Raw genomic sequence first — 48,572 nt, forward strand, 5'->3', positions numbered from 1 at the left:
AGCACGAAGCTGAAAAATATCTTGAAGGAACGTTTAAAAGATGTTAATCGCACTTTCAAATTCGATAGCAAGCAAGATACGTTACGTGTGGAAAATGTGAAGACCGGGAAGGGGATCACCATTGAGTTGCCTCCTGTACTTGCTAACTATGAAAACGTACAGGAAAAAGCCATCGATGAAATTACCTATTATGTGGAAGAGGCCCTGAATGTAATGGGGGAAGATCACAGCATGGAAGGCAAGGAGAAATCCATTTTCCCAGTCATCCGCTCAACCTCCTTTCCTATGGAATCGGAAGACGGAAATCCATTTTTATTCGATGATCATACGGCTGAAACCCGGATTTTCTATGCCCTTGATTTAGGGAAGACCTACCGCCTTATAGATGAAAAGATGCTTCAACGGGAAAATTGGCAGGGTGACAGGATCCGTGAAATTGCCCTTTTCAATGCCCGTTCCCTCTCAACTGAAATGAAGTCGGATATCGTTGCAGGTAATGCATTTTATTTTTTGAACACGAATGACGGATATGATGCCAGCAGAATCCTAAATGAATCCTGGCTCCGGGAAATGAAGGATAAGGTCGAGGGAACCATGGCCGTGGCGATTCCGCATCAGGATGTCATCATCATTGCCGATGTGAAGAATGATACGGGTTATGATATTCTTGCGCAAATGGCCATGAGCTTCTTTGCCAGCGGTCATGTACCGATAACGGCTCTATCTTTCCTTTATGAAGAAAATGAGCTGGAGCCCATCTTCATTTTGGGTAAAAATAAAAAGCGTGAACTATAATATCTTGCAAAACATAAGGACCGTGTCAGCATGGAAAACTCCAGCTTGGCAGCGGTCCTGTTTTTTATGGAGAAGTATATACAAGTTTAATAGAGTTGAACTAAAAGAAAGTGAAGCATTTTCCAACAAGGACCCTGAACTGGCTTGTTTCGTGAAAAATAGCCCGGAAAGCATGAATGACAAAGATCTTAAGAAGGTTAGGAATTTCCGATTTTCTCAGGTTCAGAAGATTTTTCGTATTATGCAGAAAAGATTCCAGGCTGCTTCTTTTACATCGGCTGTAAACCGAAAGGGATGGAGAAGGCATAATTCAATTACCATCCTAAATTCGATATTGATGAAGATGCCCTTTGATCGCTTCCAAATTAGTGGCGCAGGTTGTAAGCAGCTTTTATGAATGGGAATAGTACCATTGGTCTTTTTTTGCAAAAAAACGTTGGAACCCACAAAACACCGTTCAGTATTAACGAACGGTGTTTTATAGGCTTCGGCAGTTTGGATGCCACCGGAGGTTCCATGAAGGATGATGCAATGATTTGACCAGTCTCCACCCGGTTTGCATGTAAACTTAATCTCATTGTAAAGGTGATTTAACAGCGGTGTTTTATTTTAATAGTAGACTAGAGGCTGAGGGTATTTCACAATGGATAGGTTTAAACTCATTCCACAAGGGGTTTAATAGGATAGGAGTTCTGCGGAATAGGTAGAGTTAGTAAAGAATTCGATAAAAAAGCAGATACAAATCCCAATTTAGCTTAAATTTTCTCGATATTTTAAAAATAACTGGTAGAATTAGTTACATAACTACAGATGTAGAAAGAGTGATACGTTTGAAATGGCTAAATAAGATGAAAAAATGGTTCCAAGCAGAGGAAATTATTGAAATCGAAGAAATTATTATAGATGAACCGCTTGATGAAGAGACATTAAGAAATATGGATTTTTCGAAGCTGCCGAAGTCAAAGAAAGAAGAAATAAAAGTTTACAATCAAACAGTGGAAAAAATGTCACAGACTCCAGATCCGGATACGAAAATCCTGTTTCAATATCCCAAAGGACAGTTCAAGTTTCCGCTCATTCCTGACCGGGAGCAGAAAAAAAGAAAGCCTAGGGAAAGAAACCGGGAAAATCACGAACAAGAGCAGGGGAATGTGACCAAAGAAACGAGAAGGCCTGTTAGGGATCCCGAAACAAAACGGAGAAGCTTAGATCGGGAGGAAAACTCGAAAATAGTCCCTTCAAATACTCCATTCCGCCCAACGGAAATCCCTTCACCCATTTATGGGTTCCGTCGTCCGGAAAAAAAGATAGTCCCTTCTGAAGGAATTGTCGAATATGAATTAGAAAGCAAATTGCCCGTCCTTAATAAAGAAAAACCCGATATTGAGATTCCAGGATCCATCCCTGAAACCCCTAAAGCCTTTGAGGAATTGACGATAAAACCATCTGTTCTTGTACAAGAGCAAGCGGAAAAAAAAAGGGAAGGGGCGGAGATACCCGCTTTCTTTCGTAAGAAGTCCATTGAGGCACGACCTGAAGAAGCGGTAAGTGAGCCTGTTATAGATGAGCATGCGGAAGAAAAAGAGTCTTATGAACAGGACCCAATTGATTTTGGACGCGAAGTCGCTGTATCCATCATGGACAAGCCGGCTGAAGCTATATCGGTCCCGGTACAATCGACTCAACCACCTGTAAGTCACGGGATCCATCCAGAAAGTGATCCATCAGAGGCAAAACCGGAAAAACAGCCTAATCGTCCGAAAAAACATATCCCATTTAATGTGATGATGCTTAAGCAAGACCGGGAAAAAAATGAGTTCATGAATAAAATGCTGCCGGAAAAAAAAAGCCCTAATGCCGAAAGGGTAATCGTTTCACCTGATAAGCGATCTCTGATCAATGCTGATGAAACGGAGGCAGGACAAGCGAAACCATCCTCCATTCCTGAACGGAAACCGGAGGATGGCAAAGTAATGTCGAAGGAGGAGACTCCGGTCATTCAAGAACCCTCAACCTTAGTGGATACTGAATATGGCAACGTAACGGTCGCAGTGCCTGACAAAACAGCTGAATCCAATATCGGTTCGACTCCTGTCTTTAAGCCTACATTTGAACAGGGACATCACATTTCTGAAAATGGGAATCAAGAAGCTGATAATACAGGGGCTTCAGCAGAAGGTTGGCAGAGCGATACCCCGGAAGTGTTTGGTTCCGTTGAAGCCGATGATAATCCATACTATGTGTTTCCGAATATCGAGTTGCTGACACCTCCCACTTATGCTGTGCATGATGATGAGTGGCTCGAAGAACAGACTTTATTACTTGATGAGACCTTGAAAAACTTCAATGTCCGTGCTAAGGTCGTCAATGTCACTCAAGGACCGGCAGTAACCCGATTCGAGGTGCATCCGGAACCCGGTGTGAAGGTGAATAAAGTGACGAACCTGATGGATGACATCAAATTAAGCCTTGCCGCTCAGGATATGCGGATGGAAGCGCCTATACCGGGTAAACATACAATTGGGATCGAGATTCCGAACAGGAAAAGCAAGCCGGTATTTTTGCGGGAGGTTTTGGAAAGTAATGAGTTTCAAGAGCATGAATCACCGCTTGCTGTGGCTTTGGGTCTAGATATATCCGGTCAGCCGATAATCACGGATTTGAGGAAGATGCCGCATGGATTGATAGCCGGGCAAACGGGATCGGGGAAAAGTGTCTGTATCAACACCATGCTGGTAAGCTTGCTGTATAAAGCGACGCCGCAGGAGTTGAAATTGCTGTTGATCGATCCCAAAATGGTCGAACTTGCCCCATATAATCGAATCCCGCATTTGGTCAGTCCAGTCATAACCGATGTAAAAGCGGCTACGGCCGCGCTTAAATGGGCGGTAGAGGAAATGGAACGGCGTTATGAATTGTTTGTACATGCCGGTGTACGTGATATCACCCGCTTTAATGACCAAGCGGAAAAAGCCGGTCAATTTTCAAGCAAGCTGCCTTATATCCTAGTGATCATCGATGAGCTTGCGGATCTAATGATGATGTCCCCGGCTGATGTAGAGGAAGCGATTTGCCGGATTGCTCAAAAGGCCCGGGCCTGTGGCATTCATTTGATTGTAGCCACTCAGAGACCGTCTGTCGATGTCATAACTGGATTGATCAAGGCAAATATCCCGACAAGGATCGCTTTTTCGGTTTCTTCACAAGTCGACTCCCGTACGATCATCGATAGCGGAGGTGCGGAAAAACTGTTGGGAAGAGGCGATATGTTATTTGCTGAAAACGGCTCTTCAAAAACGGTTCGCCTGCAAGGGACTTTTGTAAGTGATGAAGAAATCGATCAAGTTGTCAACCATGTCAAACTGGAGCAGCAGCCTAAATATCTGTTTGAACAGGAAGACTTGTTGAACAGGGCCCAGGTCACGGAAGAAGCGGATGAACTATTTTTCGAGGCATGTGAATTTGTCGTGAGCCAACAGGCTGCATCTGCATCGAGTGTCCAAAGGCGCTTCCGTGTCGGTTACAACCGTGCAGCGCGTTTAATAGAAATGATGGAGCAGCAAGGAGTCGTTTCTGAATCCAGGGGCTCAAGGCCCAGGGATGTTTTGATTACGGAAGAAGAACTGGAATTTTTACATGTTAATTAAGAGAACCTATTAAAAGGAAATTGTATATAATGTAAAAGGGTGAAAACCTTGTTATTATCACGTTAATTGAGGCAAAAGCCAATGATTTTATAAATTGGAACCTCCCTGACATGGATGAATGAATAAAAAAGTGATATAATAGTTTTTTGTTGATGAATGATTGAAAATATAAGCATGAAAAACTATGAAGAAATTGCGTTTCTAACAAGTCTCGTAATGAAAAAACAAATAAAAGATGACGTCATATACTGTCATACAGGTAGACGATTGGTGGAGGTTCGCTTTATGACTGCTTACCATTTTGTGGGAATTAAAGGGTCGGGTATGAGTGCTCTTGCACAAATACTGCATGATATGAATATTGAAGTGCAGGGTTCCGACTACGAAAAAGAATTTTTTACACAATTGGCATTAGAAAAAGCCGGGATTAAAATCCTTCCTTTTAACGAGGAAAATATTCAACCTGGAATGACCATCATTGCAGGAAATGCGTTTCCGGATAGTCATCCGGAAATCATGAAGGCAAAGGAACTTGGTTTGCCGATCATCCGTTATCACCGTTTCCTAGGTGATTTCATGAAAAACTTTATCAGCGTGGCGGTTACGGGAGCGCATGGTAAAACATCGACGACCGGCTTACTGGCCCATGTAATGGGCGGGCCTAAACCGACATCCTTTTTGATTGGGGATGGAACGGGTAAAGGAATCGTGAATTCTGATTACTTCGTATTCGAAGCATGTGAATATCGCCGTCATTTCCTTTCATATTATCCGGATTATGCAATCATGACGAATATCGATTTTGACCATCCTGATTATTACGCCAATGTCGAAGACGTGTTCGAGGCTTTCCAAACGATGGCCCTTCAAGTCAACAAAGGCATTTTTGCGTGCGGGGATGATGAGCATTTACCACATATTCAGGCTAAAGTACCAGTTATTTTTTACGGATTTGCAGAAGGAAATGATTTCCAAGCGAAAAATGTTTCCGTCACTCCGGATGGCACCACTTTTGATGTGCACGTAAGGAACAATTACTATGATACATTCACTATTCCTACCTTTGGAAAGCATAATGTGTTGAACGCACTTGGTGTCATTGCACTTTGTAAATATGAAAACTTGGATAAAGAAGCTGTGAAAGCCCAATTGCGGACTTTTGGCGGAGTTAAACGCAGGTTCTCCGAAAAGGAAATCGGAAGCCAGATCATCATTGATGATTATGCGCATCATCCGACTGAAATTTCGGCAACTGTTGACTCTGCTCGTCAAAAATATCCAGAGCGTGAGGTTGTTGCGGTATTCCAACCGCATACTTTCTCTAGAACGCAGGCATTCCTGGATGAATTTGCCGACAGTTTGAATTTGGCCGACAAAGTATACTTATGTGAAATTTTTGGATCTGCCCGTGAACATCAAGGGAAGTTGTCGATTGAGGACCTTCAAGATAAAATTCCAGGTGCCGAGCTGATAACGGAGAACACAACTGCAATATTGCAAAAGCATGAAAACAGTGTCGTGTTATTCATGGGTGCGGGGGACATTCAGAAGTTCCAAGCAGCCTACGAGCATTCACTGCAGGTAAAATAAAAAAACGACCGATCCGTTAGCACGGGTCGGTCGTTTTTTTATTGGGATTTTTGTTATTTTAAATTTTCTGGATTTAAATTTTCCAGTTCGGGTAAAACGAAGCGCCCGTCCTTACGTATCAAGACGTCATCAAAATGGATTTCCCCTCCGCCGTATTCTGGGCGTTGAATGTTGACTAGGTCCCAGTGAATGTCTGAATGGTTTCCGTTAAAGGCATCATCATAGCATTGTCCGGGAGTGAAATGAAAACTTCCATCAATTTTTTCATCAAAGAGGATATCTTGCATCGGGTGTAGAATATAAGGATTTACACCAATTGCAAATTCACCGACATATCGTGCGCCTTCATCAGTATCAAAAATTTTGTTGATGCGATCCGTATCATTCGCAGCCGCTTCAACGATTTTTCCATCCTTGAATGTTAACTTCACGTTTTCAAAAGTAAAGCCCTGATAAGGGGACGGAGTATTATACGAAATCACTCCATTGATGGAATCTTTAACAGGAGCCGTATATACTTCACCGTCAGGAATGTTCAGCTCACCTGCACATTTGATGGCTTTAATGTCTTTGATGGAGAAGGTTAGATCCGTTCCGGGCCCGGTTAAGCGGACCTTATCCGTTTTATCCATCAATTCGACAAGACTGTCCATTGCTACGCTCATTTTGCCATAGTCGAGGTTGCAGACTTCGAAATAAAAGTCTTCAAATGCTTCAGTGCTCATTTTGGCTAATTGGGCCATGGAATTTGTCGGGTAGCGAAGTACGACCCATTTTGTTTTTGGCACGCGGATATTTCTATGTACTTTACCGACTGTCTGTCCATGAATCGCCATCTTCTCTGGAGGGACATCGGATTGTTCATTGATATTATCCCCGGCACGAAGCCCGATATAGGCATCCATCTGGTTCATTACGTTTGCTTCAAACTCACCCATCATCTTGTACTGTTCTTCTTTGGCACCCATCAACAAGGCACGATCGACTTGGTGATCCTTTAAAAGGACGAATGGGTAACCACCAGCTGCATAGGCTTCATTCACAAGGGCGTTAACAAGTTCACGCTGCAATCCAAAGTTTTCGATCAAGATTCTTTCACCTTTTTGAAGCTTCACGGAATAATTGATTAAATTTTTAGCCAATGTTTCAATTCTGGGATCTTTCATAAAAATACCTCCATTGTTTAAATTCGACTTATCATTCTATCATACCCGATTTCCAGCCATAAGTGTCACCCGATGAATTTCATGGAGGAACTGGATGCAGACAACAATATTTCCAGATTAGGGTTTGATGGGGTATATTGAAAAAATAAATACGTTTATAATAATAGGGAAGGGGTAATTAATATCTAACAGCTACTAAATAAGTCGATTTTTCGGAGGTGTTCCAATGGAGATTATTTTATACGTAAGTGCTGCTGTTGCAGCGATAGCCTTTTTGGTCCTTGTTATTTTCCTGACAAAGGTACTGACATCGCTTCAAACAACCCTGGACAGTGTGGCCCGGACGCTGACAGGACTAGAGAGCCAAATGCAGGGCATAACGCTCGAAACTACCCAGTTATTACATAAAACGAATACGTTGGCTGAAGATTTGCAGCAAAAGTCAGAAAACCTGAACACGGTGGTGGATGCTGTGAAGGATGTAGGTACATCCATCTCAAGCTTTAATTCTTCCATCCAAAAGGTTTCCCATAAAGTGCAGGCTGAGATTGATAATAATCAAGAACGAATCTCACAGATTGTACAATGGAGTAATGTAGCTTTAGAGATTAGGGATAAATGGAAGACTAGAAGCAAACAGGCTGTCCCAACCCCAACTGAAAGTGCGGAATTAGAAAGGGAAGCACTGGAAACCGATAACCTGCCTAAAAAAAGGTTTTTACGTTCTAGATCATAAATCTAGTTATATAAAAAATGAACTGAAAATTGAAAGGGGAATGTATTATGACTCAAAAAGAATTTCAGACAAAGGACTATCAGAAATCATATGAGGACGAACGCGACTCGATCAATTCTAAGGACTTTATGATTGGCGCCTTGATCGGCGGGATGATCGGAGCGGCCACTGCTTTGTTCATGGCTCCCAAAACAGGCAAGGAACTAAGGAACGATTTCAATGAACAAGCTAAAAATATTTCAGAGAAAACGGAAAGATTAAGACAAACGGCGATGGAAAAAGGAACGGTTCTTGCTGATACTGCAAAAGAAAAAACAAGCTCCGTAACGGAAATCGTTTCAAATAAATCTTCAAATATCGTTAATAAAGTGAAAAGCCTAAAAACGGGAAAAGAAAACGGCGACTCTGCTGATGATACGACAAATTCGAGCAATAAGGATATAGATGTGACGGGAACTTCCGATTCTCCTATCGTATCTGTAGAAACGAATTTTGCTAACGGCAGCAACCCGGAAACTGATCCTGCCGACCCTACAAGCGGAAACAAGAATACGGCAAAATTAAAACTTGATGAAGCGAAAAAGGCATTTGATGAAACAGAGAATAAACTAACGAAATAAATTCTTGACCCTCCATTCTTTTAAAAGGGATGAAGTGACATAAAGTTACGTAGAATAAGGCGGTGAAGCGCTTCGATGGCTTCACCGCCTTTTTGATGGTAAAATTTATATGTACAAGGAAAGGAGATGCATTATGAAGATTACCAAAATTGAAACAGAAGAACAATTCAATCAGCTTTTAAAAGAGGATACTTTCCTACTTTTCAAGCATAGCGTAACATGCCCGGTCAGTGCGGAAGCATATGAACAATATGAAAAGTACATCTCAGAGAACGAACAACTTAAAACGGCCTATTTAGCCGTTCAGGAAGCTCGTCCACTATCCAATTATGTGGCAGAAACATTTGATATCAAACATCAATCACCTCAGGCCATCCTTTTTAAAAGTGGAAAACCGGCCTGGAATGAATCTCATTGGCGGATTACATATGATTCATTAAGCAAAGCCATTACAGAATGAATGGAAGGCCGGATCCCTTTGGTAAGGGGTCCGGCCTTTTATTATTCCATTGATTGGCGGGCCTAAGGATGTTAATCCTGGGGAAACCTTTTCTATGGAGGCCCTTCCGTAAAGACTCTTTAAATATTTCTCGGCTTCGGACAAGTGGCGGAAGATTTAAACTTTTCTATGTTCTTGTGAAAAATGATCAATTAAATGATAGCTTTCCTGTTCTATTTCCAATATAATTCCTACAACGGATCGTGTTTCAATATTCTGTGTAATTGTTTTTCTGGCATGAGCGGCACCAAGTTTTAAGTATTTATAACTTTAATGCTTAAAAGCGTTTAATTATTAAAGAAAAAGTTAGTGACATTTATGGACACTTCATTTATAATTGATTTAATCATACATGAAATATTCTAAAATTTTCATTGATAAAACAATCGGAGTGGATGTTCGAGGGTCCGGATGGGATTTTTTTAGTTTGAATCCGCTGAACCGATTTCTATTTTAAAAAACGAAGGGATGGATTTGTAATGAGCAACAAAGAGCTTGATGGACTTCGTAATCAACTGGATGATGTGAACCTTCAGTTATTACATCTTATTAATCAACGTGCTGAACTTGTACAGGAAATTGGTCGCGTTAAAGAAAAACAAGGTGTAAACCGTTACGATCCGGTCCGTGAAAGAACAATGCTGGATCTTATCGAAGCTAATCATCAAGGACCGCTTGATCTTGGTTCGATTAAACATATTTTCAAAGAAATCTTCAAATTGGGCTTGGAGCTTCAAAAAGACGATCAGAAGAAAACGCTTCTTGTATCTAGAAAACAAAAGGCTGAAGACACTATCATCGACATTAAGGGTGAATTGGTCGGTAATGGAATCCCGAGCTTCGTTTTCGGACCATGTGCCGTTGAATCTTATGAACAAACTGCTGCGGTGGCGGAAGTCATTAAAGCTAAAGGTTTGAAATTGATGCGCGGAGGTGCATTTAAGCCACGTACATCTCCATACGACTTCCAAGGACTTGGTTTGGAGGGCTTACAAATACTTAAACGTGTTGCTGACGAATACGGCTTGGCCGTCATCAGTGAAATCGTGAGCGCTAACGATATCGAAGCGGCGATCGATCATATTGATGTCATCCAAATCGGAGCACGCAACATGCAAAACTTCGACTTGCTAAAAGCGGCTGGTGCCGTAAATAAACCAGTTCTTTTAAAACGCGGACTGGCTGCAACGATTGAAGAGTTCATTCATGCAGCGGAATATATCATGTCGCAGGGCAATGGCAACATAATCCTTTGTGAACGCGGTATCCGTACTTACGAAAAAGCAACAAGAAACACACTTGATATCTCTGCCGTACCGATTTTAAAACAAGAAACCCATTTACCGGTCATGGTTGATGTGACGCATTCCACTGGACGTCGCGACCTCTTGCTTCCGACGGCTAAAGCGGCGCTTGCAATCGGTGCTGACGGTGTAATGGCAGAAGTGCATCCAGACCCATCTGTTGCTTTATCGGATTCTGCACAGCAAATGGACTTCAAACAATTTGATGAATTCTACGATGAAATTAAACGTTTGAATTGGGTAACTGTATAAGCTGGAAAGTCTTTAAAATATCTACTTACGGCCCTTACCTCCTTGGCAAGGGCTATTTTTAATGGTAAAATACTTGTTTTTGCAGAAAAAGCATCGAAATAGGCACTATTGGATTGCAGGAAAGATTCGACTATCGTATGATAAATAACATGAATGAGAACTGTTCGGAAGATTGAGTCATACATAAAGTGATATCTATGTGAATTTTATACTTGAAAAGGGTATTGAATCTTTGACTGAGAAGAGAGTAGGACTGCATTTTTTGTTAGGCAGATCGTTCCTAAAATAATCTTCCTTATAGAGGAAAACGCATAAAAGAATTTTTCCCGAAATAATTCGGGTCTTTTATGGGAAAAATGAAAGAAATGGAGGAATGGATGAATGAATAATATAACCATTTATGATGTGGCGCGTGAGGCGAATGTTTCCATGGCCACCGTTTCCCGTGTAGTAAACGGGAATCCGAATGTAAAACCTGCAACAAGGAAGAAAGTTTCGGATGTGATTGAGAAGTTAGGGTACCGTCCCAATGCAGTGGCAAGGGGTCTTGCCAGCAAGAAAACGACAACAGTCGGGGTCATAATTCCGGATATCTCGAGCATCTTTTTTGCCGAATTGGCACGAGGCATAGAAGATATAGCCACCATGTATAAATACAATATCATTCTAAGCAGTTCCGATGAGAATATAGATAAGGAATTCCATTTGTTGAATACGATGCTTGGAAAACAAGTGGATGGTATCGTATTCATGGGCGGTAACATTTCTGATGAGCATGTCAAAGAGTTTAAGAATTCACCCGTTCCAATCGTTCTGGCAGGTTCGGTGGATGAAAGCGGGCAAGTTCCATCGGTTAATATTGATTATGAGGCGGCGGCATTCGACGCAGTGACCTTCTTTGCTAAAAAAGGCCACAAGCATATCGCTTTTGTAAGCGGAAATCCTTCCGCGCTGATTGATGAAAAGAAATTGACTGGTTATAAACGAGGGTTGAAAGAAGCTGGGCTTACTTTCGATGAAAGCTATATTGTTGAAGGCGATTATACATATGATTCAGGAATCGAATCTTTTGAAAAGTCACTGGAAGCTGAAGAGAAACCGACGGCATTCATCGCCAGCGCTGATGAAATGGCGCTTGGAATTGTCCATGCGGCACAGGACAAAGGGTATAATGTACCGGAAGACTTTGAAGTGATCAGCTTCGACAACACGAGATTGACATTGATGGTGCGACCGCAAATCACGACGATCGTTCAACCTTTATATGATATTGGTGCCGTTGCGATGAGGCTTCTGACAAAGTTGATGAATAAAGAAGAAGTGGAGGAAGGTCATGAAAAAGTGATCTTGCCACATCGGATTGAAAATCGTCAATCAACGAAATAAGCTGGTTTGGAGAGTGTCCTGGGGGCACTCTCTTTTGTTTCTTAAAAAAAGGCTGTTTTCACATACTTTGTTGCTATTTACCAGGTAGTGAGTTGTGGTTGATTCCCCCTCCAGATGCTCGCTTTCCTTGGTGCGGGCGGTGAGCCTCCTCGGCGTAAACGCCTGTGGGGTCTCTCACCTGTCCCGCTGCTCCCGCAGGAGTCTCGCACTTCCGCTCCAATCAACCTTAAATAGTTCCGTTTTAAAAACAACAATCTTTACGAAAAGAGCCTAAAAAAAAGATCGTTTTTCAACGATCTTTTGGTTTACTGTTGTCCTTGCTTGCCGATGTTTGCTTGGAAGACCGAATGGGATATAGAACCTTTTCAAGTGTCAGGGCATTTTTCTCGGTAATTTCAGGCTTCCTCGGAATGGGTTCGTATATATCCTCCATATCATCCCATTCTTTCGGTAGCGAAACTGGGGACTCAGGCTGCCAGCAATCAAGCCATTCTTTTGATAAGGGACCTGATATATCATTATCCGTCATTTCAAGCCAGACCCTCGACCAAGCCCTCGGGACGACGCGCCATATATCATATCCTCCGCCCCCTACTGCAATCCACCGTCCTTCGCAATACTTATGAGCCATTTCGTGGGCTAACTTTGGTATTTCTCTATAAATCTTCATGGTGGCCGATAAATGGGTGAGCGGATCGTAATAATGGGAATCCGCTCCGTTTTGCGTTAAAATGACATCCGGTTTGAAAAATTCAATGACCTCTTTAAAGGAAACTGTATAGCATTCGAGCCAGGAGCCATCTTCCGTGAATGCATCAACCGGGATGTTGAATGAATAGCCGTATCCTGTTCCTTGACCCCGTTCGTTAATATTGCCTGTGCCGGGAAATAAGTAGCGTCCCGTTTCATGAATGGATAGGGTGCATACATCCGGATCATCATAAAATGACCATTGGACTCCGTCGCCATGATGTGCATCAGTATCGACATATAAGACACGTGCCCCATATTTTTTTTGCAGGTATTTAATCGCGACCGAACTATCGTTATAAATGCAGAAGCCCGAGGCTTTCCCTCGGAAACCGTGATGCAGGCCCCCTCCAAGATTAAGTGCATGCAGGGACTGACCGGTCATGACGGCATCAACCGCAGTTAATGTACCGCCTACAAGCAAGGCGCTTGCTTCATGCATCCTGGGGAAGATTGGGGTATCTTCTGTTCCAAGCCCGTAATTCATGGCCTTTTCGGGGGGGAGCTTACCCTGCCCTGCTAATCTGACAGCGTTTACATAATGCTGATCATGGATCAATTCCAATTCTTCATCTGTAGCCATTCTTGGCTTGATAATTTGATCATCACTGATGGCATGGTGTTTTTTTAACAAATCCAGCGTGAGTTTAAGCCGTTTTTGATTGAATGGATGTTCATCGTTGAATTTATAGGTAAGGAGTTCATCCGAATAGACAAAAAGGGATGTATCATTCATGGGAAATCCCCGGTAGACTAGGCCATAAAACGGTATAGCCTTCTTTCTTCAAATCCTCCACCACCATAAATGGATTCATCGTCTGCACTCGAATTACAAGAATCTTATAATCGGTCCCATCTTTTTCAGGATAAACAAGAGTGCTCAGGATATTGGAATTGCGCCTTTTGAAAATGCGGGCAATATCATGAAGGGTACCTGCCTTATCAGGGATTTTGATTTCGATTTGGGAACCGGGCTGGTTGACTCCGGTCAACTCAACGTATGAATGAAGCAAATCAGAACCGGTTATGATGCCTACTAACTTCCTTTCTTTTACGATTGGAAGGCAGCTGATATTGTTATCGCAAAAAACAGCCCCGATTTCTTCGACGAAATCTAGCGGGTGCCCTGTGATTATATCCGTTCTCATGATGGTTGATAATGCTTTTTGTAAATCATTTTCGTTTTCTGCGGTGCGGAATATAGAAGGGGCAGCATCCCGTATATCACGGTCGCTGACTAATCCGACAAGTTGAAAGCTGTCATCGACAATGGGTATATGGCGAATTCGTTTCTCCTTAATGATTAAGACAGCGCTATGGATTGTATCCGTTGGAGTGAGAGTGATAATATCCTCATTCATTATTTTTTCAACAATCATATTCCTTCCTCCTCTTATACGCCTCTTTAATACATGAACCGATTCATAAAACGCAATTGGTCGAATTTCTGGATGGATTCCGGCGGCACTCTTTTGCCAATGCGGGCCATCAGGCAGTTGGCCGGGTGGGAACTGATTTCAGGATCATCCGTTGCAAAGTAGACCAAGTCACCGGCACTCATCATTTTTTCCATGACCTTGCGATAGTCCCAAATATTCAGCCCTGTCCCTTTCAAGTCCCAATGCCAATAGTATTCAGTGGTGATGATGATGAAGTCTTCGACCGAATCGTCTTCCATGGAAAGGCTGATTAAGTTCTTCCCGACGGAGGCACCCCGGTATTTAGGGATGACCTCGATTGCACCAAGCTCTATCAGGTCCTCCATCTTGATTTCCGACCAGCGTTCCAAGGGATCGGGATATAAATAAGTTACATAACCAACGATGGTTTCCTTTTCACGGGCGATAAAGATCCTGCCTTCAGGCAAGTCAGCAATCTCTATTAAAGCTTTATGCTGCAAAGCAGGCGGGCGGAAGGCGACCAAGTCTTCGTGAAACTCATAAGCGGACATTTTTTCCCCGTTTAACGGCCCCTCGATGATGAGCGTCCCGCTTAATGTCTGCAGTTCCTTAGTATAAAAGGTCTTATTATATTCCATTCTTTCACCACCCTTGTAAAATAGTAATCTTATAACTCTCGCATTCAAGCATATGGAGCATTGCTTTTAAAACTGGCCGAATGGAAAGCTTACATAAATTATACATAAAAAAAGTGGCATAATGCAGAAAGTTCAAGGCTTATATGAATCTTTTGTTACAGTGCTTCCCATATATCCGCTATCGATATGAACTCATAATAACTATAAGTGATTTTCCCTAATATGGAAGAGTTGAATATTTTAAAAATTGAGATAATTGTGTTTTTGTACTATAATGAAAATATAGAGCCGAATAGAGGGGGAGTTTGCCATATGAATGTGAAAGCGTTGCCAGTAGTGGAAGGTAATTTTAATTTAAAGAATTACGATGAAAAATACAAGAAATTTGACTGGTCCGAGACGGAAAAGGAATTTTCCTGGTCTGAAACAGGTAAAGTGAATCTTGCATATGAAGCCATTGACCGCCATGTTGAAACATATAAAAAGAACAAAGTAGCCCTTTATTACAAAGACGATAAAAGAAATGAAAAGTATACTTTCAAGGAAATGAAAGATTATACGAACCAAGCGGCCAATGTGTTCAAGAACATTGCCAATGTGGAAAAAGGCGATCGCGTTTTCATCTTCATGCCACGCTCCCCGGAGCTTTATTTTGCATTGTTGGGTGCGATTAAAACGGGGGCGGTCGTAGGGCCGTTGTTCGAAGCCTTCATGGAAGGCGCGGTAAGGGATCGCCTTGAAGATAGTGAGGCAAGCGTGATAGTGACGACCCCTGAGCTTTTGCCGCGCGTCCCAGTAGATGAATTACCCCATTTAAAACATATTTTCCTAGTGGGGGAAAATATAAAAGAAGAAGGAAAGTATCATCACTTCAATAAAAAGTTAAAAGAAGCGGACAAAAAATTCGAAATCGAATGGGTAGATCGGAATGACGGCCTGATTCTTCACTATACCTCAGGTTCCACAGGGAAGCCAAAAGGGGTGCTTCACGTTCATAATGCGATGATCCAGCATTATCAAACGGCAAGGTGGGTCCTTGATTTGCAGGAAGAGGACGTGTATTGGTGCACAGCGGATCCTGGATGGGTGACAGGGACGTCTTACGGTATCTTTGGACCTTGGCTGACAGGAACCTCCAATGTCATTGTAGGTGGGCGATTCAAGCCTGAATCCTGGTATAAAACCTTGGAAGACTTTGGTGTCACGGTTTGGTATAGTGCTCCGACAGCCTTTAGGATGCTGATGGGTGCAGGTGATGAAATCGTTAAACGGTTCGATTTGGGTTCTCTCCGCCATGTTTTAAGTGTCGGCGAACCGTTGAATCCGGAAGTGGTGCGCTGGGGAATGAAGGTATTCAATCACCGTATCCATGATACATGGTGGATGACGGAGACCGGGGCTCAGGTCATATGCAATTATCCTTGCATGGAAATCAAACCGGGTTCGATGGGTAAACCGATTCCTGGTGTAAAAGCGGCAATAGTGGATGATCAAGGCATCGAGCTTCCACCGCACAGAATGGGGAACCTGGCCATCAAGAAAGGATGGCCTTCGATGATGAAGACTGTCTGGAATAATGAATCAAAATATGAATCTTACTTTATGCCAGGTGATTGGTATGTTTCCGGTGATTCCGCTTATATGGATGAAGATGGTTATTTCTGGTTCCAAGGCCGGGTTGATGATGTCATCATGACGGCAGGGGAAAGAGTCGGACCTTTCGAAGTGGAAAGCAAGTTGGTCGAGCACCCAGCCGTAGCTGAAGCGGGGGTCATCGGTAAGCCCGATCCAGTTCGGGGGGAAATTATCAAAGCATTTATAGCCCTCCGTGACGGATACGATGCAAACGATGAGCTGATTGAAGAAATTCGCCAATTCGTAAAGAATGGTCTCGCAGCACATGCTGCGCCGCGTGAAATTGAATTCAGGGATAAACTTCCTAAAACGAGAAGCGGGAAAATCATGCGCCGTGTCTTGAAAGCTTGGGAACTGGATCTCCCAACTGGTGATTTATCATCGATGGAGGATTGAAACGCTGGGCATCCTGATTTAAGATGAAAATTAAAAGGCATCCATGGTCAATTGCATGGATGCCTTTTTTTTGAGTTCGGGAACATTAGTCGAATCAGTGTGGGAGATTATAATGAAACAGGCTGTCGGGAAATCCCCGACAGCCTGTTTCACTTCAAAAAGAGTGTCATTCTTCCTCTTCTTCAGCTTTATCTGTGTCTTTATCTTTATCATTGACTGTATCTTTATCATTGACTGTATCTTTATCTTTGTCGGTCTCTGTATCTTCTTTGTCTATATTCCCTTTGTCTTGATCTTTGTCTTGATTTTGCTCTTTATCTATATCTATATCTTTATCTTTATCTTTATTTGTGTCTTTTTCTTTTTCTTTTTCTTTATCTGGTTTACCGTTCTCTTCTTTTGAGTCTGGTTTTTTAACTTCTTGAGTTATTTTATCATTTCCGCGATCATCTTTATTTTTAGTCGAATCTTCTTTTGAACCTGTCTTTTTAGCGCCGCTTTCAACACGCTGAGAAGGGGCTGATTCTTTACCGACTATGTCTACGGCCGTTACATAATAGGAACCGCCTGAGCCGACTTTGTAAACAAGACTCTCACCAGCATTGATGCTCGCCACTTTTTTGCCGTCTTTATAGACACGATAACCGACGACATCTCCTTCATGATGCAGGCCCCATGTAATCTTATCGTTACTGATCGTTATGGATAGGGGATCGGGTACTTTGCCATTATCATTCAATTTCGCTTTCGCCCCGACGACATTTCCTGATTTTTCGCCTCCGGGAATAACGGATCCCGGGTCAATCACATATTGCAATCCGATATCTGCGAACGAATCTGGATTGAGCATGAACCCGCCGCTCGTGAATTCGCCAGGCGTTTGCGGAAGGGCTGCGTAGCGTTTGCTGCCGACTGATACATATTGTCCATCTATGAAACTATCATCCGCCTTGGATGGAGCATATTTGGCGATGAATAAATCTGATTTTACAAGCCCTGCCTTTTGGCATGCACTTGAAGGCAGCAGTCCTGAAACGGCACAGAAGGAACGGCTGACAATTCCGCCAGGCATTTCAAACCGCTTATCGGGGTCGACGAGTTTCGGGTCGACTTTATATGCGGCATTGATCAGATCTGCCCAATAATATATATTCCGTTTATTATATTCAAGACCATTGTAGGTCCCTTGCAAGGATTTCGGTGTATCATAACCCAGCCAAGTACCGAATGATACATTCGGGTTGGTGGCGACGAACCATGCGTCCCAGTAGTTTTGGGAAGTTCCGGTCTTACCTGCCCAATCGCTTGAGAAAGCAAGTCGGTTCCTGACCGAAGCGGCCGTCCCGCTGTTTACGACATCGCGCATCATATCAAGCGTCAGGTAAGCGGCTTGTGGTGAGAAAACATCCACTGGTTTCACTTTATGCTGATAGATGACCTTGCCATCTTTCGAAACGATTTTATCGATCATATAAGCATCGATGAATTCCCCTGAATTGGCAAATGTGCCAAACGCATTGACGTTTTCTTCAACGGTTACACCTTTGTCCATGGCACCTAATGACATGGAAAGATGGGAGTAATCCCCTTTCGTCACGGTGGAGAATCCCATTTTCTCTAAATAGGAAGCTGGGCTCAGGTTGATTATTTTCTTGTAAAAGAGCGCTGCCGGAATATTATAGGAATTCTTTAAGGCCTCGCGGGCAGTCGATACTCCCGTATAGCTGCCGCCGCCATAGTTTCCTGGGCTCCACGCTTGGCTGCCTGCCGGAATGGAAATGGGCACGTTGGCCGATACGCTGCCAGGTGAGATTTTGCCCAGCTCGATGCCTGGACCATATATGAGCAAAGGCTTCATCGTTGATCCATTTGATCGATGTGATGCGGTTGCATGGTTCGTCTGTTTCCGCTTGAAATCACGGCCACCTACGAAACTGATGATTTTTCCTGTTTTATTTTCGATTAGAATAGCCCCGGCTTCAACGGGCTCGCCCGCTTTATCGTATCCGAAATTCGGATAGTTTTTCGTAACTTCCTGCATTTTATCATATATCTTTTTATTGACCGTCGTATAGATCTGATAGCCGTTTTGACGCAGCTTGCGATCGGCAAGTGCTACATATTGTTTTTTTAAATCTTCATCCTTTAAATCTTTCTCTTCATATCCATCTTCTTTTGCCAGACTGACAGAAAGGATTTCGATGGAGCGTTTTTCAATTTCCTGGGTGAGCCAAGGATATTTCTCCGATGGCAACGCCTTTTTACCGATAAAGTCTTTTGTTATGTCGTATGCGCTTGCTTTATCATACTCTTCTTTTGTTATGTATCCATTACTATACATCCGTTTTAAAACGGTTTTCATCCGGTTGATGCCGGGTTCTTGATTTTCTTTCAGTTTTCCTTGCTGGGTATACGGTGTATAACCGAAAGGACTTTGCGGCAATCCAGCAATAAAGGCAGATTGGGGCAGTGTCAGATCTTTGGCCTCCACGCCGAAAATACCTTCAGCGGCGGACTCGACACCAGCGATGTTCCGACCGGAAGAATTTCGCCCCAGAGTGGAGACATTTAAGTATGTTTCCAAAATCTCTTCTTTTTCAAAGAATTTTTCGACCCGGAGTGCAAGCAGGATTTCTTTTGCTTTCCGATCAAATGATACTTCGTTGGTCAGGATTTGGTTTTTAATGAGCTGCTGTGTTAAAGTGCTTCCTCCCGATTGGACGGATGCATTCGTAAACTCCTGGTAAATGGCACGCAGGATAGCTTTCGGGACAACCCCGTCATGTTCATAAAAATACTCATCTTCTGTAGCGATGACTGCATTTTTAAGATACTCCGATACTTTATCGATGGACACTTCTTCACGCTCAAGGTCACTCTTAAGCTTGCCTAAGTATACGTCATCAGCAAAGTATACCTCAGAGGTCTCTTCGTAATTGTAGATGTCTTTTTTTAAATCTTCCTTTGAGCGTACCGGCTCATCTTTGACGAGGGCAGCAAAATAGCCAGCTCCAACGCCGCCGGCGAATGAGAATCCTAGAACCCCAACAATAATGAGGATCAACGTTAGGTTCCAAATGACTTGGTATGTAACCCTTGCATTTTTTTGTGTTTTTTCATTTTTTAAAAAACGGGTTATCTGTTTCCATGCTGTTTGAAATCTATCTTTTTGATTATTATTCATCGTATCATACCCCCTGAAATCACATATATTATAGCATATAACACGGAAAGGAAAGGCGAACTTTCATATTTTTCTAGAATCTGTAAGGGTGATGTTGACAATGAATCTTATGTATGATAAAAATTTATTAATAATAAAATTTATTAAAAAAGCGCGATGATAGGACCCAGTAGTCAAACTATCCCTGTTTTAGAGAGCCGGTGGTCAGTGGAAATCGGTACACATGGTGAGATGAATTACTTCCTGGAGCATTTACTGTGAAATGATTAGTAGCAGGAAACGGTTGACGACCGTTATTCGTCTCGAGCGGAGGGCGCATTATGTCCTCAAGTTGGGTGGTACCGCGAATTTATTCGTCCCTTCATATTATATGAAGGGGCGTTTTTGTATGCTTTTTGCGGGATTTTTTCGGATTGAAGGAGGAATTGTAAAATGGAATTGCTAAAGGAACTCGAGTGGAGAGGGATTATTTATCAACAAACGGATGAAGAGGGTTTTAAGGACCTTTTAGAAAAAGAGAAAATTTCTTTATACTGTGGTGTAGATCCAACCGCGGATAGTATGCACATCGGACATCTACTGCCATTCTTGACAATGCGCCGTTTCCAGCAGCACGGTCATCGTCCCCTTGTGCTTGTAGGAGGAGCGACTGGACTTATCGGTGATCCAAGCGGTAAAAAAGAGGAACGCCAGCTGCAAACGCTGGAAAAAGTGCTCTATAATGCCGACTGCCTAAAAGGACAGCTATCCCACATTTTTGAATTCGACGGTGAAAATGGTGCTGTCATGGTCAATAACTATGACTGGATAGGTAAAATCGACATGGTTACGTTCTTGCGTGATTACGGGAAATACATCGGCATTAACTACATGTTGGCAAAAGACACGGTTGCTTCCCGTTTGGAAACAGGGATTTCTTTTACGGAATTCGCGTATACAATTTTACAAGGGATCGACTTTAGCCATTTATACGATAATCATGACTGTAAGTTGCAAATTGGCGGAAGTGATCAGTGGGGCAATATTACGACCGGTCTTGAAATGATTCGTAAATCGCATGACGAGGAAGCAAAAGCGTTCGGCATGACGATTCCGCTTGTGACGAAAGCGGACGGAACGAAATTTGGTAAAACGGAAGGCGGGGCGATTTGGCTTGACCCGGAAAAGACGACTCCGTATGAATTTTACCAATTCTGGATCAATACAGCGGATGCTGATGTCGTGAAATACTTGAAATTCTTTACATTCCTATCACGTGAAGTAATTGAAGAGTTAGAGCAGTCCGTACAGTCCGAACCGCATTTGCGTAAAGCGCAAAAAGCCTTAGGGGAAGAAATGACCCGTTTGATTCATGGTCAGGAAGCTCTTGATCAAGCAATCAAAATCTCTGCGGCCCTATTCAGCGGTGAGGTGAAGAATTTAAGTGCAGCGGAAATCAAATTGGGCTTTAAAGATGTCCCTAGCTTCGAACGTGAAAGCAAGGAAGATATCGGCTTGGTCGATTTAATCGTTGAAGCGAAAATTTCGCCTTCAAAGCGTCAAGCCCGTGAAGATATTCAGAATGGGGCAATCTCCATAAATGGGGAGAAAGTGACTGATCTGCAATATGTAGTGACGGAAGCTGCCAAGATTGAAGGGGAGTTCATCCTCGTTCGACGCGGTAAGAAGAAATATACATTAGTGAAATGATTATTCAAGGCCCGGCTGAATTACAGTCGGGCCTTATTTTGAAGCGTGTAGTGCCAAAAAAACCCCCATCCAAGGATGGGGGTTTTGAAGTTATTAACGAGAGTAGAACTCAACGATAAGAGCTTCGTTAATTTCAGCAGGCAATTCAGAACGTTCTGGTAAACGAGTGAAAGTACCTTCTAATTTCTCAGCATCGAAAGTAAGGAAATCAGGTACGAAGTTAGTTGCTTCAACTGATTCTTTGATGATTGAGAAGTTGCGTGATTTTTCACGAACTGAGATTGTTTGTCCAAGAGTCACTTTGTAAGATGGAATGTCTACGCGGCTTCCGTCTACAGTGATGTGACCGTGGTTAACAAGTTGACGTGCTTGACGACGTGTACGAGCTAAACCAAGACGGTAAACTAGGTTGTCAAGACGTGATTCAAGAAGAACCATGAAGTTTTCACCATGTACACCTTTAAGTTTGCCAGCGCGGTCGAACATTGAACGGAATTGACGTTCAGTGATTCCGTACATGTGACGAAGTTTTTGTTTCTCTTGCAGTTGCATTCCGTATTCAGAAATTTTTCTGCGTTGGTTAGGACCATGTTGTCCTGGAGCATAAGGGCGTTTTTCTAATTCTTTACCAGTACCTGTTAGGGAAATTCCTAAACGACGGGATAGTTTCCAGCTTGGGCCAGTATAACGAGCCATAGGATGACTCCTCCTTTAAATGTTTTTATTTTGGTAAAATAAAAACCGTGTGAATGTACGATCATGACCATTTTGTTTTCATGTACCTTCGCCCTAGCAGCAGAGAGTTACGAGATACACCTCTGTATTGAGGAACAAAATGAGAACATAAAGGCTGTCACATAGGCTGCAATATTTTACACAAGGAGTATTGTATAATATTCTGCTCAATGAGTCAAGGATAGTTGCGATTAAATAAGGGGAGAGAATCGCAGCGGGAAGATACAATACATTTAAATAACACTATTTTTGTATGCTTCATGGTTGGTTTCCCGGCATTCCTTGGGAGCCCTTATAGGTATCGTTCCCACCTAGTTCTTTTGCATCGTTTTTTGCGAATCGTAAAAATAACTAAAAAATGGGCAGTTATCGGTGTTTCCCATTGGGCAGAAGGTCAATCGAATAGTGTGATAGAGGTTAAGGGCCAGGCGTTTTATATTGGGAGGAATTAAGGGAAGGACCGGATGCAAGTACATGGGATCCTGTAATGGAGAGGGGAGCAGGCAAGGATTGCCGCTCCCTTTAACTTTATAATTGCTTGGAAAGGATTTCTGCGAACTTCTCCAGTCCCTGCTGATCGATTTCGTCAAATCGGTCCGTGACCGGGCTGTCGATATCGAGGACCCCGAACAATTTGCCATCCTTCATGAGCGGTATGACAATTTCAGATCGCGATGCTGCGTCGCAGGCGATATGTCCAGGGAATTGATGGACATCCTCGATGCGCAGGGTTTTTTCAGTTGCCGCCGATGTCCCGCATACGCCTTTACCCATTGGGATGCGAACACAGGCTGGAAGTCCCTGGAAGGGTCCCAGTATTAATTGGCCTTCTTCGTATAAATAAAAGCCGACCCAGTTAATCTCATCAAGAAACTGATTGAGCAGAGCTGCCGCATTGCTTAAATTGGCTATCCAGTTCGTTTCATCCTCGATTAAGGCAAAAAGTTGTTTCTGGACAAGTTCATAGTTTTTTTCTTTTTTTCCTTGATACATTTCGACATTAAACAAAAGCGTTCACCTGTCTTCCGCATATTATTACAGCACTTTCTAATATGTTGCTTTATTGTTGGGAAATTGTCGAGAACTTACTAAAGGATTCAGGCTCTTCCGTGCAGAAATAGTCCATAAGACTTGTCTCAAAGAAAGCGAGGGATTGCCTAAATGAATCGCCAGACGCCAACGAAACAAGCCATTGTGGAAGCTGCACTGCATTTATTTCATTTAAAAGGCTATCATGCCACATCCATACGGGATATTGCGAACAAAGCGAAAGTGAACGCTGCAAATATTGCCTACTATTTTAAGAATAAGCAGGGATTGCTGGAATTCTGTTTCACTTCCTATTTAGAAGAGTATATCCTGGTCCTTGATAAGAACATGACACTGCTGGACCTTAAAGGCCCCCAGCATTGCTTGATGAATCTAGTAATGGATATTCTCGATTTCCAGAGGGAAAACTTCCTGGCTGCACGGTTCATATATGGGGAATCTTCACTAGATTCCAATTTAAACCGGGAAATTCATTCGACTTATTTTACAAAGGAAAAGTCTTATTTTCAATATGTTTTGGAACAAGGGATTAAGAGCAGGAGTTTCCAGCAGGTCTCCATTCCCATGTATATGCTCCAGTTGAAGGGCCTGCTAACGGCTCCTGTCCTTCATACCCATTATGCGATGGATGTGCTTCATGTGTTCCCGCAGGAAGCCTATTACACGAATATTTATGCCAATGAAGTCGGACGTTTTCTGCAAGATACCCTTTTCATTGCCGAAGACCTACAGCCACTGTTAGCGGGCCGGCCTGAAGTGTATACATGAGTTACCCATTAAACTCTGCAATCAGCGCCTGATGGCCCTGACCCAAATCTTTAGCCTGATGGGCATCTGAACCATAAATAAGCGGAATGCCGAGATCGAAAGCACGCTTTGCAAACCTTTCTGGAGGATAAGGCTCACCGCATAGCGGCTTTACAAGGCCGGCTCCATTATAATCAAGTTCATACTTTTGTTCCTTGATCAAATCCAGCACCTTGTAAACGCGCTCGTCAAAACTTAATGCTGGCGGATATCGATGCTGGAATTTATGGACAAGCGTAATATGCCCGATCCGCTTAGGTTTATAAATGCCTAAATCAGCTTTTATCGATTTTTCCAGAGTATCGTAATATTTGGCATACACCGATTCGACTGAACCTAGTTCATTGGCAATCTGACCAAACCCATTTTCACTGAAATCGATGCAATGCCAATTGCTTTGATGCTTGATGAAGTGGACGGAAAGTATACTGTCATCAAGGAATTCTCCGATTTCGTCGAGGAATTCTTTTGTTTCTTTTTCATGACCCTCTATGAAGTCAACCTCTAGACCTCTTTTGATCAGGATTTTGTCTTTATAGCGTTCTTTCAGTACGCGGAGCTCCTGAAAGTAATCCAGGAGCAGGGCAGCGTCCATGCCGCTGTCTTTTTCAGGCGTAGGATCTTGAAAATCTTGTGGCAATGGAGCATGTTCCGTAAATGTGATTTCCTTTAATCCTAGCTCGATTCCCCGCGTAATATATTCATCGAATTTATCCGTAGAGCCGTGAGGGCAAAACGGAGTATGTACATGACCGTCAGCTTTCATAGTCCTTCCCTCCCAAAAAACAGGTATTTGTAGCAATTTTCTACAAAAAAATCATTTTTCTCATCAAAAATTATTGCTAACATGGTATCATAAAAGCATTAAATTTAACATTTTTAAAATTGATATATAAACGAGCAAGACTGTAGGGATTAGAACAGGGGGCTTACCATGGAGTACATACTTGGGGTAATTGTATTAATTTTGATTTTCATCATTTGGGGTTATTTTTTCAAAAAGAGATATTTTAAAGAGATCGATCGACTGGAATCCTGGAAAACAAGCATCATGCACCGCCCCGTGCTAGAAGAACTTTCTAAGGTCAAACAATTGAACATGACAGGTGAAACAGAGGAAATGTTCGAAAACTGGCGCATTGAATGGGACGCTATCATTACGGACCATATGCCCGAAGTCGAAGAGCTTTTATTCGATGCAGAGGAGTCCATCGATAAATACCGTTTCAGCCGGTCAAAAGAGGTACAGCGCAAAATTACAGTCAAGCTGAATGAAATCGAGGAAATGATCAAAAAGATCCTATACGAATTGAATGAACTCGTAGGCAGTGAGGAAAAGAACCGATTGGAAATTGAGGATATTAAAGAATCCTACCGTCAATTGAAGAAATCCTTGCTTGCACACAGGCATAATTACGGGAAAGCGGCTGATAAGCTGGAAAATTCCTTGGATGAAGTATTGCAGATCCTTCAGAGGTATGAAGAAGAGACTGTTAACGGGAATTATTTGAATGCGAGGGAGCTCGTTCTTTCCATTAAGGAGAAATTGGCGATCTTGGCCGTTAAAATGGAGTTGCTCCCAAAATTATTGGTTGATAGTCAATCCGAGCTGCGCTCCCAGCTTCATGAATTGAAGGATGGCTATGAGGAGATGTCGGGACAGGGTTATCTGTTGAGTCATATCCAATTCGAGCAGGAAATATCAAGGCTTGAGGAAGAACTGAATCTTTATAAAGCACAATTGGAAAATGCCGAAACGGAAGCTGTGGATAAAGGCATTAAAGATATGCACGAAAGCATTGAGGTGCTTTATGACCTTTTGGAGAAAGAAGTGCTTTCAAAACAGTATGTCTTGAAAAATGATGAAGTCCTCAGGAAAACGATAAGTGACCTTGAATATGAGAACGATAAACTTAAAGTTGAAACCATACATGTTCAACACACGTATCATCTAACGGAAAATGAGCTGGATGCACAACGGAAGATGGAAAAGCAGATTGCCCAGATTTCGAAACGCCATCAATTGCTCGTCTTGAAGATGGAGGATAATGTGATGGCAAGCTCGCTTATCAGCGAAGAGATGCAGGGGCTGGCAGTACAGCTGAAAGAATTACAGGAAAATCAAAAAGAATTCACCATTAAATTACAGGCTTTACGAAAAGATGAAATGGATGCCAGGGATTCACTGGCCGAATTGAAACGCAAAATGGTCGATACTGGCCGTTTAATTGCAAAAAGCAATATTCCAGGTCTTCCTGAAGAGTATAAAGCGGTGCTTCAGGATGCCAAAGAAAGCATGGATGACGTTCAGGGTAAACTTGAAGAAAAGCCGCTTGACATGGCCGCTGTTTATATTTATTTGGAAAAAGCTGTCCAACAGGTGAGTGCGGTCCACGAAAAAGCTGATGAATTGATTGAACATATGTATTTGGCCGAAAAAGTGATTCAATTCGGAAACCGTTATCGCAGCAGTCACGATACAGTTGCCGATAGTCTCAGGGAAGCGGAAGCGAAATTCCGAAGCTATGAATATCAAGCTGCATTGGAAACGGCAGCCACGGCCATTGAAAAGGTCGACCCAGGCAGTTTGCGAAAAATTGGAGCGAACATAGAAGAAGTTCTTTCCTGAAAACCCGCCATGGCGGGTTTTTTCTTTTATCGGATCCTGAATTAGTTTTCTGCCAAAATTGAAAAATGGGATCGATAGGGTTGGAAGTGAAATCATTCTGCGGGAATTCAAAGAAAGCATGTCTCCTTTCGTTCATGGACCAGTGTTTTACATTCTCTTTCAAATCCAATTATGTTAATATTAGAAGTCGCAACAGCTACACTTGAAACGGCATTTAGAAGAGTGACCAACATAGATACAAAAACATGGAAGGTGAACCCATGATTTATTTTGACAATAGTGCAACAACAAAACCATATCCTGAAGTAATCGAATCATTCATGAAGGTTTCTTCGGACTATTTTGGAAACCCCTCTTCGCTGCATGGACTTGGGGTGCAATCCGAAAAATTACTTTCTGCTGCAAGAAAGCAAATCGCTGATTTATTAAAGGTGAAGAGCTCGGAAATATATTTCACTTCCGGGGGGACGGAAGGGAATAATCTTGCCATTAAAGGAGCCGCCCTCTCTCAGAGAAATCGGGGAAAACACATAATCACGACGGCAATCGAACATCCTTCTGTAGAAGACGCATGCCAAGCATTGACGAAAATGGGTTATGAGATCACATATCTTCCCGTTAACGAATTTGGGCAAATTGATATAAACGATCTTAAGCATGCATTGAGGGAAGATACCATTTTAGTATCCGTCATGCATGTCAATAATGAAGTTGGCTCTATCCAGCCGATTGCTGAAATGGGAAAATTGTTAAAGCAATACCCACACGTGCTCTTTCATGTCGATAATGTGCAGGGGGCAGGCAAAGTTTCTTTATCAATACGTGATGCAAATGTAGATTTATGTACAATTTCCGGACACAAGGTGCACGGCTTGAAGGGGACGGGCATCCTTTATGTTCGTGAAGGCGTTCGGATCGATCCGCTATTCCACGGTGGCAATCAAGAAACGAAAATCAGGAGCGGCACCGAAAATGTTGCGGGAATCGTCGCCCTTTCGAAGGCTTTTCGTATTAGTATGAGCAATCAATTGCTGTGTCATGATAAGCTGCAGCAAATCAAAAATTATTTATATAAAGGTTTGAAGGAACTGGACGGGGTGTTGATTAACAGTCCTGAAAAAGGTGCACCCCATATTGTGAATTTTTCCGTACCGGGACTCAAATCAGAGGTATTGCTGCATGCGCTTGAATCGGAAGGGATATATGTTTCGACGACTAGTGCCTGTTCTTCGAAAAAAAGGACGGTAAGCAAAACGGTGGATGCGATGTTCCATAACCAAGCCCGTTCCGAAAGTGTGATCCGAATCAGTACTACCTATGGCAATGAGATGGAAGAAGCGAAGCAAGTTCTGGCGGCGATACAGAAAATAGTCGCTAATTTAGAAAAAATAATGAGGGTTGCAAAATGAAATTTGATCATATAATTATCCGTTATGGAGAAATCTCCACGAAAAAAAGAAACCGTAAAGGCTTTGTAGACAAAATGAAGGCGCATATCCGCTGGAGTTTAAAGGATATTGAAGGAGTAGTGCTAACAGCCAACAGGGAGCGGATGTACGTTCTCCTGAACGGTGTGGACCATAAGCCTGTCATTGACCGATTGAAAGGCATTTTTGGGATCCAGTCTTTAAGCCCTGCGATAAAAATTGAACGCGACTTAGAAATCATGAAAACGGCAGCGTTGTATTACCTTAATCATACTCTTGAGGAGGTAAATACATTCAAAATCACGACAAAACGCGCAGATAAGGATTTCCCATATAATACCGATGAAATTAACAGGGCACTCGGCGGGCATTTGCTTCGGAATACAGAAAATTTAAAAGTGGATGTAAAGAACCCTGATTTGAACCTGCTGGTAGAAGTGAGACGCGAAGCCGTTTATTTGACGGGTGAAATCATCCAGGGGGCAGGCGGTCTTCCATTCGGTTCAAGCGGAAAGGCAATGCTGATGCTTTCAGGCGGGATTGATAGCCCTGTTGCAGGATTCCTTTCGATGAAACGCGGATTGGACGTAGAAGCGATTCATTTTTACAGCCCGCCTTTCACAAGTGAGCGTTCACGTCAAAAGGTCATTGATCTGGCAGGCAAGCTTGCTGAAATAAGTGGAAGCATGAAAGTGCATATCGTTCCATTTACTGAAATTCAATTATTGATTCAAAAACAGATCCCGGAAAACTACTCAATGACAACAACTCGACGTTTAATGATGCGGGTCGCCGATCAAATCCGTGAAAAGGAAGAAGCCATGGCACTGATCACCGGTGAAAGCCTTGGACAGGTTGCAAGCCAGACGATGAGCAGCATGTTTGCCATCAATGAGGTGACGAATACACCGATCCTGCGTCCGCTGATTACGATGGATAAAACGGAAATCATCAAAATCGCAAGAGAGCTTGATACTTTTGAGATATCCAATCTGCCGTACGAAGATTGTTGTACGGTCTTTACGCCGGCAAGCCCAAAAACGAAACCGAAACGTGAAAAAGTCAATTACTATGAGAGCTTCGTTGACTTTGAATCATTGATTGAAAAAGCGGTCTCCGAAACAGAAATATTGACGGTTAAACCGGGTCAGACATTCGATAGGGAAGAAGCGATGGAAGACTTGTTTTAATATCCTGTAATTACCAATGATATTGTGCGAATGAAGCCATGTGTTTTAACACACTCTATAATCACAAGGAGGTGAAAAACTCATGGCAAACAACAACAGCTCAAACGAATTATTGGTACCTGGAGTGGAACAAGCTCTACAACAAATGAAATATGAAATCGCTACAGAATTCGGCGTACAACTTGGTGCCGACACAACATCTCGCGCTAACGGTTCAGTTGGTGGAGAAATCACAAAACGCCTTGTTCAAATGGCTGAACAACAATTAGGCGGAGGATTCAACAGATAATTTAATAAATATGGCTACAGAGAGCGGGTTCTAACACCCGCTCTCTTTATTATTTGTAAAAATAAATAGAAATATTAGAGAAGTATCTTGTATAATGAGTAGGTACTAAGAGTTCATAATTGGAGGGGAAGAATATGAAGCGTGAAGACTTATTGGCTCCGGAACATTACAACTTAGTGAGTGAAATGGAACGTTTTGCAAAAGATCCAGAAAAAGTTGCCGTCCTCTGGGAGAACGAAACCGGAGACAAAAAACAACTTACATATGAGAATTTATTAAATAGTGCAAATAAAATCGGAAATGCCTTCAAGAAAAAAGGACTCGGTAAAGGTGATACGGTCCTTATCATAATCCCTCGCTTGGTGGAAGCCTATCAAGTGTATTTAGCCGCATTGAAAATTGGCATGATTGTCATACCTTGTTCCGAAATGCTTCGTGCGAAGGACTTGCAGTATCGAGTCAACCACGGTGATGTTAAAGGAATCGTCAGTTTTCATGAATATACTCATGAATTGAATGAAATAGAGGGAGCAGAAAGCCTTCTGAAGTTTTCAATCGGAAAACGAATGGAAAATTGGCTGGATTTGAATGAGCTTGCCGATGATGAATCCGATCAGCTGCCAATGGCCGACACGAAGAGTGAGGATATGGCGTTCTTATCGTATACTTCCGGAACGACAGGTAATCCAAAAGGGGTTGTCCATACACATGGATGGGCTTATGCCCATTTAAAAACGTCTGCTGCAAACTGGCTGGGCATCAGCGAAGGGGATGTGGTTTGGGCAACGGCAGGCCCAGGGTGGCAAAAGTGGATCTGGAGTCCTTTCCTGGCTGTATTGGGAACGGGTGCAACAGGTCTTGCCTATCATGGGAAGTTCGAGGCGAAAAAATATCTTCAGCTGCTTCAGGGATACAAAGTGAATGCGTTATGCTGCACACCAACCGAGTATCGGTTGATGGCAAAGGTGGATAACCTTGATGACTATGATTTATCCCATCTTCATAGTGCAGTATCAGCGGGAGAGCCTTTAAATCAAAAAGTGTTCGAGGTCTTTAAAAACCATTTCCATATTGAAGTGCGAGATGGATATGGACAAACCGAAAATACCCTTTTGGTAGGTGTAACAAAAGGCATGGATATTAAATTGGGCTCCATGGGCAAACCGACTCCGGGCAACCATGTGGAAATCATTGATGATTCCGGTAAACCCTGTTCTCCTGGTATAGTCGGGGATATTGCCGTACATATCGATACACCTGCTCTTTTTAAAGAATATTTTAAAGATCCCGAGCGGACATCGAAGCAATTCCGTGGGGACTATTATATCACCGGCGATCAGGCGAAAATGGATGAAGATGGTTATTTCTGGTTTGAGGGTCGAACTGATGATATCATCATCAGTTCGGGATATACCATTGGACCGTTTGAAGTGGAAGATGCACTCGTTAAGCATCCATATGTGAAAGAGTGTGCCGTTATAGCAAGTCCTGATGAAATAAGGGGAAATGTGGTCAAGGCGTATGTCGTCTTGATGGATGATATCGATCCGGACAGCCAAGATTTGATCAAAACGCTTCAATCGCACGTAAAAGAATTGACTGCTCCATATAAATATCCAAGGAAAATCGAATTTTTAGATGAGCTTCCCAAAACGACATCGGGTAAAATCAAACGGGTGGATTTACGGAAAAGGGAAGAAGCACTACTTAATAATTAACGAAAGCATTTCCGTCAGCCCCCGGCTGACGTTTTTTTATTAACAGAGGCTTGTATAATCATAAATATGGGAATCCGTGAATTGAGATGGTACACTTACTGCATATCTGAAGGGAAAGAATCATTTAATAAGGAGTGTAGAGCGGGATGGGAACGTTATGGTTCAATGGGGCGATTTATACGATGATTAAAGAAAAAGATCAAGTGGATGCACTTTTCACTGAAAAGGGGGTAATTGTTGATACCGGCAGCATTGACTATTTAGAACGTAAATATGCCGGCAATATTTCCAGGGAAATCGACTTAAAAGGACAAACGATGCTGCCAGGGTTAGTGGATAGTCACCTTCATTTGGTCGGGCATGGTGAAAGACTGCTTCGTCTAGACCTCTCTTTGATGGATAGCAGGGAGTCCATCATGAATGCCTTGAAGGAAAAGTGCTCAAAGACCCCTGCTGGAAAGTGGATTGTTGCCGAAGGGTGGAATGAAAATGAATGGCCCAGTCCTGAATTGATTTTACGGGATGAGCTTGACGCGATATCTACAGAACATCCCATCGTATTGAAAAGGATCTGCCGCCATGCCTTGGTGGTCAATTCCTGCGCCCTTTTGGAAGCGGGTATTAAAGAAGATATAAAAGAACCGTCAGGCGGGGTGATCTGCCGCTATCCAGAAGGACGGTTAAATGGTTTATTTAAAGAAAGCCAGGCGCAGAACCTGATTTTAGACAGCCTTCCTGGCATTGACCAAGAGTATATCGAAAACGCACTCATAGAGGCCATAGAAGACGCATATAAGCTAGGTTTGACTGGCGGACATACTGAAGACCTCCATTACTATAATGGCTTCCTTCCGACATATCAGGCGTTTAAATCGGTAATCGAGGACAGGGAAATGGCCTTTCGCGCCAATTTACTCGTCCATCACGAAGCGTTCGAAGAAATGCTGAAAGCAGGCGGCAGCTATCAAGAAGGTACGCGATATATCAAGTTCGACAGCATGAAGATATTTACCGACGGCTCCTTAGGCGGACGCACAGCCCTGTTAAGCGAACCCTATGCAGATCAAAGGGATACGAACGGTGTCGCGATATTCACTGAGCATGAGCTTCAGGAATGGGTGAAAAAAGCAAGGGATGCCGGAATGCCGATTGCTGTCCATGCCATTGGCGATCTCGCTTTTGAATACGTCTTGAATGCAATTGAAGCCATCCCCCCAAAAGAGGGACAGAGGGACCGGCTCATCCATGCGCAGATCGTCCGGCCGGAGCTGCTGGAGCGGGCGGCAAAACTGCAGGTCATATTTGATATCCAACCAGGTTTCGTCACGTCCGATTTTCCGTGGGTGGAAGAAAAGGTTCCAGCCAATCTATTGGATTCCTCCTATGCCTGGAAAACCTATTTGAATATGGGCATCATTTGTGCGGGAGGGTCAGATGCGCCTATAGAGCCATTAAATCCAATTTTGGGCATCCATGCTGCTGTCACAAGGACGAAAATCAACAGTGAGGACAGTACCGTATATGGCTTGGATGAAAGGCTCTCCGTTCATGATGCCTTCGCACTTTATACAAAAGGGAGTGCTGCAGCTATCGGCCAGGAAAAACGCCGCGGTCAGATCATCAAAGGGTACGATGCAGATTTTACCGTGTTTAATCTGGATGTCTTTGCTGTTGCGCCGGATGATCTCCTGAAAGTTGAGGCGGTCATGACGGTCATCGATGACAGAATCATGTATGATAAAAAATAACAGTTGCAAAAAAGAAATGGATACGCAAAATAGTTAGATGGAATTCGATAAAGGAATTAATGGAAAGAAGGCAGGTTATGAAAGTGGATGAACAAAAAGAAGGGGCGATCTATGCAGCCCTTTCTTATATGATGTGGGGAGTCGTGCCAATTTACTGGAAGTTCCTTCAGGGAGTCGGAGCTACAGAAATCTTGGCTCAGAGGGTATTATGGTCTTTCGTCTTCATGCTGGTTTTATTGATGTTCATGAAAAAACGACAAGCGTTTCTTGATTATGTCAAAAACATATTGGGAAATCCCAAACTCTTTGCGGCGTTACTAACGGCCTCACTGCTCGTTACAGCTAATTGGGGAGTGTTCATCTGGGCCGTTAACTCAGGACGGATCCTTGACACGAGCCTTGGATATTATATCAATCCGCTAGTCAGTGTACTATTGGGAGTGATAGTTTTAAAAGAAAAATTGAGCGGGGCACAGATCATGTCGTTCCTGCTTGCAGGAATCGGGGTCTTGATCCTAGGCATTCATTTCGGTACGATCCCGTGGGTCTCTCTTGTTTTGGCCATGACCTTTGGATTATACGGCCTGGCAAAAAAAATGATCAAAGCCGAATCGGCGATCGGGCTGACGCTCGAAACGATGATGGTAACGCCTCTTGCCCTGGGTTACCTGATATACTTGATGAACCAATCAGAAATGCAATTCTTTACAGCAGGAAGCACAAGCTTGCTGTTGGTGGGCGGTGGGATTGTCACGGCCTTGCCTCTTTTATATTTTGCAAAGGGGGCGGAGAAGATCCCGTTATCGATGCTTGGGATTTTTCAGTATATCGCTCCGACCTTATCCTTACTGATCGGGGTATTCGTCTATCACGAAAGTTTTACAAAAGCGCATCTTTTAGCCTTTTTGTTCATATGGTCAGCCTTGGCTGTTTATACACTATCCATTACGAAATGGGGCCAGGCAAGTGCACGCAGGTTTAAAGGCAAAGGGAACATCGGTGCGTGAATAAGAAAAAATGCTTGGTGGTTCCATCCCCAAGCATTTTTTTTGCCTATATTTAAAGAAACCGGTTTTACGGCAGGAGAATTGCTTGAGTCATGAAAGATAAATCTTCGGACCTATTTCAGAAACAATCAAATCAGATAGGCTGACAAGACCGTGAACGGGCTTTGCACGGGAGATAGTTGGTTGGAATTGTCTATAGTAGGAACTATCCAAGCTAATGATATGCTTTGTCAGGAATGCTGAGATGGCGGCATTCGGCTTTCTATTGCTATTTAGTTCATCGATGATACCCTGTGCATTGGTAATCCCGATCCCGTGGCCATAAAAGAGGTCTTCTCCTAATAATATTGCATTCTCACCTTGCCATTCAGGTGTTTCCTCATCGTGATCAGGGTTTTTGAAGTAAAGGCAATCCCCTGGTAAATAATCCGTTCCTTGATGAACATGAAGAGCCATATTCTTCGGAGGGCGCCAGTCATATAGAAATAGGCTTGAAAAAAGATAGTCGAAATTCCTAGGGCCGATTAAATCCAAAATGGCCTTTAAAAAAGTGACGACTATCGCTGTACCGCATTCGAAAGCGTAAAGCGTTCCATTCAAGAAAATGTCCAGGAGTGCAACATGAGGGGCAATCCCTGGCTGAAGGGTAAAAGTGCCATCCTTTGAAAGGCGCCAATATTGTTTATTGGATGCCGATTCCTCAAGTGTGGAAAATTCTGCATCACTTTTATCCAACGCAAAAGCTGCCTCGATGACTCGGTGCCTCAGTTGTATATCGAAATTAAGGTATCCAAAGCTCCGATATTCAAAAATGTTAGAATCTTCCGCTAGCAATTGGAGAATTTCAAGCGATTTAGCAGATGCTATACCTGGTTGGATGTGACTGACATCTAATAATTTGTGATTAATCTTTATCATGATCATATCCACCTTTTGCTTTTGAAATTAAGGGCTTATAAAACCAGTACACAAAAAATGTCCACAGGTTATGCTCATTATATGAATACCTGCAAGGAAATGACTCTTTGAACGTGTCAGGCACGTAAACGAGAATGATTGGAATGGCATGATGTTTTGCTAGATATCCTTTAACGCAAGGGAAACCTTTCCAATTGTTGAGAAGAAGCAAATTAGTATTCCTTTTTCTCCATGAATTGATATAATGGGAGAGAAAAGTTCATATGTGCGAGAAATGTAGGGGGGCCAGTACTGCTGGCTGAGATTGCGTCCTTTAGATGCTGACTCTTTGAACCTGATCTGGATGATGCCAGCGGAGGGAACATATTATTACTGACTTTCTGTTTTGTATGTTAAACGTCCGAATTCATCTTCGGGCGTTTTTTGTTTTTTACCGGTATTGGAATGGACCCTGGCGCCCCATTATGGTTTCGGCATATGGATCTTATATGATGTGTAGGAGGATAATAGTTTGAATAAATTCTTACCACTGTTAACTTCGTTGTTCCTTTTGGCTGGATGTGGGGCAGGCGGAACTAATGAAAAAGAAGAATCATCTAAAAAAGAAGGCAATAAAGAATTAAAAAAGGTATCGGTCGTGCTTGATTGGACACCGAATACAAACCATACAGGATTGTATGTAGCCAAGGAAAAAGGGTATTTCAAAGAACAAGGTCTGGATGTGGAAATTATCATGCCAGGCGAAGCTGGAGCTGATAAACTTGTGGCTTCAGGGAAATCTGAATTTGGCGTGAGCTACCAGGAGGGCATTACGCAGGCCCGCGTGCAAGGCGTACCGATTGTTTCGCTAGCTGCTGTCATCCAGCATAATACCTCTGGATTCGCTTCACCTGCGGCAAAAAACATTAAAACTCCCAAGGATTTTGAAGGGAAAACGTATGGTGGCTGGGGGTCTCCAGTTGAAAAGGCCATTATTGATTCACTTATGAAAAAAGAAAATGCCGATGTAAATAAAGTGGATATAGTGAATACAGGGGACACAGATTTTTTCACTTCAGTTAAAAGGGATATAGATTTCGCCTGGATTTATTATGGGTGGACAGGTATCGAGGCTGAGTTGCGGAATGAAAAGCTTAATATGGTTTACTTAACCGAATACTCTGATAAGCTTGATTACTATACGCCTGTTTTGACAACAAATGAAAAGATGATTAAAGAGGATCCTGAGACTGTTAAAGCATTCGTTCATGCAGCTTCGAAAGGGTACCAGTTTGCAATTAAGAATCCTGATGATGCAGCGGACATATTAATTAAGTCTGCACCTGATCTAGATCCAAAACTAGTGAAGAAAAGCCAGGAGTGGCTTGCAGATAAGTATCAGGATGATGCTCCGCGTTGGGGTGAACAAAAGCTTGAAATCTGGAAGAATTACAGTGATTGGATGAAGGAAAATAAGCTTCTTGAAGGTGATTTCAATCCTGAAAAGGCATTTACCAATGAATTTTTACCAAAATAGGAGGAAATACAATGGCCAATTCATTAATTAGTATACAAATCATTCCTAAAGGGGAAAATGTCATCCCCATGGTCGATGAAGCAATCAAGATCATTGATGAATCAGGTGTCAAGTATGAGGTTCACCCGCTAGAAACAACAATGGAGGGTGAGCTATCCGAGCTTTTTGCCGTGATAGAAAAAATGAATGTAAGAATGATTGAATTAGGCTCGCCGAATGTCATTTCCCAAGTGAAGATACTATATCAGCCAAGCGGGATTACGATGGATACGTTAACGGAGAAATATCGGGCATGATCAAAAGGGGAATTTGGAAGAAGGGGGCTCCCTTCTTTCTTTTATTATGTTTGCTGATAGTATGGGAGTCAATGACAGTCTTATTAAAGGTTGAAAAATGGCTGCTTCCCGCTCCATCAGCCATTTTCATTGAAGGAATTGAGTCGTCCCGTAATCTTTTTGGACACCTTATATCAACAACTGAGCTTGCGTTATCGGGTTTTCTTATTGGAAGCTGTATCGGGTTATTAATTGCTGCAATCTTACACCTATTTCCAGGTGTGAAGGACGCGGTTTATCCTCTGCTCATACTCTCGCAAAATATACCAATCATAGTTTTGGCACCGCTTTTAGTGATCTGGTTTGGCTTTGGCATGCTGCCTAAGTTAATTGTGATTTCACTCGTATGTTTTTTTCCGGTTGCGGTTGCTTCATTGGACGGTTTTCGCCAGACACCTTACGAACTTAAGCATTATTTCAAGATGATGGGAGCGGGGAAAAACCAGTTATTTTGGAAGCTGGAACTTCCCCACTCGATCCCGTTCATTTTCTCAGGCCTAAAAATTTCGGCCACCTATAGTATAATGGGTGCGGTTATTTCGGAATGGCTTGGGGCTAAATCGGGGATTGGTGTTTATATGACGCTCGCTTCCTCCGCGTTTCGGACAGATCGGGTGTTTGTTGCCATTTTCATCATTATGGGAATGAGCCTTCTCTTTTTTGGAATCATCACATTCCTGGAGAAATATTTAGTTTCATGGAAGAGAAAGGAGGGTGAAAGGGATGATGCTGGAAATTAAAGATGTCTCCTTTTCTTTCGATGGTAAACAGAATATTTTAGAGAATATGAATTTCCATGTAGATGATGGGGAATTTGTCACAATCCTAGGACCATCTGGCAGCGGTAAAAGTACGTTGTTCCACTTGATAGGCGGTATTTTGAAGCCGGATCAGGGCATCATTTCGTTGGATGGTAAAAAGATAAATGGCTTTAAGGGCCATATAAGCTATATGCCGCAGCAGCCATCCCTTTTACCTTGGAGAACGGTGCTGGATAATGTTTTGCTTGGAAGTGAGCTTGCTGGGATAAGAGACAAAGAAATGGCAAAAGCCCTTTTGTTGAAAGCTGGATTAGAAGAGTATGTGAAGGCATATCCGCATGAATTATCTGGGGGCATGAAGCAAAGGGCCGCTTTCATTCGAAGCATTTTAAGTCAACAGGACTTGATGTGCCTGGACGAACCCTTTTCTGCTCTGGATGAACTAACAAGATTGGAAATGCAAAAATGGCTTTTGTCTGTTTGGGAACAAAATCGGAGATCTGTGCTTTTTGTTACCCACAGCATAGATGAAGCGGTTTTCCTTTCAGATAGAATTTATGTGTTATCAGCAAAACCGGCTGCTGTCATCAAAGAAGTGAAAGTTCCATTTCCAAGGCCAAGAAGTGAGGAACAATTTCTAAGTGATGAATTTTTAAATTTGAAGAGAGAATTATATGCCGCACTAAAGCCAACCCTTTCTTAAGTCAGGAGGAAATTGAAAATGAAGATCATCGACAGCCATATCCATTTGGATAGGTATGATGAAAGTGAACAGAAGCAGATTCTCTCTTATATGGAAAAGGTGCATTTGGAATCATTGGTGACAGTTTCCATGAATTTAACCTCTTCCATAAACAATGACCAGCTTTCACTCAAAGATTCACGAATTAAGCCTGCCTTCGGCTTTCATCCTGAGCAGCCCCTCCCGAGTAAAGAGGAAGTGAACGAATTATTGTATTGGATGCGGGAACATCGTCATAATATGGTTGCTGTAGGTGAGATCGGACTCCCGTATTACTTAAGGCAGGAAAATCCCAATATGGATACGTCAGGTTATGTAGAGATACTGGAAAGGTTGCTGGCTTTTGCTAAAGAGGTTGAAAAGCCGGTTATCCTTCATGCCGTTTATGGCGATGCCCCCATCGTTTGCGACCTTTTGGATAAGCATCAAATCACAAAGGCACACTTTCATTGGTTTAAAGGTGATATCAGGACAGTCGAAAGAATGGCCGAAAAGGGGTACCGAATTTCGATTACACCTGATGTTTGTTATGAGAGGGAAATACAGGAATTGGTTTTTGCATACCCACTTAAGCTGATGATGATTGAAACGGATGGCCCATGGCCGTTTGAAGGGGTTTTCAAAGGGAAATGGACGCACCCGGGCATGATGCATGAAAGTGTTCGTCAAATTGCTTCGATTAAAGGATTGCCAATTGAGGATGTCTATGAAATCCTTTATCAAAATACGAAAGATTTTTACCATATATAAAAGGTACCGGACATATCCGGTACCTTTATTAGTTAGTTCAAAGAAAGGTCCTTTTCACCTTTTCCCAAAAGGAATTATCCTTAAGCTTAACGGTCTTGATGACTTTACCGCTTAACCGGACCTTGACCTTTTCAACATGATTGATGCTTAAGGCTTCATTGTCCATTCCGATGATCGGGTAGCTTGGCCCGTTTTGTTCAAGGTGGACGGTCAACGTCCTATCGCCGCTTAGGATGAATGAAGAACCTAGGGTCCGATAGGAATTATTATTGATGGATGCGAGCTCGCTCACTTGAAAACAAGGGAGAAGGGGATCCACAACGGCCCCGTTTACCGATTTATTATAGGCGGTGCTTCCGGTCGGGGTCGCAATGATGATTCCGTCGCCGCGAAAAGTTTCAAAATGGAGTTGATCAATGAAAATATCCATGATGAACGTTTTGGTTATGGAAGTCCGGATACTGAGTTCATTGAGGGCATAAAAGGAGGGCTGATCGTCCAACTGGATATCGATGGTTGGATATTTACGCACCTCGATTTGCTCTCTTGTCATGGCATCGATCATTTTATCCGTGTCTTCCAAGTGGAAATCGCAATACATATTCAAGTTACCTGTGGTGGAAATGCCTGCATATAAACAATCATCCCTGAACCCGGTTTTACGGGCTGCCTGCAGGAATGTGCCGTCATCACCTATGCTTACGATGATGTTGGCCTTTGTGAAATCTTGGATGACTTCATAAGAATGCTGTTTCGCTAAGTCCGATAAGTATTCGATCTTGTTAAGTATTTCTGCATTCGGTGCATGGAAAAAATAAATATTCCTGCGAGTGTTCATCATGTTCCCCCCTAGTATGATTGGTGATGAAAGGGCTTTCTTTTTCCTGTTCAGGTAAATGCAGATCGTGCAAAATGCACTGATGCATTTCCAATTAGAGGATTATTTGCTACAATTTTATATGTCTAGTTTATCATGGAATGAAACATTAATGTATGCAGTTCGTATGATAAGAAGGATACATATATTTAAGGGGGAAAACAGATGAATGGAAAACGTTGGGCGGCACTTGGAATTGCAGCCGTTTTATTTTTTGTCTCTATTGCTGTAGGGACGGCTACAACTCTATTTACAGCGGATACGGAAAATATCATTGATGAATTATTTGCTTCTGAAAGTGCATTTAACGAGGAAGTCATAGAAGGCGATGATTTTTCTAATGTTATTGCAGTATTCGATGTAGAGGGAACGATTCAAGATACAGGAGAAGCTTCATTACTAAGTTCAGCAACATATAATCACCGTGCCTTCATGGATAAGCTGAAGATGGCAGAGGAAAATGATGATATCAAAGGAATCATACTAAGGGTGAATTCTCCTGGCGGCGGTGTCGTAGAAAGTGCTGAGATCTATGATAAGATCCTTGATATTAAAAAAGTGAAAAAACCTGTTTATGTTTCAATGGGATCAATGGCGGCTTCCGGCGGATATTATATTTCTGCGCCAGCCGATAAGATTTACGCCAGCCCAGAAACGATGACGGGTTCACTAGGTGTCATCATGCATGGGTATAATTACGAGAAGCTGGCCAAGAAGTATGGCGTTGAGTTCGAAACCATCAAAAGCGGACCACACAAAGATATTATGAGCCCAACTCGGGAAATGACTGGAGAAGAACGTGAAATACTGCAAAATATGATTAATAATTCTTATGATCAATTTGTAAAAGTCATTGCCGACGGACGAGGTATGACAGAGAATGAAGTACGCAAAATTGCTGATGGCCGCATTTATGATGGGCGTCAGGCTAAAGAAAACCATTTAATAGATGATTTCGGCCATTTGGATGATGTAATTGCCGCGATGAAAACTGATATCGGTAAAAAAGATGCTCAAGTTATCCGATATACCGATGAGGCAGGTTTCGGTTCATTATTCAGTATGGGAGCGCAAAAAATGTTGGGGAATGATGTGGAAACGGCCGTCTTGACAAAAATCCTTTCCTCTTCAAATTCTCCACGCTTAATGTATTTGTATGCGGAATAGGGGGGCTGAAGGATGACGGAACGAAATGAAAACAATGAACAAATCACTGCATCCAATGTACTGGCAGATCAAGAGGTTCCCGTTCAGCAGGAATTTACGCCAGCCAAGCAGGCCGTGGATGATGGCGGAGTCAAGAGAGTGCATTTTGCTGGATTTTGGATGAGATTTTGGGCCTATTTAGCTGATTTGTTGGTTATCGGAAGTTTGAATCGGATTTTGATTCATCCCATCTTCAAGTTTTATGAAGGGACAGATGATCTTTGGTTTTCCGCAGAAGGCTTACTAACAGGGATCGTATTCTTCTTATACTTTGTTTTGATGACCAAATTCTTGAACCAAACCCTTGGTAAGATGATTTTTGGACTGAAAGTCGTTACATTGAGGGAAGAGACAAAAACCATTTCTTGGGGTACGGTATTGTTCAGGGAGCTGATTGGCCGATATATTTCAAAAGTTACTTGGATCGGCTATCTCCTGGCAGGCTTATTACCGAAGAAACAGGCTTTGCATGATGTCTTTGCAGACACGGGTGTTGTTTTGATCAGAAGATGATATTTTCCATTCATGAATCTGTAAGAGCGTATTTTTCGCTTTTGCAGGTTTATTTTTTTTTGCATTTGCCGATAATGATAGGCTGAAGGGGTGTGGGTGCATGATGTGGGTTTTGCTGATTATAGGTATCCTCATTTTGGTGCTGCTTATTCTTATTTTCACAAAAGTAAGAGTATACATTGACTACAAACGTGTCCAAACGAATGACAAAATACATATTAAATTATCAGCTTGGTATGGACTTATTCACTATACGTTCAAAGTCCCGGTCATTAAAAAGGATGATGACTCGGCAGCTATAGTAGTAAAGGAAGAGCAAGAAATGAACGGAAAAACCGAAAAGGAAGAAAAGAAAAAAATCACACCCGAAGATTTGCGTGACGGATTCGCTGACATGAAGGAGTTGCTTCAGCATATGGTCGGATTTCATAAGGTCGTCCGTCAGTTCACAGGGAAAATCCAAGTTAAAAAATTCAGCTGGCATAGTATTGTCGGTACTAAAAACGCTGCACATACAGGTGTTTTAACAGGTGCATGCTGGGCGCTTAAAGGCTCAATCATCGGTTTGCTGACAACCTATTTCAACTTCCGGATCATGCCCGCATATTCCATTACACCTGACTTTCAAAGATGGCAGGCCAATACGTCGATTTCCTGCATATTACAATTTAGAATCGGGCAGGCTATGGTGACTGGAATAAAACTGCTTCGTTATTGGAAAGGCGGAAAACCGCATTTCAGGTCCAGGAAATTAGCGAAGCTATCAGGTGATTCCAATAAACAATCGTTCTAGAGTGGAGGAATTTAAATGTCAGATCATCCGATTCAAGGTTTAATGAAAGAAGCGATGGAAAATCTGAAAGAAATGGTCGATGTGAACACGATCATCGGTGATCCGGTGGAGACTCCGGATGGAAGTGTCATTTTAACCGTATCCAAAGTTGGTTTTGGTTTTGCAGCCGGTGGCAGCGAATTTGTAATGGATGGAAACCATCAAGCACATCAAGGTGATTCCAAGCAGCCTTTTGGCGGCGGTAGCGGCGGTGGGGTTTCCATAACACCAATTGCCTTTTTGATTGTCGGTTCCCACGGGGTGAAAATGATTCATCTTGATGAAGGTACGCATCTTCTCGAAAAAATGATGGATTTAGCTCCTCAAGTCGTCGATAAGATTCAGTCCATGCTATCTAAAAAAGAAAGTAGTAATCAAAGGCAAGGCAGCAGTAGCGGTCAAACAAACGTAAAGAGGTACCAAGAACCTAAACAGGATTTAGATTTCTAACTGCGACTCGGCATCCGCCGAGTTTTCTTTTTGCTGTAATATGCTTACACCACTTAATGCTTGATTTTCCACACATGTGAACCGCCAATTCACTTTTCCAAATTCAATTAATTGCAAAATTCCGGTAAAACAAATATTATTATGCTTGTACATATAGCAGAAAGAGGAGGAATTTTTAATGGCTTCAGTTACATTTAAAAACAACCCGGTCACTTTAGTGGGATCAGAACTAAAAGTTGGGGACAAAGCACCTGATTTTACGGTATTGGCTAATGACTTATCACCGGTTACATTAAGCGACTCCAAAGGTACTGTCCGCATCATCAGTGTAGTTCCATCTGTCGATACAGGTGTATGTGATGCACAGACACGTAAATTCAATGAAGAAGCGGCAAAATTGGATAATGTAAAAGTTCTGACGATCAGTAACGATCTTCCTTTCGCGCAAAAACGCTGGTGTGCTGCTAGTGGCCTGGACAATGTTCAAGTTCTTTCCGATCACCGTGACCTTTCATTCGGTGAAGCCTATGGTGTCGTTATGCAAGAACTTCGACTATTGGCACGCTCGGTGTTCGTTGTAAACAGCAATGATGAAATCACATATGTAGAATATGTTAGTGAAGGTACCAACCATCCAAATTACGAGGGTGCAATCGAAGCGGCTAAAGCAGCAAAATAAGAGGCGAATTCTTAGAAACCGGACGCAATGTGTCCGGTTTTTTGTTTTTATGTTTGGCTCTTTTCGTAAAGATTGTTGTTTTTAAAACGACACTATTTAAGGTTGATTGGAGCGGAAGTGCGAGACCCCACAGGCGTTTACGCCGAGGAGGCTCACCGCCCGCACCAAGGAAAGCGAGCATCTGGAGGGGAAATCAACCACAACTCACTACCTGGTAAACAGCCTAATGTTTAAAAGGAGAATATAGTTCATTGGTTATTAAATTCTAACCAACCAAGTGAAATCACAAAGATAATCCAAAGAACAGTTAATATCCCGTACAAAATAAAAACAAAAAATCCCCACTTTAGAATCTTTTTTAGTATCATCCAAATAACACTTCCCCCTAGTCATCCACACTCGAAATGAACATATTTACCATTTGTTTACCAATTTTTAAAAACTTTTAAAAAAGAGTGGCTCGATTCTAAATATACGGACTTTCAAATAGGAAAACAGTACGTTAAACAAACGAAGAATGTTAAGCAGGACGTACGACTTGTATCTCTTTCTTCTTACCTATAAAATAAGGACAGAAGCAAACAGGAGGAATTAATAAGTGAAGTCTACCCCAGTTGAACAATTATTTTATGAATTTGATGAAACAGCCCAAATATTGCAAAGTGAATTATCATGTACGTATCTGGATGCCCTAGGTGAAACGGGTGAGAACTTCTTCCAGGGGAAAGTCCTGCAGGAGGAAATCAGTGAAGTATCGAAGAAAAGGTTAGTTAAGCATTATGGAGATTTTTCACCAGAGAAATATGAGAAGGAAGCAATTCGTAAAGCGTACCAGCTTGCTATTTTAAAAGGCATGCAGGAGAGCGTCCAACCGAATCATCATATGACACCGGATGCAGTCGGCATGTTCGTCAGCTATTTAGTCGGTAAATTCACCAAGGATCAAAAAGAATTGGTCATGCTAGATCCAGCTGTCGGAACGGGGAATTTACTATTTGCGATCTTGAATCAACTTACTGATAAAAGTATCGCATCATATGGTGTCGAGATTGATGAAACCTTGATCAGGCTTGCTTATGCAGGTGCCAACCTGCAAGAACATCCGCTGCAATTTTTCAACCAGGACAGCTTGGAGCCGCTTTTCATCGATCCTTCCGATGTTGTGGTCAGTGATTTGCCGATTGGTTATTATCCGAATGATGTGCGTGCAGCCGAATATGAATTGAAGGCAGATAATGGACATTCATATGCACACCATTTGTTTATTGAGCAAAGTGTTAAACATGTAAAGGATGGCGGACACCTTTTCTTCATTGTCCCTAATAACCTGTTCGTCTCGGAGGAAGCGCCGAAACTCAATGATTTCCTGAAGAAGCATACACATATCCAAGGGATGGTGCAACTGCCGCTTTCCATGTTTAAGAGTGAAGCGGCTGCGAAAAGCATCCTGATCCTTCAAAAGAAAAAAGAGGGTATCGAAGCTCCGAAGAAGGCACTGCTCGTACAACTTCCGAAGTTATCGGATTTCGAAGCGACAAGCTCTGTCATGCAGCAGATGGATGATTGGTTTAAAGAGGAAAAGTAGTCAATGAAAGCTGATGCCACAGGCATTGGCTTTCATTTTTTTATTCCTAATTTTTGGTTTTTATTTGGTTGTATCCGCTCGCCATGATAAAATTGTACAATACACTGCATGTTTCGTTGAGATGATCATTGGAAGAACTAGCTTAGAGTAAAGGAGCAGGATGGATGTCAAAAATCATGGCTATTAATGCTGGCAGCTCTTCATTGAAGTTTCAACTTTTTGAGATGCCAAGTGAAAACGTAATTACAAAGGGTCTTGTAGAAAGGATTGGCTTGAAAAATTCCACATTCACTTTGAGCGTCGAAGGCAAAAAGGTATCTGAAACGGTGCATATACCCAACTATGAAGTGGCAGTAGGGCTTTTATTGAAAAAGCTGATTTACCATCGCATCATTGAATCCTTTGAAGAGATAGATGGCGTAGGGCATCGGGTTGTGCATGGTGGTGAGGTGTTCAGTGACTCCGTCTTGATTACGGTGGAAGTAATAGAGGAAATCGAAAAGCTTTCCGAGTTGGCACCCCTTCATAATCCCGCCAATATCACGGGAATCAAAGCCTTCAGGCAAATACTTGATGTTCCTGCTGTTGCCGTATTCGATACTGCCTTTCATCAAACGATGGCTGCAGATTCATATTTGTACAGCTTACCCTTTGAATATTATGAAAAATATGGAATAAGGAAATATGGGTTTCATGGTACTTCACATAAATATGTGTCGAAGCGGGCTGCAGCAATGATTGGCCGCCCAATCGAACAGCTTCGCTTGTTATCCTGCCATTTAGGGAATGGTGCAAGCATTACGGCCATAAAGGGCGGTAAATCGATTGATACATCAATGGGATTTACACCATTGGCCGGTGTTACAATGGGGACGCGTTCAGGCAACATCGACCCTGCGCTGATTCCATATATCATGGAGAAGACGGGAAAAACGGCTGATGAAGTGCTGGATGTCCTGAATAAGAAAAGCGGCATTCTAGCCCTTTCCGGGTTTTCCAGCGACCTGCGCGATATACAAGTGGAAGCGGATAAAGGCAATGATCGGGCTGTACTCGCACTTGAAGTTTTTGCAGATCGGATTCACAAGTACATAGGTTCCTATTCGGCTAAAATGGGAGGTGTGGACGGCATCATTTTTACAGCGGGCATCGGTGAAAACAGTCAAGCCATTAGGGGTCGAATCTTGGAGGGACTTGAATTCATGGGGGTATATTGGGATAAGGACCTCAACCGTACCTCGGGTAAGGAAGCCTTCATCAATACACCTTATTCCCCCGTTAAAGTGATGGTCATTCCCACTAATGAAGAAATCATGATTGTCAGGGATACCATGAGATTGGCTTTTAGCGAAAACATGACTTCATGATTTTTTATAAAAATCCCTTATCTATTGGTAAGGGATCTTTTCCATGAAAGCATTGATTCAAATGGTTTCACCCTCAACCGCACCTTCTTGCCCCTCTTCATCTTTCTTGAAAAGCCATCCTCTATGGTATACTTAAGGGAGAATCCACCAATTCTGTACATAGGAGGCTTGATGCATGGAATTCACGAATCGGGAAATTAAAATTTGGAATGAAATTAGTGAATGGCAGGAAAATCTTTATCAATATGAGCGAAAAGATTTGTCAGCATTGTATGATAAATGGTTAGAGCAGGGTTTTGACCTGCTTCCAGATAACGTCCAACAACAGTTTTTTGAAAAGCTTGATACTTGGCTTTTTCATTTGCATGCCATGGTTCAGAGCTCACAAATCCAAATAGATGCAAGAGAGCGGATTTTAGCATCTGCGCGCTTGTTTAAGGAAGATATCGAAACGCTGGATGACTTGAATCACTTATCGATCGATCAGTTGAATTACATAGCCAACCAGCATATCGCAAAGCATCGGTTGTATTCATTTGCACAAGGCGGTGTAAGCGGATCTGGTAGCCTGCTCCTGTTAGGGAGTGATATTCCGGCCATGACGGTCATCAATGTCAGGATCGTACAGCTGATTGCGATGTCTTATGGTGTTGAGGTGAATACGCCTTTTGAAATGATGATGGCCCTTAAGGTATTCAATGCAGGAGCGATGCCAAAGAGACTTCAAGGGATGGCCTGGGAAGAATTGATCCGGGAAGTCCAGAACGCGGAAGATGACTATTTTTATTTAGGAATCGAAGAACTTACAAATCCGACCTGGATGGAACAGCCATTGAAGCAGCTGTTGAAAGCCATATCCATAACTGTCTTTCGAAAAAAATTGGTTCGGGGCATTCCATTCATCAGCATGGCCATCGGGGCTGGGGCCAATTATCAAATGACCCGGAATGTCAGTGAATTTGCGCAGAAGTTCTATCAATATCGGTATTTACAGAAGAAGAAGGCTGAAGAAGAATGAGTGTCAGGGATCATAAAGAAGGCTTCACGGAGGCAATTCGCTGCATGGTGATAACCGTTAGTGATACGCGTAATGAAGAAACGGATAAAAGCGGGGCACTGATGGTGGAATTATTGAAATCGAATGGGCATGAAGTGACGGAATATGAAATTGTAAAGGATGAAAGGGAAGCGATTCAAGCTGCGGTCACAGTTGGCAGCCAAAGCAGCAAGGTGGATGTCATATTAACAAACGGTGGCACTGGCATCGCCAATAGGGATGTAACGATCGAGGCGGTTCAAGAATTGATGACAAAGGAAATTCCGGGTTTTGGCGAGATTTTCCGAATGCTCAGCTTTCAAGAGGATATCGGTTCTGCAGCCATTCTATCGAGGGCGATTGCTGGGGTCGTGAACAACAAAGCGGTTTTTTCCACCCCGGGTTCAACGGGGGCAGTTCGGCTTGCGATGAATAAATTGATTCTCCCGGAATTGGGACATGTCGTTGGTGAGCTTCGGAAGGATTTATAAGAGGGATGCAAAAAAAGCCACAGTTTTAAACGAGGGCACTGAAAAAGTCCCTTCCGGGCCAATAGAGGTAGATTTTCTCAGTTTATTCTGAGGAAATCTACCTTTTTTTGTTTTATAATCAAGGTAATAAATTTATGTGGGTGAGTACGATGATTCAAAAACAAACGTCTATGGTTTTTAGTCCTCATATGGCCATTTATGATGTAGTGGTTCCAAAGGATAACATG

The 48,572-nt window shown here is 42.5% G+C and carries 45 protein-coding genes, 1 riboswitch and 1 other annotated feature (1 of these 47 running past the window's edge); of the genes, 33 read left to right on the forward strand and 12 right to left on the reverse strand.

Features of this window, described 5'->3' with window-relative positions:
• The 3 genes from AC1DVK_RS11535 to murC form a co-directional block, all read left to right on the forward strand.
• A protein-coding gene (locus AC1DVK_RS11535) for a DUF1444 domain-containing protein (protein ID WP_061464418.1) crosses the window boundary here: on the forward strand, positions 1-795 show its 3' portion. It extends 12 nt beyond the left edge of the window; only the last 795 of its 807 coding nucleotides appear in the window; the start codon falls outside the window, past its left edge; it ends in the stop codon at positions 793-795.
• 830 nt (positions 796-1,625) lie between these two features.
• A complete protein-coding gene (locus AC1DVK_RS11540) occupies positions 1,626-4,442 on the forward strand; it encodes a DNA translocase FtsK (RefSeq protein WP_477626527.1) in 2,817 nt (938 codons plus the stop codon).
• Positions 4,443-4,727: 285 nt separating this feature from the next.
• Positions 4,728-6,032: a UDP-N-acetylmuramate--L-alanine ligase gene (murC, locus tag AC1DVK_RS11545; protein ID WP_410863628.1), complete on the forward strand. Its 1,305-nt coding sequence runs from the start codon at positions 4,728-4,730 to the stop codon at positions 6,030-6,032.
• 53 nt (positions 6,033-6,085) lie between these two features.
• Here murC and AC1DVK_RS11550 read toward each other — a convergent pair whose 3' ends face one another.
• Positions 6,086-7,198, reverse strand: coding sequence for an aminopeptidase (locus AC1DVK_RS11550; protein WP_477626528.1), 1,113 nt, complete (start codon positions 7,196-7,198; stop codon positions 6,086-6,088).
• Between the two features lie 226 nt (positions 7,199-7,424).
• Between AC1DVK_RS11550 and AC1DVK_RS11555 the strand changes: the two genes are divergently transcribed.
• The 5 genes from AC1DVK_RS11555 to ccpA all read left to right on the forward strand — a co-directional run bounded on the left by AC1DVK_RS11555 (position 7,425) and on the right by ccpA (position 11,995).
• Positions 7,425-7,934, forward strand: a complete 510-nt coding sequence (locus AC1DVK_RS11555) for a DUF948 domain-containing protein (protein WP_477626529.1) — start codon at positions 7,425-7,427, stop codon at positions 7,932-7,934.
• A 47-nt stretch (positions 7,935-7,981) separates the two neighbouring features.
• Positions 7,982-8,554: a YtxH domain-containing protein gene (locus AC1DVK_RS11560; RefSeq protein ID WP_089363615.1), complete on the forward strand. Its 573-nt coding sequence runs from the start codon at positions 7,982-7,984 to the stop codon at positions 8,552-8,554.
• A gap of 133 nt (positions 8,555-8,687) precedes the next feature.
• Positions 8,688-9,014 (forward strand): bacillithiol system redox-active protein YtxJ, encoded by a 327-nt coding sequence (ytxJ, locus tag AC1DVK_RS11565; RefSeq protein WP_284470008.1) that lies wholly within the window; start codon positions 8,688-8,690, stop codon positions 9,012-9,014.
• Positions 9,015-9,532: 518 nt separating this feature from the next.
• Positions 9,533-10,609 (forward strand): bifunctional 3-deoxy-7-phosphoheptulonate synthase/chorismate mutase, encoded by a 1,077-nt coding sequence (locus AC1DVK_RS11570; RefSeq protein ID WP_061464410.1) that lies wholly within the window; start codon positions 9,533-9,535, stop codon positions 10,607-10,609.
• A gap of 381 nt (positions 10,610-10,990) precedes the next feature.
• The gene (gene ccpA / locus AC1DVK_RS11575) at positions 10,991-11,995 is read left to right on the forward strand and encodes a catabolite control protein A (RefSeq protein ID WP_061464409.1); all 1,005 of its coding nucleotides are present in this window, start codon (positions 10,991-10,993) and stop codon (positions 11,993-11,995) included.
• A gap of 77 nt (positions 11,996-12,072) precedes the next feature.
• Here the strand turns inward: ccpA and AC1DVK_RS11580 are convergent, their stop codons facing one another.
• The 4 genes from AC1DVK_RS11580 to AC1DVK_RS11595 are packed head-to-tail and all read right to left on the reverse strand — an operon-like array spanning position 12,073 to position 14,783.
• Positions 12,073-12,246, reverse strand: a complete 174-nt coding sequence (locus tag AC1DVK_RS11580; protein WP_477626530.1) for a hypothetical protein — start codon at positions 12,244-12,246, stop codon at positions 12,073-12,075.
• Between the two features lie 38 nt (positions 12,247-12,284).
• Positions 12,285-13,481, reverse strand: coding sequence for an acetoin utilization protein AcuC (locus tag AC1DVK_RS11585; RefSeq protein ID WP_410863650.1), 1,197 nt, complete (start codon positions 13,479-13,481; stop codon positions 12,285-12,287).
• The gene (locus AC1DVK_RS11590) at positions 13,474-14,124 is read right to left on the reverse strand and encodes an acetoin utilization AcuB family protein (protein ID WP_061464407.1); all 651 of its coding nucleotides are present in this window, start codon (positions 14,122-14,124) and stop codon (positions 13,474-13,476) included. The genes AC1DVK_RS11585 and AC1DVK_RS11590 overlap by 8 nt, the downstream gene beginning before the upstream one ends.
• Positions 14,125-14,150: 26 nt before the next feature.
• Complete coding sequence (locus tag AC1DVK_RS11595; RefSeq protein ID WP_061464406.1) at positions 14,151-14,783, reverse strand: GNAT family N-acetyltransferase; 633 nt, start codon at positions 14,781-14,783, stop codon at positions 14,151-14,153.
• Between the two features lie 312 nt (positions 14,784-15,095).
• On the opposite strand from AC1DVK_RS11595, the gene acsA reads away from it, so the two are divergent.
• Positions 15,096-16,814, forward strand: coding sequence for an acetate--CoA ligase (acsA, locus tag AC1DVK_RS11600; protein WP_410863654.1), 1,719 nt, complete (start codon positions 15,096-15,098; stop codon positions 16,812-16,814).
• 166 nt (positions 16,815-16,980) lie between these two features.
• Here acsA and AC1DVK_RS11605 read toward each other — a convergent pair whose 3' ends face one another.
• Complete coding sequence (locus tag AC1DVK_RS11605) at positions 16,981-19,998, reverse strand: transglycosylase domain-containing protein (protein ID WP_477626531.1); 3,018 nt, start codon at positions 19,996-19,998, stop codon at positions 16,981-16,983.
• A 147-nt stretch (positions 19,999-20,145) separates the two neighbouring features.
• Positions 20,146-20,362: a binding site (T-box leader), on the forward strand.
• Between the two features lie 68 nt (positions 20,363-20,430).
• Between AC1DVK_RS11605 and tyrS the strand changes: the two genes are divergently transcribed.
• A complete protein-coding gene (gene tyrS / locus AC1DVK_RS11610) occupies positions 20,431-21,687 on the forward strand; it encodes a tyrosine--tRNA ligase (protein WP_061464404.1) in 1,257 nt (418 codons plus the stop codon).
• A gap of 93 nt (positions 21,688-21,780) precedes the next feature.
• On the opposite strand, the gene rpsD is transcribed toward tyrS, so the two are convergent.
• Together rpsD and AC1DVK_RS11620 are read right to left on the reverse strand one after the other, a co-directional pair.
• Positions 21,781-22,383 (reverse strand): 30S ribosomal protein S4, encoded by a 603-nt coding sequence (rpsD, locus tag AC1DVK_RS11615; protein ID WP_061464403.1) that lies wholly within the window; start codon positions 22,381-22,383, stop codon positions 21,781-21,783.
• Positions 22,384-22,950: 567 nt separating this feature from the next.
• On the reverse strand, positions 22,951-23,430 hold the full coding sequence (locus AC1DVK_RS11620) for a GAF domain-containing protein (protein WP_089363623.1): 480 nt from the start codon (positions 23,428-23,430) through the stop codon (positions 22,951-22,953).
• Positions 23,431-23,583: 153 nt separating this feature from the next.
• On the opposite strand from AC1DVK_RS11620, the gene refZ reads away from it, so the two are divergent.
• Positions 23,584-24,240 carry a forespore capture DNA-binding protein RefZ gene (gene refZ, locus AC1DVK_RS11625; RefSeq protein ID WP_477626532.1) on the forward strand — a complete coding sequence of 219 codons (657 nt, stop codon included), beginning with the start codon at positions 23,584-23,586 and terminating at the stop codon, positions 24,238-24,240.
• Position 24,241: 1 nt separating this feature from the next.
• Here the strand turns inward: refZ and hisJ are convergent, their stop codons facing one another.
• A complete protein-coding gene (hisJ, locus tag AC1DVK_RS11630; RefSeq protein ID WP_410863660.1) occupies positions 24,242-25,045 on the reverse strand; it encodes a histidinol-phosphatase HisJ in 804 nt (267 codons plus the stop codon).
• Between the two features lie 168 nt (positions 25,046-25,213).
• On the opposite strand from hisJ, the gene ezrA reads away from it, so the two are divergent.
• The 7 genes from ezrA to rarD all read left to right on the forward strand — a co-directional run bounded on the left by ezrA (position 25,214) and on the right by rarD (position 34,287).
• Positions 25,214-26,908 (forward strand): septation ring formation regulator EzrA, encoded by a 1,695-nt coding sequence (gene ezrA / locus AC1DVK_RS11635; RefSeq protein WP_477626533.1) that lies wholly within the window; start codon positions 25,214-25,216, stop codon positions 26,906-26,908.
• 260 nt (positions 26,909-27,168) lie between these two features.
• A complete protein-coding gene (locus AC1DVK_RS11640; protein ID WP_317776928.1) occupies positions 27,169-28,317 on the forward strand; it encodes a cysteine desulfurase family protein in 1,149 nt (382 codons plus the stop codon).
• The gene (thiI, locus tag AC1DVK_RS11645; protein ID WP_477626534.1) at positions 28,314-29,525 is read left to right on the forward strand and encodes a tRNA uracil 4-sulfurtransferase ThiI; all 1,212 of its coding nucleotides are present in this window, start codon (positions 28,314-28,316) and stop codon (positions 29,523-29,525) included. The genes AC1DVK_RS11640 and thiI overlap by 4 nt, the downstream gene beginning before the upstream one ends.
• Positions 29,526-29,607: 82 nt before the next feature.
• Positions 29,608-29,814 (forward strand): alpha/beta-type small acid-soluble spore protein, encoded by a 207-nt coding sequence (locus tag AC1DVK_RS11650; RefSeq protein WP_034309203.1) that lies wholly within the window; start codon positions 29,608-29,610, stop codon positions 29,812-29,814.
• Positions 29,815-29,948: 134 nt separating this feature from the next.
• Positions 29,949-31,532 carry an acyl-CoA synthetase MbcS gene (gene mbcS / locus AC1DVK_RS11655; RefSeq protein ID WP_477626535.1) on the forward strand — a complete coding sequence of 528 codons (1,584 nt, stop codon included), beginning with the start codon at positions 29,949-29,951 and terminating at the stop codon, positions 31,530-31,532.
• Positions 31,533-31,678: 146 nt separating this feature from the next.
• Positions 31,679-33,280, forward strand: a complete 1,602-nt coding sequence (locus tag AC1DVK_RS11660) for an amidohydrolase (RefSeq protein ID WP_477626536.1) — start codon at positions 31,679-31,681, stop codon at positions 33,278-33,280.
• Positions 33,281-33,357: 77 nt separating this feature from the next.
• Complete coding sequence (gene rarD, locus AC1DVK_RS11665) at positions 33,358-34,287, forward strand: EamA family transporter RarD (RefSeq protein WP_061464394.1); 930 nt, start codon at positions 33,358-33,360, stop codon at positions 34,285-34,287.
• A 90-nt stretch (positions 34,288-34,377) separates the two neighbouring features.
• On the opposite strand, the gene AC1DVK_RS11670 is transcribed toward rarD, so the two are convergent.
• Positions 34,378-35,205 (reverse strand): protein-glutamine gamma-glutamyltransferase, encoded by an 828-nt coding sequence (locus tag AC1DVK_RS11670; protein ID WP_284470017.1) that lies wholly within the window; start codon positions 35,203-35,205, stop codon positions 34,378-34,380.
• Positions 35,206-35,473: 268 nt separating this feature from the next.
• A riboswitch (TPP riboswitch) is annotated at positions 35,474-35,583 on the forward strand.
• A gap of 133 nt (positions 35,584-35,716) precedes the next feature.
• On the opposite strand from AC1DVK_RS11670, the gene AC1DVK_RS11675 reads away from it, so the two are divergent.
• The 5 genes from AC1DVK_RS11675 to AC1DVK_RS11695 are packed head-to-tail and all read left to right on the forward strand — an operon-like array spanning position 35,717 to position 39,309.
• Entirely contained in the window at positions 35,717-36,721 is a 1,005-nt protein-coding gene (locus AC1DVK_RS11675) for an ABC transporter substrate-binding protein (protein WP_089363630.1), read from the forward strand.
• Between the two features lie 11 nt (positions 36,722-36,732).
• Complete coding sequence (locus AC1DVK_RS11680) at positions 36,733-37,017, forward strand: thiamine-binding protein (RefSeq protein ID WP_125160171.1); 285 nt, start codon at positions 36,733-36,735, stop codon at positions 37,015-37,017.
• A complete protein-coding gene (locus AC1DVK_RS11685) occupies positions 37,014-37,796 on the forward strand; it encodes an ABC transporter permease (protein ID WP_061464390.1) in 783 nt (260 codons plus the stop codon). The genes AC1DVK_RS11680 and AC1DVK_RS11685 overlap by 4 nt, the downstream gene beginning before the upstream one ends.
• Positions 37,780-38,520 carry an ABC transporter ATP-binding protein gene (locus tag AC1DVK_RS11690; RefSeq protein ID WP_061464389.1) on the forward strand — a complete coding sequence of 247 codons (741 nt, stop codon included), beginning with the start codon at positions 37,780-37,782 and terminating at the stop codon, positions 38,518-38,520. Before AC1DVK_RS11685 ends, AC1DVK_RS11690 begins: the two co-directional genes overlap by 17 nt.
• A gap of 18 nt (positions 38,521-38,538) precedes the next feature.
• Positions 38,539-39,309, forward strand: coding sequence for a TatD family hydrolase (locus tag AC1DVK_RS11695; RefSeq protein ID WP_477626537.1), 771 nt, complete (start codon positions 38,539-38,541; stop codon positions 39,307-39,309).
• A gap of 37 nt (positions 39,310-39,346) precedes the next feature.
• Here the strand turns inward: AC1DVK_RS11695 and AC1DVK_RS11700 are convergent, their stop codons facing one another.
• Positions 39,347-40,147 carry an NAD kinase gene (locus tag AC1DVK_RS11700; RefSeq protein ID WP_061464387.1) on the reverse strand — a complete coding sequence of 267 codons (801 nt, stop codon included), beginning with the start codon at positions 40,145-40,147 and terminating at the stop codon, positions 39,347-39,349.
• A gap of 204 nt (positions 40,148-40,351) precedes the next feature.
• Here AC1DVK_RS11700 and sppA point away from each other — a divergent pair, with 204 nt between their 5' ends.
• The 4 genes from sppA to ytfJ all read left to right on the forward strand — a co-directional run bounded on the left by sppA (position 40,352) and on the right by ytfJ (position 43,187).
• Positions 40,352-41,353 carry a signal peptide peptidase SppA gene (sppA, locus tag AC1DVK_RS11705; protein WP_089361757.1) on the forward strand — a complete coding sequence of 334 codons (1,002 nt, stop codon included), beginning with the start codon at positions 40,352-40,354 and terminating at the stop codon, positions 41,351-41,353.
• A 12-nt stretch (positions 41,354-41,365) separates the two neighbouring features.
• Positions 41,366-41,905 (forward strand): RDD family protein, encoded by a 540-nt coding sequence (locus tag AC1DVK_RS11710; protein ID WP_089361756.1) that lies wholly within the window; start codon positions 41,366-41,368, stop codon positions 41,903-41,905.
• 100 nt (positions 41,906-42,005) lie between these two features.
• Complete coding sequence (locus tag AC1DVK_RS11715) at positions 42,006-42,698, forward strand: DUF2953 domain-containing protein (RefSeq protein WP_377381313.1); 693 nt, start codon at positions 42,006-42,008, stop codon at positions 42,696-42,698.
• Between the two features lie 15 nt (positions 42,699-42,713).
• Positions 42,714-43,187 (forward strand): GerW family sporulation protein, encoded by a 474-nt coding sequence (ytfJ, locus tag AC1DVK_RS11720; RefSeq protein WP_284470021.1) that lies wholly within the window; start codon positions 42,714-42,716, stop codon positions 43,185-43,187.
• Here the strand turns inward: ytfJ and AC1DVK_RS11725 are convergent.
• On the reverse strand, positions 43,176-43,340 hold the full coding sequence (locus AC1DVK_RS11725; RefSeq protein WP_477626538.1) for a hypothetical protein: 165 nt from the start codon (positions 43,338-43,340) through the stop codon (positions 43,176-43,178). The genes ytfJ and AC1DVK_RS11725 overlap by 12 nt on opposite strands.
• Before the next feature lie 25 nt (positions 43,341-43,365).
• On the opposite strand from AC1DVK_RS11725, the gene tpx reads away from it, so the two are divergent.
• From tpx to AC1DVK_RS11755, 6 genes are all read left to right on the forward strand, one after another.
• Positions 43,366-43,866 (forward strand): thiol peroxidase, encoded by a 501-nt coding sequence (tpx, locus tag AC1DVK_RS11730; protein ID WP_477626539.1) that lies wholly within the window; start codon positions 43,366-43,368, stop codon positions 43,864-43,866.
• A gap of 75 nt (positions 43,867-43,941) precedes the next feature.
• Positions 43,942-44,100, forward strand: coding sequence for a hypothetical protein (locus AC1DVK_RS11735; protein WP_477626540.1), 159 nt, complete (start codon positions 43,942-43,944; stop codon positions 44,098-44,100).
• A gap of 364 nt (positions 44,101-44,464) precedes the next feature.
• Positions 44,465-45,451 carry a class I SAM-dependent methyltransferase gene (locus AC1DVK_RS11740; protein ID WP_061464382.1) on the forward strand — a complete coding sequence of 329 codons (987 nt, stop codon included), beginning with the start codon at positions 44,465-44,467 and terminating at the stop codon, positions 45,449-45,451.
• Between the two features lie 164 nt (positions 45,452-45,615).
• Positions 45,616-46,818, forward strand: coding sequence for an acetate kinase (locus tag AC1DVK_RS11745; RefSeq protein ID WP_477626541.1), 1,203 nt, complete (start codon positions 45,616-45,618; stop codon positions 46,816-46,818).
• 175 nt (positions 46,819-46,993) lie between these two features.
• The gene (locus tag AC1DVK_RS11750) at positions 46,994-47,836 is read left to right on the forward strand and encodes an EcsC family protein (protein WP_477626542.1); all 843 of its coding nucleotides are present in this window, start codon (positions 46,994-46,996) and stop codon (positions 47,834-47,836) included.
• Positions 47,833-48,345, forward strand: a complete 513-nt coding sequence (locus AC1DVK_RS11755; protein ID WP_089361748.1) for a MogA/MoaB family molybdenum cofactor biosynthesis protein — start codon at positions 47,833-47,835, stop codon at positions 48,343-48,345. The genes AC1DVK_RS11750 and AC1DVK_RS11755 overlap by 4 nt, the downstream gene beginning before the upstream one ends.
• Positions 48,346-48,572: the final 227 nt, after the last annotated feature.

It is taken from the genome of Peribacillus sp. P4_B1 (assembly GCF_056402395.1).

Coding starts and splice junctions, on each gene's coding strand:
- murC (WP_410863628.1), top strand. CDS start 4,728: ATGACTGCTTACCATTTTGTGGGAATTAAAGGGTCGGGTATGAGTGCT.
- AC1DVK_RS11550 (WP_477626528.1), bottom strand. CDS start 7,198: ATGAAAGATCCCAGAATTGAAACATTGGCTAAAAATTTAATCAATTAT.
- AC1DVK_RS11555 (WP_477626529.1), top strand. CDS start 7,425: ATGGAGATTATTTTATACGTAAGTGCTGCTGTTGCAGCGATAGCCTTT.
- AC1DVK_RS11560 (WP_089363615.1), top strand. CDS start 7,982: ATGACTCAAAAAGAATTTCAGACAAAGGACTATCAGAAATCATATGAG.
- ytxJ (WP_284470008.1), top strand. CDS start 8,688: ATGAAGATTACCAAAATTGAAACAGAAGAACAATTCAATCAGCTTTTA.
- AC1DVK_RS11570 (WP_061464410.1), top strand. CDS start 9,533: ATGAGCAACAAAGAGCTTGATGGACTTCGTAATCAACTGGATGATGTG.
- ccpA (WP_061464409.1), top strand. CDS start 10,991: ATGAATAATATAACCATTTATGATGTGGCGCGTGAGGCGAATGTTTCC.
- AC1DVK_RS11585 (WP_410863650.1), bottom strand. CDS start 13,481: ATGAATGATACATCCCTTTTTGTCTATTCGGATGAACTCCTTACCTAT.
- AC1DVK_RS11590 (WP_061464407.1), bottom strand. CDS start 14,124: ATGATTGTTGAAAAAATAATGAATGAGGATATTATCACTCTCACTCCA.
- AC1DVK_RS11595 (WP_061464406.1), bottom strand. CDS start 14,783: ATGGAATATAATAAGACCTTTTATACTAAGGAACTGCAGACATTAAGC.
- acsA (WP_410863654.1), top strand. CDS start 15,096: ATGAATGTGAAAGCGTTGCCAGTAGTGGAAGGTAATTTTAATTTAAAG.
- AC1DVK_RS11605 (WP_477626531.1), bottom strand. CDS start 19,998: ATGAATAATAATCAAAAAGATAGATTTCAAACAGCATGGAAACAGATA.
- tyrS (WP_061464404.1), top strand. CDS start 20,431: ATGGAATTGCTAAAGGAACTCGAGTGGAGAGGGATTATTTATCAACAA.
- rpsD (WP_061464403.1), bottom strand. CDS start 22,383: ATGGCTCGTTATACTGGCCCAAGCTGGAAACTATCCCGTCGTTTAGGA.
- refZ (WP_477626532.1), top strand. CDS start 23,584: ATGAATCGCCAGACGCCAACGAAACAAGCCATTGTGGAAGCTGCACTG.
- hisJ (WP_410863660.1), bottom strand. CDS start 25,045: ATGAAAGCTGACGGTCATGTACATACTCCGTTTTGCCCTCACGGCTCT.
- ezrA (WP_477626533.1), top strand. CDS start 25,214: ATGGAGTACATACTTGGGGTAATTGTATTAATTTTGATTTTCATCATT.
- AC1DVK_RS11640 (WP_317776928.1), top strand. CDS start 27,169: ATGATTTATTTTGACAATAGTGCAACAACAAAACCATATCCTGAAGTA.
- thiI (WP_477626534.1), top strand. CDS start 28,314: ATGAAATTTGATCATATAATTATCCGTTATGGAGAAATCTCCACGAAA.
- AC1DVK_RS11650 (WP_034309203.1), top strand. CDS start 29,608: ATGGCAAACAACAACAGCTCAAACGAATTATTGGTACCTGGAGTGGAA.
- mbcS (WP_477626535.1), top strand. CDS start 29,949: ATGAAGCGTGAAGACTTATTGGCTCCGGAACATTACAACTTAGTGAGT.
- AC1DVK_RS11660 (WP_477626536.1), top strand. CDS start 31,679: ATGGGAACGTTATGGTTCAATGGGGCGATTTATACGATGATTAAAGAA.
- rarD (WP_061464394.1), top strand. CDS start 33,358: ATGAAAGTGGATGAACAAAAAGAAGGGGCGATCTATGCAGCCCTTTCT.
- AC1DVK_RS11670 (WP_284470017.1), bottom strand. CDS start 35,205: ATGATAAAGATTAATCACAAATTATTAGATGTCAGTCACATCCAACCA.
- AC1DVK_RS11680 (WP_125160171.1), top strand. CDS start 36,733: ATGGCCAATTCATTAATTAGTATACAAATCATTCCTAAAGGGGAAAAT.
- AC1DVK_RS11685 (WP_061464390.1), top strand. CDS start 37,014: ATGATCAAAAGGGGAATTTGGAAGAAGGGGGCTCCCTTCTTTCTTTTA.
- AC1DVK_RS11690 (WP_061464389.1), top strand. CDS start 37,780: ATGATGCTGGAAATTAAAGATGTCTCCTTTTCTTTCGATGGTAAACAG.
- AC1DVK_RS11695 (WP_477626537.1), top strand. CDS start 38,539: ATGAAGATCATCGACAGCCATATCCATTTGGATAGGTATGATGAAAGT.
- AC1DVK_RS11700 (WP_061464387.1), bottom strand. CDS start 40,147: ATGAACACTCGCAGGAATATTTATTTTTTCCATGCACCGAATGCAGAA.
- sppA (WP_089361757.1), top strand. CDS start 40,352: ATGAATGGAAAACGTTGGGCGGCACTTGGAATTGCAGCCGTTTTATTT.
- AC1DVK_RS11710 (WP_089361756.1), top strand. CDS start 41,366: ATGACGGAACGAAATGAAAACAATGAACAAATCACTGCATCCAATGTA.
- AC1DVK_RS11715 (WP_377381313.1), top strand. CDS start 42,006: ATGATGTGGGTTTTGCTGATTATAGGTATCCTCATTTTGGTGCTGCTT.
- ytfJ (WP_284470021.1), top strand. CDS start 42,714: ATGTCAGATCATCCGATTCAAGGTTTAATGAAAGAAGCGATGGAAAAT.
- AC1DVK_RS11725 (WP_477626538.1), bottom strand. CDS start 43,340: ATGTACAAGCATAATAATATTTGTTTTACCGGAATTTTGCAATTAATT.
- tpx (WP_477626539.1), top strand. CDS start 43,366: ATGGCTTCAGTTACATTTAAAAACAACCCGGTCACTTTAGTGGGATCA.
- AC1DVK_RS11745 (WP_477626541.1), top strand. CDS start 45,616: ATGTCAAAAATCATGGCTATTAATGCTGGCAGCTCTTCATTGAAGTTT.
- AC1DVK_RS11750 (WP_477626542.1), top strand. CDS start 46,994: ATGGAATTCACGAATCGGGAAATTAAAATTTGGAATGAAATTAGTGAA.
- AC1DVK_RS11755 (WP_089361748.1), top strand. CDS start 47,833: ATGAGTGTCAGGGATCATAAAGAAGGCTTCACGGAGGCAATTCGCTGC.